Below are 51,502 nucleotides of genomic sequence, written 5' to 3' on the forward strand. Positions count from 1 at the left end.
TGGTCATCATCGGCCGGCTGCGCCGCGACCCCGACACCCAGGCCTACTTCCACCGACGCACCAGCGAACACAAGACCCGCGCCGAAACCATCCGATGCCTCAAACGCCACCTCGCCCGCACCATCTACCGAAACCTCAAAACCGACCTCATGACCACTTGACGATCTATAGGACCGTCGCGAGCCATTGCTCCGCGGGCTCCGCATGGCTCGCTACTCGATGAGCGTGGGGTCGGCGTACTCGACCAGGACCGGGGCGTGATCGGAAATCCTTGCCTCATAGGAATCCGCGCGCATCGTGCCACCGGAGACCGCGCGTGCGGCGAGACCGGGGGAGGCCAGGTGATAGTCGATCCGCCAACCGGCGTCGTTGGTCCAGGACTGGCCACGCCAGCTCCACCAGGAATAGGGACCGGGCACCTCGGGATGCAGCCCGCGGACCACATCGACCAGGGTGCGCGGTGACAGCACCGAGCCGAACCAGTCCCGCTCCTCGGGCAGGAAGCCCTCGGACTTCTTGTTGGTCTTGTAGTTCTTCAGGTCCAGCTCGGTGTGCGCGATGTTGAAATCACCCATCACCAGGAACTCGCGGCCCGCGTTCGCCGCCTGCCGCCGGGACCGGGTCAGATGCCGTGCGAACGACTTCAGGAAGCGCTGTTTGCGGTGGAACCGCGTCGCCGATTTCTCATCCTCGAAGAGGGTTCCGCCCTTGGGCAGATAGAGCGAGGCGACCGTCAGCCCGGGCAGGTCGACCTCCAGATAGCGACCCTCGGTGTCGAACTCACGATTGCCGAAGCCCCGGCGTACCGCCGACGGCTCGGCCCGCGACATGATCGCCACCCCGTTCCGACCGGGCAGCGTGCCCTGCTCGTACGCCCAGTGGTAGCCGTCGATCGCCTCGGCCGGCACCAGCTCGGCCGGCGCGCGTACCTCCTGCAGCGCGACCACGTCCGCATCCGCCTCGGCCAACCAGTTCCGGAAACCCCGACGGTGCGCGGCACGGATGCCGTTGACGTTGAAGGTGGCGATGCGCATGACCCCCGATCCTAGCCAGCCGGACCGACTCGGTTACTGTCGCTGAACAGGCAACGTCAATGGCGAGGGGGCAGGATGCGTATCGGTGTACCGACCGAGGTCAAGAACAACGAATACCGGGTCGGGATCACCCCGGTCGGGGTGCACGAACTCATCAGCCATGGCCATCAGGTGCTGATCCAATCCGGTGCCGGCGTCGGGTCGTCGATCACCGATGAGGAGTACGCCGCCCAGGGCGCGGAGCTCATCGATGACGCCGACGAGGTGTGGGGGAGCGCCGAGCTGGTGCTCAAGGTCAAGGAACCGGTCGCCGAGGAATACCACCGGCTGCGCAAGGATCTGGTGCTGTTCACCTATCTGCATCTGGCCGCCGACCGGCCGTTGACCGAGCGGCTGATCGAATCGGAGACGACCGCGATCGCCTACGAGACGGTGCAATTGTCCTCGGGACTGCTGCCGCTGCTCTATCCGATGTCCGAGGTCGCCGGCTGCCTGGCGCCGCAGGTCGGGGCGCATTCGCTGATGAAGCCCGAGGGCGGCTCCGGGGTGCTGATGGGCGGTGTCGGTGGTGTCGCCAACGCGAAGGTGGTCGTGCTCGGTGCCGGGGTCGCCGGCCAGAATGCGGCCAACATCGCGCTCGGCATGGGGGCGGATGTGACCATCCTGGACACCAATCTGGAGAAGCTGCGGATGATCTTCTGGCGTTACCAGAACCGGATCCACCAGCTGGCCTCCTCGGCGTACGCCATCGACGAGCACGTGGTCGAGGCCGACCTGGTGATCGGCTCGGTGCTGATTCCCGGTGCCAAGGCGCCGAAGCTGGTCAGCAATGAGCTGGTCTCGCGGATGAAGCCCGGCTCGGTGTTGGTCGACATCGCCGTCGACCAGGGCGGTTGCTTCGAGGACTCGCATCCCACCACGCACGCCGACCCGACCTACAAGGTGCACAACAGCACCTTCTACTGCGTGGCGAACATGCCGGGCGCGGTCCCGCACACCTCGACCCACGCGCTCACCAACGCGACCCTGCCCTATGCGGTGAAGATCGCCGATCTCGGCTGGCGGGAGGCGCTACAGGCCGACCCCGCCCTGGGCAAGGGCCTCAACGTGTACGCCGGCGAGGTCACCTATGCCGGTGTCGCCGAGGCCTTCGACCTGCCGTACACCGACCTGGAGCAGGTGCTCTCCTGAACTGCCCGATCCGCGCTGCCTAGCGGACGTGCCAGAGGTCGATGATCACCCGGTCCGGGTCGCGCCGACCGGAACCGATGACGACGGTGTGCTCCAGCCAACGCCATTTCTCACCGGCGACCTCGAAGCGGGGTACGCACCGGAAATAGATCCGTTCCGGGGGCACCCGCTCACCGGCGGCCAGCGCCTCGATGTCGGCGGCGGTGCCGGTGCGGTACGCGGTGTTGGTGACGAACAGTCGCTCACCGTCGTCGGCCTCCAGCACGTATCGCGCGTCGAGCTCCGAGGTGGTCGCGGAACTGATCAGTTGGAAATCGGCACCGCCGCGCAGGACGCGGCCGCGCAGCCGAGGACCAGTCACGGTGCCGCCCTCGATGGGGATCACCCGGCGGCGGCCCGCGCGCGTCTGCCCGACCTCGACCGGTTCGGCGACCAGCACCTCGATGGTGGCCAGGTAGTCGAGTTCTGGGGGAGGAGGCGCCGAAGAGATCACTGCTGCTGACCGCGCTCCCGGTACGCCTGGCGCAGTTCTTTGAGGGCCCGGATCCGGAAGAAGACCCCGATCAGCGCGGCCACCCCGGCGATGATGAAACACAGCGTCGGCGCATTCCGCCCGGGCGGCACGTTCGCGGCCAGCACCGCCAGCAGGGCGATCACGAAACAGCCCAGGGCGGCGAAGGACCAGCGGATGCTCGACATGGGATCAGCCTAGGTGCAAAGTCCAGAAGCCAGCGCGCGTGCCTCGGCGGCGACGAAGGAACGCGGGTCAGCGCACCGCGGGGCGGTACGCGTGCTGGATCCGGGACTTTCGCGGTGCGACCCCGGGTCCCTTCGACTCGTCGCTGCGCTCCTCGCTCAGGGAGCGGGGTCAGCTGCGCTCCTCGCTCAGGGAGCGCGGCTAGCTGTACTGACCGGGGACGTTGGTCAATCGTGAGAATGGTGGCTGGCCGCCGCATGCGGTGTGAGGGCGGTGCTGGTTGTAGTGGTGGAGCCAGTCTTCGAGCGCGTCGCGGCGTTCTTGCTCGTTGAAGTAGCAGCGGGCGTAGGCCCAGCCGTCGGCCATGGTGCGGTGAAACCTCTCGACCTTACCGTTGGTCTGCGGGCGGTAGGGCCTGGTGCGCTTCGGTGTGATGGCGAGGGCTTCGCAGGTGTCGCGCCACAGGTGGGACCGGTAGGCACCACCGTTGTCCGAGAGGACGCGTTCGATCGTGACGCCGCGTTCAGCGAACCATTCGACCGCGCGATGGAGGACCCCGACCGCGGTCACGGCGGTCTCGTCGTCGTGGATCTCGGTATAGGCGACGCGTGAGTGGTCTCGATGAGGGTGTGTACGAACGCGTAGCCGAGCTTCGGATTGTGCCACTTGCTCTTCGGCTTGTTCGGGGTGGCGGAACGGTTCCTCTCACCCTGACGGCGGCCCACAAACCGCCAGCCCCCTCCGTGTGGGATGTTCCCGAGCTTCTTCACGTCCACGTGGACGAGCGAGCCCGGGTGAGGATGTTCGTATCGCCGGATCGGCTCGCCCGTGGCGCGGTCGACGTAATCGAGGCGGTTCAGGCGTGCGGAGGTGAGAATGCGATGCACGGTGGACGGCGCGATGTGCAGCCGCGACGCGAGCTGGACCGGTCCCTCTCGTAGTCGCATTCGAAGGCTCACGCACCGCTTCGTGATCGCTCTGTTGGTCTTGCTGGGTGAGAATCTCGGGCGCGACGACCTGTCGTGCATGGGCTCGCCATTGCGGTAGCGGTCGACCCAGCGCTTCACGGTGGGCCAGGAGACTTGGAATCGGGCGGCTACTTCGCTGATCGGGAACCCATCCTCGATGACGAGGCGAGCAACTTTCAATCGGTGGCGGGGAGTCAAAGCTGCGTTCGCGTGAGACATGGCAGCTCAGCTCTGAGCTCGTGCGGGAACTTCACGAGCAAGCAGGATCGCCACGGCCCCGAGCAGGGCTCCGGTGGCCCTCCGCTGCCAAACAATCCAGCCAGGGCGGCCTTCGATGAATCTGGCGATCGAGCCAGCACCAATCACAATAAGTGCGTTGACCGCCATGCTGACACCGATCTGCAGCAGGCCCAAAGTGATGCCCTGCACGACCTGGCTCCCACGGCTCGGGTCGATGAACTGTGGGATGAGCGTCAGGTACATGATCGCGACCTTCGGGTTGAGCAAGTTGGTGACCAAGCCCATCCGGAACAACCGCCAGTCGCTGTCACCAGGCAGCTCGCGCACCTCGAAGACACCGGCACCGCCCGGGCGCAGCGCTTGCCAGGCCAGCCACGCCAAGTACGCGACGCCAGCCGCCTTGAGCCCGATGAACAGCCACGGCACGGCAACGAACACGATCGCGAGGCCGAAGTTGGCCGCCAGCATGTAGATCACGAAACCCACTCCCGTCCCGGCCAAGGACACCAGGCCCGCACGGCGGCCTTGCCCGATGCTGCGCGAGGCTAGGTACATCATGTTCGGCCCTGGAGTGAGCACCATTGCCATTGCGGCGGCAGCCATCCCGAAGGCCGCTTGGGTCGAGACGGGAAACGTCGTCAGGAGAGTTACCATGAAGCAACCATGCTGTAATGGCCTTATGCAACTCAACCCTTACGGCGAGTATGCGGTCCTCCTCGCACAATCTCTCGCCAATGACTGGCCGCAGGATCGTTCAGGGGTCGTCGCCCGCACGCGTGACCACGGCATGACCATGCCCTTCCCCGAGCAGCCGGGCGATCACTCCCGCTGCAAAGTGGTCGTGGACCGGTGGCTGCGCGTAGTCGACGCCGAGTGTGCCGATGACCGGGCCGCCTTACTGAACGACCAGATGGCGGCCGTCGCGGCATACCCGCGTCTGACTGACCACAACGGAGAGGGCTGGCATCTGCACTACCGCGACACCGACGACGACCTGCCAGTGGTGCTCCAATCAGTGATCGCCGTCGGGACCGCGCTACACCTGACGACGCGCGGCATCACTCGCCTTGGGCGCTGCACGTCAATCCCCTGCCTGAACGTGATCGTCGACATCTCACGCAACGGGACGCAGCGCTATTGCTCTCCACGATGCGCAAGCAGAGAAGCCGTCCGACGCCATCGCGCAAGGAACCGGCAAGCCTGATCAATCAACCTGTCCGGTCATTACAGCTAGCGGTAGTTGTCGAACTGGACGGCGAAGTCGTAGTCGGCCTCGCGGATCATCCGCTGCACCTCCTGCAGATCGTCGCGCTTCTTGCTGGAGACCCGCAGCTCCTCGCCCTGGATCTGGGTCTTCACACCCTTGGGGCCCTCGTCGCGGATCAGCTTGGCGATCTTCTTCGCGTTCTCGGTCGAGATGCCCTCGGCGGTGGAGGCGGTCATCTTCCACCTCTTCCCCGACACCCGCGGGTCGCTGGCCTTGACCGCCTTCAGCGAGATGCCGCGCTTGACCAGCTTGGACTGGAAGACGTCCCAGATCGCCTTGACCTTCTCCTCGGTGGAGGACTCCATCGCGATGTCCTCACCGGACCACTCGATCGAGGAGTCGGTGTTCTTGAAGTCGAAGCGCTGCCGGATCTCCTTGGCCGCCTGCCCGAGGGCGTTGTCGACCTCCTGTCGGTCCACCTTGCTGACGACGTCGAAGGAACTCTCAGATGCCATGCCGCTCACCCTAGCCGTCGCCGACCGGGCCGGAGCGGGCCGGAACCGATTTCCCACCGGCGCGCGGCGTTGCTATCGTTGCTCTCCGGCCGCTGCGGTAGTGGGGGCCTTGGCAGGTTGCCCGAGCGGCCAAAGGGAGCGGTCTGTAAAACCGTCGGCTTCGCCTACGTTGGTTCGAATCCAACACCTGCCACCACCAGGGGTGTCCGGTACGCCGGGCGCCCCTTCTGCGTTCTCGGCGACCGCTGATGGCGTACGCCGAGAATGCGATTTGCCCCGGCCGCGCCGAGCGCTGTATCTTTTTCCCTCGGTGCAGCGATGCGCCAGGCCCCTATAGCTCAGTAGGCAGAGCGTCTCCATGGTAAGGAGAAGGTCAGCAGTTCGATTCTGCTTGGGGGCTCTGAGTTTCCGGGATCCCCGTACGATCGAGGGGGTGTCGGGGCCCATGGCGAGGTAGCTCAGTTGGTGAGAGCGCACGACTCATAATCGTGAGGTCGCGGGTTCGAATCCCGCTCTCGCTACCACCCCGTGCCGTCCCGGCACAGTCCCACCAGCACAGACGACCGACGAGGACAGAACAATGGCCAAGAGCTCTGACGTGCGGCCCAAGATCACCTTGGCCTGCACCGAGTGCAAGGAGCGCAACTACATCACCAAGAAGAACCGGCGCAACGATCCGGATCGTCTTGAGCTGAAGAAGTTCTGCCCGAAGTGCCACTCGCACACCGCGCATCGCGAGACCCGCTGATCCACGCTGCGAAGACGCCGTCCACCCTCGGGTGGGCGGCGTCCTTGCGTTAGGTTGAATCCCATGCCGATCTCCAGCGAGCACGTGGGCCGGAGCTATCCGCCCTCGGCCCCCTACCAGGTGACCGCCGGCAAGATCGCCGAGTTCGCGGCCGCACTGGGAGAGGACGTCGCAGCCCACCCCGACCAGGCCCCGCCCACCTTCGGCGTACTGCTCGCCGGCTGGCAGGCCCTCTTCGACGACGCCGAACTCGGGCTCAGCCTGCGCCGCACCATGCACACCGAGCAGAAGTTCAGCTACCGCCGCCCGCTGCGCGCCGGCGACGAGGTCGTCGCGACGACCACCATCGCGGGCGTCCGGGTGCGCGGCCAGGTCGACATGATCACCGTCGAATCCAGCCTGGACAGCACGCAGGGCGAACACCTCGGCACCGTCACCGCCAGCCTCTTCCACACCCGGCCCGCGCCGGAGGCGCTCTCCGATCGGGAGGACGCCGATGAGTGAGCTTCCGGAGTTGCGGGTACGCCTGACCCGCCAGCAACTCGTCCGGTACGCCGGGGCGTCCGGTGACCTCAACCCGATCCACTACTCCGACCACCATGCCCACGCGCTGGGGCTCGACTCGGTGATCGCGCACGGCATGCTCACCATGGGCCTGGCGATGCGGGTGGTCACCGACTGGTGCGGCGACCCGGTTCGGATCGCGTCCTGCCAGTTCCGGTTCTCCAAGCCGGTACCGGTGCCCGATGACGACGACGGCACCGAGGTGGTCTTCACCGGCACGCTCAGCGAGGGCGAGGAGACCGACACCGTGACCGTGACCGCCAGCTGCGGCGACCAGACCGTCGGCAAGGGCCGCGCGGAGGTACGCCGTGGCTGAGGCCCCGCAGATCCCCTCGACACGGCCGCAGGCGGCCTACTCGGGGAACGAGGGAAGCACCCTCGCCGAGTTGACCACGCTGCGCGTCGGCGGTCCCGCACGCACCCTGGTCACCGCGACCACCGAGGCCGAGCTGATCGCCGGGGTCCGCGACGCCGACGAGCGCGGCGAACCGGTGCTGCTGGTCGGCGGCGGTTCCAACCTGGTCGTCGCCGACGAGGGTTTCGCCGGCACCGTGATCCGGATCGCCACCCGCGGCATCGAGGTCGACTCCTCGGCCTGCGCGGGTGCGTTCGTGACCGTCGCCGCCGGCGAGGTCTGGGACGACCTCGTCGCCCGCGCGGTCACCGAGGGCTGGGTCGGCATCGAATGCCTGTCCGGCATCCCCGGGCTGGTCGGCGCCACCCCGATCCAGAACGTGGGGGCCTACGGCCAGGAGGTCTCGCAGACCATCGCCCGGGTCCGCACCCTCGACCGGACCACCGGCCAGGTGCGCACGTTCAGCAACGCCGACTGCGATTTTTCCTACCGTCATTCGCGTTTCAAGGCCGAACCCGACCGCTGGGTGGTGCTCTCGGTGGCGTTCCAATTCGAGCTGGGCGACCTCTCGGCGCCGATCCGGTACGCCGAACTGGCGCGTCGGCTCGGGGTCGAGCCGGGCCAGCGGGTACCGGCCACCGACGCCCGGGAGGCTGTGCTCGCGCTGCGCCGCGGCAAGGGCATGGTCCTCGAACCGGGCGACCACGACACCTGGAGCGCCGGCTCGTTCTTCACCAACCCGATCCTGACCCTCGAGCAGGCGGCCGCGCTGCCCGACGACGCGCCCCGCTATCCGGCGGGGGAGGGCCTGGTGAAGACCTCGGCCGCCTGGCTGATCGACCACGCCGGCTTCACCAAGGGCTTCGGCGCCGACGTCGGCACCGGTGCCGCACAGCTCTCCAGCAAGCACACCCTGGCGCTCACCAACCGCGGCCGGGCCCGCGCCGCCGACGTGCTCGAACTGGCTCGCACCATCCGCGTCGGCGTCGAGGAACGCTTCGGCGTACGCCTGGTCAACGAGCCGGTGCTCGTCGGCTGCACGCTGTGACGACCGAGAGGAGCAGGAACTCGATGACCCGCCCCGTCAGCTACCAGGTCTGGGCACCCCGCGCCGAACGACTGCGACTGCGGCTCGACGGCACCGACCACCCGATGACCCGCGGTGCGGACGGCTGGTGGCAGCCCGCCGACCGGTTGCCGGAGAGCGCATTCGAGACCGGGCACGACTACGCGTACCTGATCGATGACAACCCGACCCCGCTGCCCGACCCGCGCAGCCGCTGGCAACCCGAGGGCGCTCACGGCCCCTCCCGCACCTTCGACCTGACCGACCACGAATGGGGTGACCACGCCTGGACCGGGCGGCAGCTCGCCGGGGGAGTGATCTACGAACTGCATCTCGGCACGTTCACCCCCGGCCCGGCTGGCGAGGGCGGTACCCTCGACAGCGCCATCGAACGCCTCGACCACCTGGTCGAGCTGGGCATCGACTTCGTCGAGCTGATGCCGGTGAACGAGTTCAACGGCGAGCACGGCTGGGGCTACGACGGCGTCGACTGGTACGCGGTGCACCACACCTACGGGGGCCCCGCGGCGTACCAGCGGTTCGTCGACGCCTGCCACCAGCGCGGGCTCGGGGTGATCCAGGACGTCGTCTACAACCACCTCGGCCCGAGCGGGAACTACCTGCCGCAGTTCGGCCCCTACCTCAAGGAGGGGGTGAACAACCCGTGGGGTGCGGCGATCAACCTGGACGGGGAGGACTCCGACCAGGTCCGCCGCTACATCATCGAGAACGCGCTGCTGTGGCTGGGGGAGATGCACGTCGACGGGTTGCGGCTGGACGCGGTGCACGCCCTCGGTGACGAGCGGGCCACGCACCTGCTCGAGGAGATGGCGGTCGAGGTGGATGCGCTGAGCGCCTTCGTCGGCCGGCCGCTGTCGCTGATCGCCGAATCCGATCTGAACGATCCGCGGCTGATCACCCCGCGGGAGGCCGGTGGCTATGGGCTGACCGGGCAGTGGAGCGATGACTTCCACCATGCGCTGCTCGCCAACCTGACCGGTGACGTCTCCGGTTACTATGCCGATTTCGCCGGGCTGGGTTCGCTCGCCAAGGTGCTGGAGCAGGGCTTCTTCCACGACGGCACGATGTCCACCTTCCGCGGCCGCCGGCACGGTCGCCCGGTCGATCTGGCGCAGACCCCGACCTGGCGGTTCGTGGTCTGCTCCGACAACCACGACCAGATCGGCAACCGCCCCGACGGCAGCCGGCTCGCCACCCGGCTGACCACCGACCAGCTGACGATCGCCGCGGCGCTGGTGCTGCTCGGCCCGTTCACCCCGATGATCTTCATGGGTGAGGAATGGGGGGCGTCCACGCCGTGGGCGTTCTTCACCTCGCACCCCGAACCGGAGCTCGGCGAGGCGGTCAGCAAGGGCCGGCGCGCCGAGTTCGCCAAGATGGAATGGGGCAATGTCGAGGTACCCGACCCGCAGGCGGAGAGCACCTTCACCGACAGCATGCTCGACTGGTCCGAGGTGGCCGAGGGCCAGCACGCGGAGTTGTACGCCGCCTACCGCGACCTGATCCGGCTGCGGCGTACCCATCCCGAACTGAGCGACCCGCGATTCGCCTCGACCGCGGTCGCCTTCGACGACGCCGCGGGCTGGCTGCGGATGACCCGCGGCGACCGGCTGACGATCGCGGTCAACTTCGGCGCGGAGCCGGCCTCGGTCCCGTTGGCCGGTGCCGCCGAGACGCTGTTCAGCAGCGGCGAGGTCGAGGTGGGCGAGGACGGGGTACGCCTGGGCGCGTGGTCGATCGTCCTGCTGGCGGCTGGGCCTTCGACGCTCATCGAGTAGGCAGCCGAGCGGAGCGAAGCGGAGCACGGTTGCCGTGTCGAGATGTACCGAGGGGCTGTGCGGCGGCCGGGCCTGATCGTGGCCGCTCTGACTTCGCGGCCTAACTCTCACTTCGCGGCTCGCATGCGGTCCGCAGAGTGGGAGTTGAGCCGCAGAGTGGGGAACGAGCGAGCGAGGAACGAGCGAAGACGAAGGGATCCGTGGCTTCGACTCGCTCCTTCGTCGCTCGCTCAGCCAGCGTGTGGGCTCCTTCGTCGCTCGCTCAGCCGTGTCGAGATGTACCGCTCATCTCGACACGCTCGCCCGGCTCCGCTTCGCTGCGCCGGGCGAGCTAGGAGCGTGTGGGGTGGATCAGAAGTCGATCTCGCGCTTGAGGATCTTGCCGGTCGGGCCCTTGGGGAGGGTGCCGAACTTCAGCTTCTGCGGATACTTGTACGCCGCCAGCTGGCCCTTCGCGAAATCGATGATCTCCTGCTCGGTCGCCTCCGCGCCCTCCTTGAGGGTGACCACGGCGGCGACCTCCTCGCCGACCTGCTCGTCGGGGATGCCGATCACCGCGGCCTCGGCGACCGCCGGATGGGTGTAGAGCACCTCCTCGATCTCGCGGGGATAGACGTTGAAGGCGTTGCGGATGATCATGTCCTTCTTGCGGTCGACGATGAAGTAGTAGCCCTCGTCGTCGCGGGTCGCCAGGTCACCGGTACGGAACCAGCCATCGGCATCGATCGCCTCGGCGGTCTCCTCCGGCTTGCCCCAGTAGCCCTTCATCACGTTCTCGCCGCGGATCCAGATCTCGCCGACGGTGTCGGTCTCGTGCACCTCGTTGCCGTCGGCGTTCACCAGCTTCACCTCGACGCCGCGGATCGGCGTACCGATCGAACCGGGCTTGGCCGGCCGGTCGGGGTGGTTGAAGGTAGCCACCGGCGAGGTCTCCGAGAGGCCGTAACCCTCGAGCAGCTTGAAGTTCAGCGCCTGCTGCACCCCGTTGAGCACCTCGACCGGCAGCGAGGCGCCACCTGAGGCGCCGAGTCGCAGTGTCGAGGTGTCGTGGTCCCCGCCCTTGCCGGCGGCGGCGAGCAGCCCCATGTACATCGTCGGTACGCCCATGAACAGCGTCACCCTGTCCTCGGCGATCATCCGCAGCGCCTCGGCCCCGTCGAAGCGGGGCAGCAGATCCAGGCAGGCGCCGCCGGCGACACCGGCGTTCATCGAACAGGTCTGGCCGAAGGAGTGGAACAGCGGCAGCCCGCCGAAGATCACGTCCTCGGTGCCGATGTCGAACAGCGTCTCCACGGTGGTCCGCACATTGGTGAGGATGTTGTCGTGGCTCAGCTCGGCACCCTTGGGCCGGCCGGTGGTGCCGGAGGTGTAGAAGATGATCGCGGTGTCCGAGCCGTCCCGGTCCACCACCTCGCTGCGCGGCTCCAGCCCGCCCAGCTCCTTCTCGAACTCACCCGGGGTGACCACCCAGACCGGCGTACCCGTCTCCGACGCCGCCTCCTGGGCCGCCTCGGCGAACATCGCGAAGACCACCGCGGCCTTCGCGTCCGCATCGGTCCAGGTGTACGCCACCTCGCGACCCTTGAGCAGCGGGTTCATCGGCACCACCACCGCGCCCAGGCGCAGGATGCCGTAGTAGACGACCGGGAAGTAGGCGACATTGGGCATGGTCAGCGCCACATGGTCACCGGGGCCGATCCCCATCTCGGCCAGCCGGGCGGCGGCCCGGGAACTGGCGTCGTCGAGGGCGGCGTAGGTGAGGACGGTGTCGCCCTGCTTGACGGCGGGACGGTCGGGATCGCTTGCGGCGCGGTCTTTGAGCCAGGTTGCGATGTTCGGCATGTCGGGACTCTACCGGTGGGTACCGCGCCGGCGCAGCGATTCACAAGTTGTTTGCGGGGGGTTTGCAAGGCTGACCCCGGCGTGCCGCTAGCGTGACCCCGGTTGGGTCGATCGGCACGGCCTCGTGCCCGGCGAAGGGAATCGGAGTGCTTCGAGTCGAATTGCGAATGGCCGGCATGCCCGCGGTGGTGCTCGGTTCGCAGGAATCACTGGTGTTCGGGCGTGCTCCGCATGCCAACCTGCCCGAGGACGACGGCGAGAACACGTTGCAGGTGACCACCCTGGCGCTGCCCGAGTCGACCCCGCACACCTCGCGGATCCTGGGCGAACTGGTGGTCGGTGACGACATCGTCCGCCTGCGCTGGCACGGCAGCACCGAGGCCCAGCTCGCCAGTCTCTTCGAAGCGCCGGGTGGCGCGCGGCGGGTCACCCTGGTCAAGGGAATGACCGCGCTGCTCGACGAGGGTGAGAACAGCGTCACCGTGCTCCGCGGCCGGCAGGGGCTGCAGGCCAACCAGTTCGACGACCTGACCCTCGAGGTCAACGTCGGCGCGGCGCAGAACACCTCGAACTACACCCCGCAGGCCGAGGACGACGTCGACATGACCGCGCCGGCGCCCAACCTGGGCAAGGGCACCAAGGAATGGTTCGTCGCGCTGGCACTGGCCGAGCCGTGGCTGGTCGGCGACGACTCCTATCCGCGGCCGCCGTCGAACCGGGAGATCTACGAGCGGGTGCTCGGCTGGCACGGGTACGCCTGGAACCTCGACCGACCGCAGCGGGTCGACGACGCCATCCGGATCATCTCCCGGATCGCCTTCGGCCCCCGCGACGACCCGTTCGCCGGCGGCGGCACCAAGCGGGTCCAGAACGTGCGCTTCGCCATCGGCCGCCGCGCCGCCGAGGTACGCCTGGTGACCGCCGAGGATCTGGCCGAGGTGTACGCCAACGCCCGCAAGAAGGATTGAGCGCGAGCCGCCAACAGGTGGCGAGCGTCGGCAAGAGCGGGGATTGGGCGCCCGGGCGCGAGCCGCCCAGAATTACACACGGCGGGCGAGCTGCGGGTAGTCGATGACGATGCCCTGGTCGTCGACGGTCAGTTCGCTGCGGAAGTCGCGGCGCTCGCTCTCGTAACGGACCCGGCCCGGGCCGGCCGACGCGTAGCGCTGCACCGACGGGATCACCCGCAGTGAGGGCACCTCGATCCAGGCCATCGTCAGGGTCTGCTCGGGTACCTCGCCGCCGAGCAGACCGAGGCGGCGGATAGGCATCACATTGGTCAGCGGGCAGAGTCCGAGGTCGCAGTCGAGCGCGTCGGCGTACTCCACGTCACCGTCGAGGTCGCGGAGGGCCACGCCCTCCGGGTCGTCGGGCCCGCCCTCGACGAGCGTGCTGCTCGCCCAGTGGCCGGCGCCGTCGTGGGTGAGATCGAGGACCCGTCGCCAACGCGGACCGTACGCGGTGACGCGCATCCGCCGGGTGACCCAGCGGTCGTCGCATTCCAGCGACCAGGCCAGCGCGTGCCCGTCGCTGCGTTGGGTGCCGTGGGCGGTCAGGGTCGTGCCGATGATGTCGACGGTGGCGGTGTCGAGGCGGGTCGGATCGTCCTCGCCCTGCCAGATGATGCGGCGGCGCATGGGATGAGGTTACGGGGCGGAAAAGAGGAAACTTCCGGCGCCGGGGACGGCGTGGCGGTGAGATTGCGGGTTGGCGACTGACCCATCGATCAGCGAAGATGGTCCCCGATTGGGGAAACCAGGTGGTAGTGAACCGGGTCCCGATCGGCTGACCATCTCAGGTGCGACGAGGGGAACACCGTGGGTCCTGGACTCTTCCGCAAGGCGGCGAACGTGCCGCGCGGGCGCACCATCGCCAACGCCTCGGCGGTCTCCGCCATCACCCTCGGCATCGTCGGTGTGATGCTCGGTACCGGCGTCGCCTCCACCGCCATCGGGGTCACCGACGGCGTCACCTGGCTGGCCGACCCCGCCACCGGTGAGGTGCTGCAGTACAACCCCTCGACCAAGCGGGTGGAGAAGTCCTACCAGGTCGGCCGGGCCGGTGATCCGATCCAGGTCGCCCAGGCCAACGGCGGCGTGGTGCTGCGCAACGGGCGTACCGGTGAGGTCGTCACCGTCGACATGGCGAACCCGGGCGCCGGCCGGCGTACCAGCGGTGACAAGGCCAAGGTCGTGATGGCCAGGGGCGTGATGGCCGTGGCGGACTCCGATCGCGGCACCATCACCCGGATCGACCCGGTCAAGGCCACCGATGTCGGCACCGCGTACCAGTTCGAGGGTGGTGAGCTGATCGGCGCGATCGCCGACGAGGACGGCACCATCTGGGCCGCCACCAGCGACGGCCAGCTGATCGGGCTGCGCTGGCAGGACAACGAGAACGGTTTCGTGAAGTCCGCCGGCCGCAAGCTGAAGGAACCGATCAATGCCGGTGCGGTGCTCAGCCCGCACCCCAAGGGCATCACGATGTTCGACTCGCGGTCCGGGGTGATCGCCCAGGCCGGTACCGGCCAGGACATCGAACTGCAGGAGAACCGGCTGATCGGCGCGGACCCGACCGGTGTGGTCGGCCCCGCCGACCTGGTCCCGGCGACCCTGCCCGAGCAGGGTTCGGTGGTCGTGCTGGACCGCGGACGGCTGGCCCAGTATTCCACCATCGGGATGGGCTGTGACCGCCCGATCGACCCGGCGGCGTTCAACGACGTGATCTATGTGGTCTGCCAGGGCCAGCAGAAGGTCATCCGGTTGACCCGCGACGGCGCCTCGGCCGGCAAGGAGATCATGACCCCGGGCAAGGAGGACGCCCAGCCGGTCACCGACGAGGGTCGGCTGATGCTGAACGTGAACGGTGCCGAGGAGGGCATCGAGATCGACCGCAGCGGCGCCGATCAGCGCTTCGACCGGCGCGCCCGCGGTGGCGCCCAGTCGCTCGATGTGCAGGAGCCCAGCGAGGGTTCGGGGGCCTTGGTTGCCCGCGAGAACGCCCAACAGGACATGCAGGGTGAGCCCGGTCAGGGCAGCGGTGCCGGCGGTTCGGTGAACACCTCCCCGGATCAGTTCGACAACCGCGACGAGGTGGTACGCGGCAGCGGCTCGCGCGGCGAGGACACCGCCACCGATGCCAGCATCACCGTGCCCGGTGAGGACCAGATCAACCAGGACCGGGGCAACAACGGCCGGGGTCGCGGCGACAACAGCAACAACGACGGCCCGCTGCAGGACGACCCGACCAACGACAACGACGGTGGCGGCAGCGGCAGCAATCCCGGTACCGGCAACGACGACAGCGACAACGCTGGCGGTGGCAACGAGGACGGCAACGACAAGGGCGCCCAGGACAACGGGGACGACCCGGTGCCGGCGCCGGTCCCGACCGATGACGGCGGCCTGCCGGTGCCGGCGCCGACCGATCTCCCGACCGGCGGCCCGCTGCCGATCCCGAGCGTCCCGGGCGGTGCGCCGACCGGGCCGGGTGGCCCGACCGACGGCCCCACCGGTGGTCCGACGGATGGTCCCACCGACGGCCCGGGCAGCCGCGGCCCCAACCCGAGCGCTTCCGGCGTACCGACCGCATCGGCCAGTGGCCCGGCACCGAGCACCACCGCGCCGCCCACGACGACCAGGCCGCCGTCCACGACCACCAAGGCGCCGACGACGACGAAGGCGCCCACGACCACCAAGGCGCCGACCACCACGAAGGCCCCGACGACCACCCGGCCGCCGACCCGTCGGTCGGCCACTCCGCTGCCGAAGTCTTCGCCGAAACCGAAGACGACGACCCCGGGGCCGCGGCTGACGGGCAAGGTCATCACGACGACCGCGACCAAGACCACCTCGCCGAAGCCGTCATCGGCCGCGGCCAGCGTGAGCAATGTGAGCGCGTCCGCGAGCGGGACGAGTGTGACGGTCAAGTTCAAGGCGACCGGTCAGAGCGTGCGCGTGGTCGTGGGCACCAAGGCGAAGGTGGTCAGCGCCTCCAGCACCTCGGCGACCCTGACGGGGCTCACATCGGGCAGGCACAACGTGACCGTGACCGCCACCAGCGGATCGACCTCCAAGTCGGCCAGCACGACCGTGACGGTCGGGGGTTCCACCTCGACCACCACCACGAAGAAGACGACGCCGCCCAGGACCACCACCAAGCCGGCCAGCAAGCCGCCGGCCGCGCCGACCGGCGTGAGCGGTACCCACACCGGGACCGGGGCGAACGTGCGGTGGAACAAGGTGGCCGGTGCCACCAAGTACATCGCCTACTGCAACGACGTCGGTGAGGTGAGCACCACGAGCACCTCCGCCACCGTCGGTTGCGGTCCCGATTCGAAGGGTCGGACCGTCAAGGTCGGCGTCAGGGCGGTCAACGCGGCCGGTCAGTCCTCGGTGACCCAGGTCTGGGCCAAGTAGGACATTTCCGAATTGCGCCCCCGGCTGGCTAACGTGTGCCCGTCGTGCCCGCGGTGGGTGCGCCAGGCGAGCGGCGGAGGGAAACCCCGGTGACGACAGACCAGCTCAACCAGCCGGTACCGGACCAGGTGATCGGCGACTTCCGTGGGCTGCACCGCCACCTCGGCGACGCCGTGGAATCGGTGCTGCACGGCAAGCGCGAGGTGATCGACCTGGTGCTGGTCGCGATGTTCGCGAACGGACACGTGCTGCTGGAGGACGTGCCCGGCACCGGCAAGACCACCCTGGCGCGGGCGTTGGCCCGCGCGCTCGGCGGCGACTCCCGCCGGGTCCAGTTCACCCCCGACCTGCTGCCCGCCGATGTCACCGGCACCTCGGTGTTCAATCCCGGCGACGGGGAGGTCCGGTTCCGTCCCGGGCCGGTGTTCACCAACGTGCTGCTCGCCGATGAGATCAACCGGGCCGCCGCCAAGACCCAGTCCGCGCTGCTCGAGGTGATGGAGGAGCGCACGGTCACCGTCGACGGCGTCACCCACAAGGTGCCGGATCCGATGCTGGTCGTCGCCACCCAGAACCCGATCGACCTGGACGGCACCTACCGGCTGCCGGAGGCCCAGCTGGACCGTTTCCTGATCCGGATCGCGATCGGCTACCCGGCGGCCGCGCAGGAGATGAACATCCTGCGGCCCGGCTCCCGCGCCGGGCGTACCGACTCGATCGAACCCGTCACCACCCCGACCGACGTCGCCCGGATCTCGCAGACGCTGACCGCGATCCACATCGCCGACCCGATCCTGGCCTATGTACGCCGGCTCGGCGAGACGGCGCGGGGCGACCGCCGGTTGCGGCTGGGCGCCTCCACCCGCGGGTTGCGGGCGCTGGTCCGCTGCTGCCAGGTGTACGCCGCCGCACAGGGCCGCAACTTCGTCATCCCCACCGATGTCCAGTTCCTGGCCGGCCCGGTGCTCGCGCACCGGGTGATCCTGACCCGCGAGGCCGACCTGGCCGGCGACAGCGGCGAGTCGGTGATCGCCGACCTGATCTCCCGCGTCGAGGTGCCCCAGCCCGAAGGTCGCTGACCGGTGTCCGACCCCGACGTCACGAGCCTGCGGCCCGACCGGACCGGTGCGCCCGCCTCGGCGAGCGCCCCGGCCCCGGCGACCGCTCCCGCCTCGGCGACCGCTCCCGCGTCGGCGAGCGCCCCTGCCTCGGCGGGCGTACCCATCACCGGCGCCGCCACCTCCGCCTCCGCCGTCCCGCCGCCCCGCACCCGGGGCGACCGCGACCGGGATCCGCGGCGGATCGGGGAGAGTGGTGAGATCCGCCGCGGCTGGTGGCTGCTCAGCACCCGCGGGCTGGTGCTGCTGCCGGTCGCGCTGCTGCTGCTCGGTCTCGGCCTGTGGTGGCGGTACGCGACGCTGTTCGGGGTGGCCGCAGCCCTGCTGCTGGCGCTGCTGCTCGATGTGATCGCGGTCGTCTGGCCCTATCGGTTGAAGGTACGCCGCGAGCTCACCCCGCCGGTGGTCGAGCGGCACGGTGACTGCACCGCCGTGCTCGCCGTCACCGGTCGCCGCCCCGGGCTGGCCCGGACCACCCTCAGCGACAACATCACCCCGCTGAACGTGCCGGCCACCGTGACCCGCAACCTCACCCAGCAGGTGTCGGTCGATCTGGACGCCAGTGAGGTCGACTACCGGGTACCGACGCTGCGTCGCGGGCTGCTCGAGGTCGGTCCGCTGACCGTGCACCGGATCGGGCTCTTCGGGCTGGCGATGACCGCCCGCCCGATCGGCCAGGTCGACCACGTCCGGGTGCTCCCGCGCAGCATCCCGGTCCGCGAGATGGCCCGCGGCCGTCGGCGCTCCGCGGTCGGTGCCGACGAGTCGGTGGAACACGGTGGGACCGACCTGGTCGGCCTGCACGAATACGTCCCCGGCGACGATCTGCGCCGGCTGCACTGGGCCACCTCGGCGCGTACCGGGCTGCTGATGGTCCGCGACGACGCCGACCCGTCCACCCCGCACCTGACGGTGGTGCTCGACGACGCCGCCCAGCACTACTCCGACCACGGCCGCACCGACACCGACTTCGAGGACGCCGTCGAGGTGGCCTTCGCGCTCTGCCGGGCCGCGGTCTCGCACAACCACCCGGTGCACCTGGTGACCACCTCCGGCGCGGTCGATGTGCAGGTCAGCGAACGGATCGGCGCCGCCGAGGTGGACGTGCAGCGGATGTACGCCGCCCTGGCCGAGGTGCAGGCGGGCGAGGACGACCCGAACCATCCGGCCCGCGGGATGCGGTTGCCGGCCCGGGCACTGGACTCGGTGGCCGTGGTCAGCGGCGCCGAGGCCCGCGCCGACGTGCTGTCCGCGATCGCCGCCCGCGGCGCCACCGGGGTGGTGCTGCTGGTCGACCACGGCGGCGGCGACCCGATCGCCACCGCCTCCGGCGCGGGTGCGGTGCAGGTGCTGCGCGGCCCCCGTTCGATCGACCTGGCCCGGCTCTGGGATCGGATCATCGGATGAGCGCGCCCACGATGCCCGAATCCTCCCGCACCGCCAACGCGCAGGCTTCCGCCGGGGTCGCGACCCCGGCCCGGCGGCCGGTCGATCGCAGCGCGGGCGACCCGATGTGGCTGCGGCTCGTCGTGTCGGTGCTGGTACTGATCATCGGTACCGCCTCCTTGCGCGCCGCCTGGGCCGGGATGGCGGCCTGGCCGCTGCTGATCCTGGCCGGGCTGGTCGGCGGCGCTGCGGCGTACGCCCTGGGGCGGATGCGGGTCGCCTTCGCCCTCCGGCTGCTGGTGCTGGCGCTGGTCCCGGTGCTGCTGCTGATCGCCGTCGGGCGGCAGGCCGGCAAGAGCGCGCTGGCCGGGGTGGCCGACAGCTTCCCGACCCTGCTCACCTCGCCCTACCCGGCGCAGCTCACCCTTCCGCTGCTGGCGCCGGGACTGGTGATCGCCTGGGTCGCCGGCTGCCTGCTCGGCGGGGCGCTGCCGCTGCGCCGGTTCTTCCTGGCGCCGCTGGCCGCCGGCCTGGTGCTGCTGATCTCCGGTGACCTGCTCAGCGGCGGCGGGTCGGACCGCACCGGCTGGATCAGCATGGCGCTGGTCGCGGTCATTCTGGCGTCCTGGAGCGGGTGGGTCACCCGGCGCCGGTCCGGGCCGCCGCCGGGCACCGGGCTCGCGATCGTGCTCGGCGCGGTCGCGCTGGCGGTCGGCTGGGTGCCGCTGGGTACGCCGTTCCAGCCCCGGGATCTGGTCAGCCGGCCCGAGGAAGCGGTCTCCGAGCCGAATGTGCTGCCGATGCTCGGTGCCTGGGCCGAGCGCCAGGAAGAGGAGATCCTGCGCCGCAGCGGCGACACCTATCCGCTGCACCTGGCCGTCTATCCCGACTATGACGGCGTCACCTTCAACAGCATCAGCAAGTACGCCGACATCGGTGACACCCGGGCCCCGCTGCTGCCGCCGGGCCGCTTCCAGAAGGAGCTGACCACCACCGTCACCTGGAAGCCGATCACCCGCTGGGTGCCGGCCCCCGGCGTACCGACCGAGGTCACCATCCCCGGCGCCCGCCTCGATCCCGACACCGGAGCGCTGATCAGCCCACAGGTGCCCAACGGCGGGGTCGTCTCCTACACCGTGACCGGCAGTGTGGACGCGCCCCGGCTCGCGGAGCTGGCCGCCGCCGACATCGGCCAGGCGGAGCGCTACACCGCGCTGCCGCCGAACACGCCCGGCGAGTTCGCGGCGTACGCCAAGGAGGTCACCAAGAACTCGGCCACCTATCTCGACCAGGTGCAGGCCATCGAGCGGACCGTGAAGGCCGACCGCAAGTTCGTCGCCACCGCGCCCGGCGGTTCGTCGCTGCCGCGGTTGCGCAGTTTCCTCTTCGACAACGAGGACAAGGGCGGCCGGCTGGGCACCTCGGAGCAGTTCGCGGCCTCCTTCGCGATCCTGACCCGCTCGCTCGGCATCCCGACGCGGGTGGTGGTCGGCTTCGGGCAGGGCTCGCCGCTGGCGACCGATCCGAATGTGAACGTGGTCCGCGGCCGCGACGCCGCGGCCTGGCCGGAGGTCTATTTCGCCGGCTTCGGCTGGGTGCCGTTCAACCCGACACCCGACCTCAGCTCGGTCCAGCCGCCGACCGCGAACCGGCAGCAGCGCCCGCCGCCGCCGCGGCCCACCCCGGTACCGACCCCGGCCGTCCCGCCGGCTCCGCTGCTGGGCGCCGACGATCTGCAGTGGTGGTGGATCCCGGCCGGTGCGCTGGGGTTGGGTTTGCTCGGCGTCGGTGGGCTGACCGTCGCCCGCCGGGTACGCCGCAACCGCCAGCAGCAGGCCGGTGCGCTCGGTGCCTGGCGCCTGCTGCGGGATTCGCTGCGGCTCTCCGGGCGACCACCGGAACCGAATCGGGCCGCGGTGTCGGTGGCCGCCGCGACCGGCGTACCCGAGGCCGAGACCGTGGCCCGCGCGGCCGAGACCGCTTCGTTCGCCCCCGCCGCGGTGGACGCCCCGGCGGTCTGGGACACCGCCCGCGCCGCCGACCGCGCCCTGCGCGGTCAGGCGAGCGGCTGGCAGCGCCTCGTCTGGTCCTTCAGCCCGGCCGTCTGGTTGAAGCCGAAGCAGAAGGCCGCGAAACCGCCACGGCGTACGCCACGGTCCTCGAACCCCGCACGGTCCTCGAGCAGCTCGCGCAGCGAGCGTGTCGAGAGGACCTGAGCGAGGATGGGCCTGCGGAATTTGCGGCTCGATCGCGGAATCGGCCGATCTGGGCGCCAATCGGGAATCGAGCCGCAAATTTCGGTGCGCTGCCCCGGAGGCATGGGGCTCATCTCGACACGCTGACCATTGCTCCGCTGCGCTCCGCATGGTCAGCTACTCGATGAGCGTGCACTCGATGAGCGTGCACTCGATGAGTGTCAGCGGGGTGTGCAGTAGAAGACGGCGCCGTAGCGGTTGTCCTTGATCCCGATGACCGTGAAGCAGACCTGCTTCCAGTTCGGGTCGATGTCGGCGCCGACGGTGCGGCGGTTCGGGGTCAGGGTGTCCCGGACCGCCCCGCCCTCCATGGCCTTCTCGCTCTCGCCGACGTTCCAGCCCCAGGACGTGGGAGTGTCGACCGACCTGTTCCAGGTGGCGGTGGCGCGGTTGCCCTCGATCGTCACCTTCAGGTCCTTGGGCTCGAGGTTCGGATCGCTGACGCTCGCCGGGGGCGGCGGGGTGGTCGCGGGCGGCTGGGTGGCGGCCGGGGGCGGGGTGGTCGCCTCCTGGGCCTGCTGGGGACGGTTCAGCATGGACAGCACCACCACCAGCAGGACACCGATCGCAACGCCGCCGAGGGTGATCGCCAGCAGCGGCACCTTGCGACCGGGCTTCTCCGGTTCGACCGCGGAGGCGGGGGAGTGGGCCGACGGCACCGCCGGGGTGTAGCCGGAGGCGGGGCTGTACGCCGAGATCGGCGGCGGGGCGCCACCCGGTCCCATCGGCGGCGGCATGCCGAGGCTCGGATCCTGTTGCCGGAACCGCAGTGAGGTCAGGTCGTCGGGGTTGATCGCCTGCCCCGGGGTGCCACCCCACCCGGGCGCCGCCATCGGCGGCTCCGGCTTGGGTGCGGTGACATCCGCCGGCGGCGTACTCGGCCGCGGCACCGGATCACCGGTCGACCAGCTGCGGGTCTCGGTGCGCACCTGGGTGAGCGCGTCGCGCAGATCGGCGGCCGAGGCGAAGCGCTCGTAGGGGTTCTTGCGCAGCGTCTTCTCGATGATCTTGTGCAGCATCGGCGGCAGGTCCGGCCGACGCAGCGGCCGCGGCTCCTCCAGGCGTACCCGCTTGATGTAGGCGAGCGCCGAATCGGGCTCGCCGTCGGTGCGGGTGAACGGCGGTTTGCCGTCCAGCAGGTGGAACAGCGTCGCGCCGAGGGAGAAGATGTCGTCGGCCTCCGAGGGCGGATAGCCGTCCAGCACCTGCGGGGAGGCGTGCCGATAGGAGAACCGGTCCGAGCTGGAGGTGTGCGCCGAGTCGATCAACCGGGCGATGCCGAAGTCGGAGAGCACGTAGCTGGTCGGCAGGATCAGCACGTTCTGCGGTTTCACGTCGCGGTGCAGTACGCCCTTGGCGTGCGCGAAGGAGAGCGCGTCGGCGACCACGGTGCCCACATTGACAACCTCGTCGGCGGACAACTGCCCGTACGATGCCAGCCGCTGATCCAGCGAACCGAGCTCGTAGTAGTCCATCACGATGCACGGGCGGCCGCGGCTGGAGGTGCCGATCTGCAGCACCTTGGCGATGTTCGGATGCTGCCGGCCCAGGGAGACCATCAGCTGGACCTCGCGGGTGAACCGGCGGATCGACTCCTCGTCGTCGACCATCAGCACCTTGATCGCCACGTCCCGGTCGAGGGCGTCCTGGACGGCACGATAGACCGTGGCGTCGCCGCCACGGCCGATCTCCTGCCAGCCCGAGAACCCCTCCAGTGTCTCCGGAGGCGTCACCTGACCGGGTGCGGAGCCCCAAGTACCGCTCACGCCGCCCCTTCTGGTCGCGGTTCAGGTCTGCCACCCTGTGTCCAAGGTTCCGTCCTCTTTTTACCACGTGCCGGATCAGGTATCGGTTCGACGTTTGCGCGATCACCGCGTACACTCAACGTCTTGGTGGCTGCACCAGACTCGGGCGTGCCCGGGCGCAGCCGAACGGCAATAGCTCAATTGGCAGAGCATCGGTCTCCAAAACCGAAGGTTGTGGGTTCAAGTCCCTCTTGCCGTGCGAGACGACTGGGCCCGCGTTCGCCTCATCGGATGACGAGGTGCCGGGCACACCGAGGCGACCCGAAGGACCCAAGCAGTGGCAGACGACAAGTTCACCGATCCGACCGACGAGTCGGACGAGTCGACCCCTGTCGAGCCCACCGACGGCCGCACCGCCGATGATTCCGTCGATGGTCAGCCCGCCGAGTTGAGCGAGGATGCCGAGATCGTCGACCCGGAGGACACCCCGGACGACGGATACGTCGACGATCCGAGCACCCCGGACATCAACGAGGCCAAGCTGGACCGCGCCACCGACGAGGTCGCCGAGGAGGAGACCGTCTCGGAGGGTTCGACCGCCCAGCGGCGTCCCCGCCGGACCCGCCCGGTACGCCGCGGCCAGTCCGATTCCGGTGATCGGGACTCCGATTCCGATGTGCGGACCGAGGAGAAGTCGGCCGCCGACGAGGTCGAGGCCGACTCGACCGCCGACGGCAAGCAGCTCGCCCGGACCGACGAGGGCGGCCGCAAGGGCCGCCCGTCGCGCAAGGAGAAGGCCACCCGCACCCGCCGCGACGCCGAGCAGGACCGCGCCGCGGCCACCAAGGAGCGCACCACCCCGGCCGCATTCGTCCGCGAATCGACGACCGAGCTCCGCAAGGTGGTCTGGCCGACCGGCACCCAGGTGCAGCAGTACTTCGTGGTGGTGCTGGTCTTCGTGCTGTTCATCATCGCCTTCGTCTCGCTGCTGGACCTCGGCTTCGGCTGGCTGGTCCTCAAGGCGTTCGGCTGAGACGCAGCCGACCGAAGGCATCGCACTAGTGGAGGAAAACCCCGTGAAGGACAACGAGCAGGACGTCGAACTCTCCCTGGACGACGACGCGACCAGCACCCCGGATGAGACCGAGGAGCAGGACGTGGAGATCGATCTGGGCGAGGCGCCGGCGTCCGCCGAGGCCGACGACGAGGTCGAGATCGACCTCGACTTCGGCTCCGACGACGACTCGGAGGACTCCGACGACGACGATCTGGATCTGGATCTGGGCGGTGCCGGGTCGGACGATGACGCCGAGGCCGAGCTGGCGCTGGGCGACGACGACACCGCGGCCGGTGCGGGCGATGAGGACGACGAGCCCGACGCCGACGCCGAGGATGCCGCGGAGAAGGCGCTCGAGGAGCTGCGTGCCGAGCTGCGCGCCAAGCCCGGCGACTGGTACGTCGTGCACACCTATTCCGGCATGGAGAAGCGGGTCAAGCAGAACCTGGAGTCCCGGGTCACCTCGCTGAACATGGAGGACTTCATCTTCGAGGTGCGGGTGCCGACCGAAGAGGTCACCGAGATCCGCAACGGCAACCGCAAGACCGTCACCCGCACCGTGCTGCCCGGTTACGTGCTGGTCTGCATGGAGCTGACCGACGAGTCCTGGGCGACCGTCCGGCACACCCCGTCGGTCACCGGTTTCGTCGGCCACGCCACCTCACCGGTGCCGCTGGGTCTGGACGAGGTCGAGAAGATGCTCGCCCCGTCGGTGATCTCCGCCGCCACTGCGGCCGCCGAGGGCCAGCCGAAGCAGACCCGCAAGAAGAAGGTCGAGGTCGCCGACTTCGCCGTGGGCGATTCGGTGATGGTCACCGACGGCCCCTTCGCCGGGGTGCACGCCTCGATCACCGAGATCAACGCGAACAGCCAGCGGCTCAAGGCCCTGGTCGAGATCCTGGGTCGCGAGACCCCGGTCGACCTGACCTTCTCGCAGGTCGACAAGGTCTGATTTGGTTCCGCCGGGTCACCGGCGGACAATGAATGCTTGGGCGCACAGCCGGTGCGCCCATTGGCGGGTGGGCGTACGCCTCGCACCGCCACCGGAAACCGAACGACACAAGAGGACCCGAACATGCCTCCCAAGAAGAAAGTAGCGGCGCTCGTCAAGGTCGCTTTGAACGCGGGTGCGGCCACCCCGGCGCCGCCCGTCGGTACCGCTCTCGGTCCGCACGGCGTCAACATCATGGACTTCTGCAAGCAGTACAACGCTGCCACCGAAGCCATGCGCGGCAACGTCATCCCGGTCGAGATCACGATCTACGAGGACCGCACGTTCTCGTTCATCACCAAGACCCCGCCGGCCGCGGAGCTGATCAAGAAGGCCGCCGGCATCAAGTCCGGTGCCGCCAACCCGCTCAAGGACAAGGCTGGCAAGATCACCCGGGATCAGGTCAAGGAGATCGCCGAGACCAAGCTGCCGGACCTGAACGCCAACGACATCGACGGCGCGATGAAGATCGTCGAGGGCACCGCCCGTTCCATGGGCGTCAGCGTCGAAGGCTGATCCAGCGCCGCTGGGAGGCCGCCAAGGCCGACCGCGGGGGATGAGAAGGGGGTCGTCCCCCTTCACGAACACAGTGGGAGCCCCGCGCTGGGGCGTACCACGACTGACCAGAACTGAACTGAACAAGGAGTCAGAGATGCAGCGCAGCAAGGCATACCGCACCGCCGCTGAGAAGCGGACCGCGGACAAGCTCTACACCCCGGCCGAGGCCGTGGACATCATCAAGGGCGGGGCGTCGGCCAAGTTCGACGAGACCGTCGACGTGGCGATGCGCCTCGGCGTCGACCCGCGCAAGGCGGACCAGATGGTCCGCGGCACCGTCAACCTGCCGAACGGCACCGGCAAGACCGCTCGGGTCCTGGTCTTCGCCACCGGTGACAAGGCAGCTGCCGCCGAGGCCGCCGGTGCCGATGAGGTCGGCGCCGACGAGCTGGTGGAGAAGGTGCAGAAGGGGTACCTGGACTTCGACGCCGTCGTCGCCACCCCGGACATGATGGCCAAGGTCGGCCGGCTGGGCCGTGTGCTCGGCCCGCGTGGCCTGATGCCGAACCCGAAGACCGGCACCGTCACCCCCGACGTCGCCAAGGCCGTCACCGACATCAAGGGCGGCAAGATCGAGTTCCGCGTCGACCGGCACGCCAACCTGCACTTCGTGATCGGCAAGGCGTCGTTCAGCGAGCAGGCGCTCGCGCAGAACTACTTCGCCGCGCTCGATGAGGTGATGCGACTCAAGCCGTCCAGCGCCAAGGGTCGCTACATCAAGAAGATCACCTTCTCCTCGACGATGGGCCCGGGCGTGACGGTCGATCCGTCGCGCACCAAGCCCGAGGGCGAGTGATCGGACGCCGCTGAGGCGTACGCCTGATCGCAGCACCAGACGAGGCCCGCACCCATCGGGGTGCGGGCCTCGTCGTGTGTCCGGCGGGTGGTCAGTCGCCGTACTTCAGCGGCCGGCGCGGCTTGTACTGCGAGCCGGCGTCCAACCCGTACTTGAGGACGCGGTATCGGGTCCTGTCACCGTCACCGGTCTGCTCGTAGGCCTTGTACGCGGTGCGGCTCGAGTCGGTCCACTTCTCGAAGATCACCACGTGGCGGGTGTTGTTGGTGCCGTCGGAGTCGATCAGCAGGTCACCCGGCTTCAACTCGTTCAGCGAGATCCGCTTGGTCACGCTCGAGTCGGCCAGGCCGACCGTGTTCAGACCGGGCTTGCCCAGCCCGAGCGCCATCGAGACGTAACCCGAGCAGTCCTGCCGGTAGCCCTGGAAGAACTTCGTCTGGCTGTAGGGGACCGGGCCGCCGTTGTAGGCCGTCAGCCAGGTGGCCGCCCGCTTCAGCACCTGCTGCCGATCGGCGGAGACGTTGCCGTTGGAGGGCGGCGGGGTGGTCGGCTTGCCACCGCCGCCGTTGTTGGCCTTCAGCGAGGCCCAGGTCTTCGGGCCGACGATGCCGTCGACCTCCAGGCCCTTGGCCTTCTGATAGCTGAGCACGGCGGCCTTGGTCTTCGGGCCGAACCTGCCGTCGACGGCGAGCTTGGCGCCGTTGGAGTTCAGTACGCACTGGAGGTCCTTGACCGCCTCGCCGCGGGCGCCGTATTTGACGACGGGGGTCGAGTCGATGGAGCAGCTGGCGGACGAGCCGGCGGCGGTGGACTGGCTGATGCCGAAGCCAACGACCCCGGTCACTGTGGTGAGGCCGGTGACCGCTGCGGCGGTCAGGGCGGCGATGCGTCGGGTGTTCATGTCAGGTCTCCTGGGTGGTTGTTGACCGGTACGCCGCTGACGCTAGGCGGCCTCCGGGCCCGCGGAAACCCAATGGTGGCTGGAAAGTTCCTCCTCGGTGGGTGGAAGGTTCCGGTTGCCGATCACCCCACCGCACGCGAACGCCCCCGCAACCGGAGCGGTTGCGGGGGCGTACGCGACGGACGTGAGAACTGGACTCAGAAGCGCACGACAGCGTTGATCGGCATCGAGGTGGCCGAGGCGATCGACACGGGCTTGCCCGGGCGGGAGCTGTGCACGATCTTGCCGTCACCGATGTAGATCCCGATGTGGGTGGCGCCGGAGTAGTAGACGATCAGGTCGCCCGGCTGAGCCTGGCTGAGCGAGATCTTCTGGCCGGCGGCCAGCTGGGCCTGCGAGGTCCGCGGGATGCTGATCCCGGCGGCCTTCAGGGCGGCACCGGTCAGGCCGGAGCAGTCGTAGGCGTTCGGGCCGGTGGCGCCGTAGGCGTAGGGCTTGCCGAGCTGGGCCAGCGCGAAGTTGACCGCAGCGGCCTTGCCGCCGGTGGTGCTGCGGACCGCGGTGTTGGCGGCCGGCGCGGCCGGGGCGGCGGGCTTCGGGGCCGCCTTGGCGGCGCTGCTGGAGCCACCCTTGTGCTTCTGCAGCGAGCCCCAGGTGAGGGACGCGGTGACGCCGGTGGTCGGGATGCCGTGGGCCTTCTGGTAGCGGATCACCGCGGAGCGGGTGATCGTCCCGTAGTAACCGGTGGCCGGAACCTTGTAGCCGTCCTTGGTCAGGGCGCGCTGCAGGCGCTTGACGTCATTGCTCCGCTTGCCGACCTTCAGGGTCGGGGTGGAGCCGGCGGCGCACTGGGAGACGGTGCTGCAGGTGGCGGCATCGGCGGTACCAATGGTGGTGACCGCGATGGTCGAGCCGAGGGCGACGCTCGCGGCGATGGCCGCGGAGCTCTTGAACAGCTTGCGCATGTCGAGTGAATCCTCTGGTCGGGTGTCAGGTCCGCCGGTTCAACTCCGGCGCGAGGACGTTATCCCTGCGTGACCGTCTTGGTCAACCCTCAGGGTCTTCTCAGCATGAAATGGGTATCGGTCGGTCTGGCAGATTTATCATCTTCCCTAGTTGGACCGCTTTGACCGGTGGTCCGACTGTGAGCCGGATCATTGTGCCGAAGTTTCTGGTTTCTCTCAGGAACAGGGGCTCTCGGGGTGATGCCGGAGGGGCCGCGTACGCCGATTTGGTGCGCACCCGCGCGGGTGCGTACGATGGGTGCTGCCGAAGACCGCAGGTCGACCGGGTACGCCCGGTCCGAAGTCTCCGAGCAGGCCCCGCAAGAGGTCCGCACGGAAGGCCCGCGCAGGTGATGCGAAGCAGTCCGGAGCCCAGCTCCGAGCCGCCCCGTGCGCCTGTGCGCCGGGGCTTTTTTGATGCCCCAACTGGTCCCAGGCGCCGCCGCCCCACCCGGGCGTGCGGTTCGTGCGAGAAGTGGGAAGGAGAACCATGGCGAGGCCCGACAAGGCAGCCGCGGTTGCCGAGCTGAAGGAGAAGTTCTCCAGCTCTGAAGCCGCCGTGCTGACCGAGTATCGCGGACTTTCCGTGGCCGCCCTCAAGGAGCTGCGCCGCAGCCTCGGCGAGGACGCCACGTACGCCGTGACGAAGAACACTCTGACCCAGATCGCGGCCAAGGAGGCCGGTGTCGAGGGGCTCGATGAGCAACTCGTCGGCCCGACCGCGATCGCTTTCATCACCGGGGACGTGGCCACGGTGGCGAAGGGTCTGAGGAACTTCAGCAAGGACAACCCGCTTCTGGTGATCAAGGGCGGCGTCATGGAGGGCAAGATCCTCGACGCCGACGGGGTCAAGGCACTCGCCGACCTCGAGTCCCGTGAGGTGCTGCTGGCCAAGCTGGCCGGCGGTATGAAGGCCAACCTGAACAAGGCTGCCTACGTCTTCGCCGCTCCGGCGTCCAAGCTCGCCCGTGCACTGGGCGCGCTGGAGACCGCGGCCCAGGAGGACCCCTCGAAGATCGGTGGCGCAGGTGCTGCTACCGCCGACCAGAAGCAGGTCAGTGACGAAGCAGCTCCGGCTGCGGGGAACGACGAAGCAGCGCCCGCTGCGGAGAACACCGATACCGCAGCGGATGACTCCGCTGACGAAAAGTAAGGAAGGACGCCCAACATGGCGAAGCTCAGCAATGACGAGCTCCTTGACGCCTTCAAGGAGATGACCCTGATCGAGCTCTCCGAGTTCGTGAAGCTGTTCGAGGACACCTTTGACGTGACCGCCGCCGCTCCGGTGGCCGTGGCCGCTGCCGGTGCTCCGGCTGCCGGTGGCGAGGGTGGCGGCGACGCCGCTGCCGAGGAGTCGGACGAGGTCGACGTGATCCTCGAGTCCGCCGGTGACAAGAAGATCCAGGTCATCAAGGAGGTGCGCGCCCTCACCTCGCTCGGCCTGAAGGAGGCCAAGGAGCTGGTGGAGTCCGCTCCCAAGGCCGTCCTGGAGAAGGCCAAGAAGGACGACGCGGCCAAGGCCAAGGAGCAGCTCGAGGCTGCCGGCGCCTCCGTCACCCTCAAGTGATCTGTGCGGCTCCGGCCGCGTGATCTCCGGTACGCCTGAGGCGTACCTCTCGCGAAGGCGGGTCCCGTTCGGGGCCCGCCTTTCGTGTTGGGCGGACCCGGTGTGTTGTTGGATGGGGCGCATGTTCTCCTCCTCCGTATCCGCTCAGGTCCCGCCCGCCGGGCCGCTCACCCTCGCCGGGATCGAGCTGCCTGAGGGCCGCCAGCTCCGCAGCGACTTCGGCGGCGGCGAGCCGGTCGGCTGGGTCACCGTCGAGCCGCTCCCCGAGGACCGGCTGACCGAGCTGGTACGCCGGTTGGCCGGCGCGTTCGCCGAGACCGGGTTGTGGCCGGTCGCCGTCGAGGGCCTCGCCGGGGAGTACGCGCGGCCCTGGCTGGAGGGCGAGTTCGGCGAGGTGGACGACCGCGTCCTCGCCGCCGACGCGGTGCTCACCGAAGCGGCTGCCGACCTGATGCCCGACGCGGGTGAGGACTGGGAGCCGTCCGCCCGCTACCGGGGTCTGGCCGACCCGGTGTCCGGACCCGACCTCACCGCCGACGAGTTGGAACCCATCCTGCTCAACGAGCAGGGTGGCGGGCTGCTGCTGGTGCCCGCCCAGCGTCCGGGCGATCTGCTCAAGCGGCTCGGCTGGATCGGGGCCACCAACTACGACCGCAACGGCGAACCGCTCTCGGCGGTGCTGCGGAGCTGGGAGGACCGCTTCGGCGCCGTGCTCACCGGCCTCGGCTTCGACACCCTCGCCGTCCAGGTGCCGCGCCGCCCGAGCAGCGACGAGCAGCTGCGGCGGCTGGTGGGGGAGCACTACGTCTGGTGCCCCGACATCATCGACCAGGGCCTGCCGCCCGCGGACTACCTGGCCCAGCTGCGGACGGCGGACGGTTGGGCGTTCTGGTGGGACTGAGTGCGATATCTTCCTGAGCGTCTTCCTTTCTTCCTCGATTGGTGGATACTGGTTCGATGGCGATCAACATCAAGGACCCGGTCACCGATCGGCTCGCGCGTGAGTTGGCCCAGGAGACCGGGGAGAGTCTGACCGAGGCGATCCGAGTGGCGATGGAGGAACGGCTCGCGCGAGTTCAGCGCGTCCGGCGTCGCACGGACCGCGGGGCATCGCTGTACCGCTACATCGAGCGCGGGCGGGCACGTAAGACCTTGGATGACCGGTCCGCTGACGAGATCCTCGGTTACGACTCCGACGGGCTGCCCCGATGATCCTCGACACCTCCGCGGTGCTCGCCGTCGTCCTCGGTGAGGATGATGCGGTGACGTACCTCGCCGCGATGACGTCCGCCGCTGAGTTGTCCATCTCCGCGGCGACCCTGGTGGAGTGCCTGATGGTCGCACACGCGCGGCAGGGTGCCGAGGCGGAAGCGGATGTGCACGGGTTGCTGGCGGACCTGGAGGTGGATGTCCGGCCATTCACCGAGGATGAAACGCTCGCTGCCGTCGAGGGCTGGCTGAGGTTCGGCAAGGGCAGGCATGCTGCCGGTCTCAATCTCGGCGACTGTTTCAGCTATGGCGCCGCGCAGGCTGCCGGTCGTCGGCTGCTGTTCAAAGGCGACGACTTCTCCCGGACCGACGTGCCGGCAGCGCTGCTGCGCTGAGGCGTACGCCTGATTCGGGCGCGTACCCACCCCAGGCTGGGTACCCTGGGTCAGACCTAGGGGTTCTACTGGGGTGCCCGGCTCGGCCGAGGCGCAGACTGGTACCCACGCAGGTCGCATTCCGCGGCCACAGTGTCATCGTCGCCACTGAAGGGGTAGCTGCACATGACCACGCACCTGGATCTCGACCAAGCCGTCATCGACGATCGCGAGAGCGGCATCTACCGGGCGAATCGCTCGATCTTCACCGATGAGGAGCTCTTCGAGCTCGAGATGAAGCACATCTTCGAGGGCAACTGGGTCTATCTGGCACACGAGAGCCAGGTGGAGAACCCCGGGGACTACTTCACCGGATACATCGGCCGGCAGCCGGTCGTCATCACCCGCTCCAAGGACGGCACCCTGAACGGGTTGATCAACGCCTGCGCCCACCGCGGCGCGATGCTCTGCCGGCGCAAGACCGACAACCGGCTGACGATCACCTGCCCGTTCCACGGCTGGACCTTCCGCAACGACGGCAAGCTGCTCAAGGTCAAGGACCCCGAGGACGCCGGCTATCCCAGCCAGAGCTTCAACATCGACGGCTCGCACGATCTGACGAAGATCCCGCGCTTCGAGTCCTACCGCGGGTTCCTGTTCGGCAGCCTGAACCCCGATGTGCTGCCGCTGACCGAGCACCTGGGTGATGCCACCAAGGTGATCGACATGCTCGTCGACCAGTCACCCGACGGCCTGGAGGTGCTGCGCGGCACCTCGACCTACATCTACGACGGCAACTGGAAGGTGCAGGCCGAGAACGGAGCGGACGGCTACCACGTCACCGCGACGCACTGGAACTACGCCGCCACCACCTCCCGCCGGGCCTCCGGGGAGTCGAAGAACACCACCGAGACCGTGGATGCCGGCAAGTGGGGCAAGCAGGGCGGCGGCACCTGGTCCTTCCCGAACGGTCACCTGTGTCTGTGGACCTGGGCCGGCAACTGGCAGTCCCGGCCGCTGGTGCCCTGGCTGGACAAGCTCAAGGAGAAGTACGGCGAGGCCAAGGGCGAGTTCATGGTGAAGGGCTCGCGCAACCTGCTGCTCTACCCGAACGTGTACCTGATGGACCAGTTCTCCACCCAGATCAGGCATTTCCGGCCGATTGCGGTGGACAAGACCGAGGTCACCATCTACTGCATCGCGCCCAAGGGCGAGAGCGCCGAGGCCCGCGAGCACCGGATCCGGCAGTACGAGGACTTCTTCAACGCCACCGGGATGGCCACTCCCGACGACCTGGAGGAGTTCCGCTCCTGCCAGTTCACCTTCAAGGCCACCACCGCCCCGTGGAACGACATGAGCCGCGGCGCCGAGCACTGGCTCGAGGGACCCGATCCGGTCGCCGATTCGCTCGGTATGGACGGCGTGATCGCCTCCGGCATCAAGAACGAGGACGAGGGCCTCTATCCGGTGCAGCACGGTTACTGGCTGGAGGTGATGCGGGCCGCCGTCGCCGGTGAGGACGTCGCGTTGGCGGGCGCCCAGCAGGCCGCGGAGAAGATCGGCAGCGACCACAAGCTGGTACGCAGGGCCAAGGGCGGCGCGGTCAAGGAGCAGCAGAGCCCGGCCCGGCGGAAGAGCGCGGCGAAGAAGACGGCACCGGCCAAGAAGGCCGCACCGGCCAAGAAGGCCGCACCCGCCAAGAAGACGAGCACGGCGAAGAAGGCGGCCCCGGCGAAGAAGGCGAGCCCGGCGAAGAAGGCGAGCCGCCGATCCACCGAGCGCGGCTGAGGAGGATTCCGATGACCGACACACTGCAGCAGCGCGACATCCAGGCCAATGGGGCCACGGTCCCGGACCAGGTACGCATCGACCAGACCACCATCGAGCAGTTCCTCTACCGCGAGGCGCGCTACCTCGATGACCGGGATTTCGAATCCTGGTTGGACTGCTATCACGATGACGTCGTCTACTGGATGCCCAGTTGGGACGACAACGGTGAGCTGACCCAGGATCCGGCGACCGAGATGTCGCTGATCTACTACCCGAACAAGGGTGGGCTCGAGGACCGGGTCTTCCGGATCCGCACCGAGCGGTCCAGCGCCACCTCGATCCCCGAACCGCGGACCAGTCACAACATCAGCAATGTCGAGGTGATCGAACGCCGCGGCAACCTGGTCGACATCCGGTTCAACTGGCACACCATGTACTTCCGGTACAACACGATGGACCCCTATTACGGGACGTCCTTCTACACCATCGACTTCGGCGGCGAGACTCCGCTGATCCGGCGCAAGACCGTGGTGCTGAAGAACGACTACATCCACCACGTGGTCGACATCTACCACATTTGAGGCGGCATCATGACCGACTACAAGGTCGCGCTTTCCTTCGAGGACGGGGAAACGCGCTTCATCACCGTTGCCGACGACCAGAGCATCGCCGATGCGGCGTACCGGCAACGGATCAACATCCCGGTGGACTGCAATGACGGTGCCTGCGGCACCTGCAAGGCGTTCTGCGAATCGGGCAGCTACGATGCCGGCTTCTACGTCGAGGACGCGCTCAGCGAGAGCGAGGCGGAGAAGGGTTATCTCCTTGCCTGCCAGGCAAAACCGCAATCGGACCTGGTCGTGCAGATCAACAGCACCTCGGCGGTCGCGAAGACCCAGACGGCGACCTTCACCGGCACCGTCACCGATGTGCACCGCTACTCCGAGACCGTGATGCGGCTGCGGATGAGCATCCCGAACCGGGACAAGCTCGCCTTCCTGCCCGGGCAGTATGTGAACATCAAGATCCCCGGCAGCGAGGAGACCCGCTCCTACTCCTTCTCCAACGCACCGGAGGACGAGGAACTGGAGTTCCTGGTCAAGATCGTGCCCGGCGGGCTGATGTCCACCTGGCTCGCCGAACGCGCCGCGGTCGGTGACGAGGTCACCTTCAACGGCCCGCACGGATCGTTCTTCCTGCGTGAGGCCCACCGGCCGGTGCTGATGGTCGCCGGCGGGACCGGGCTGGCGCCGATGCTGGCGATGCTGCGAACCGTGGCCGGCAACGGCTCGAGCCGCACCATCCACCTGGTCTACGGTGCCAATGCCGACATCGACGCGGTCGAGCTGGACACGCTGGAGACGCTGTCGAGCCAGATCCGCAACTTCAGTTGGGACTACGTGATCGCCGACGAGGCGTCCACCGCGCCCAACAAGGGTTACGTGATGGGCATCATCAGCCCCGAGCATCTGCACGGCGGCGACACCGCGGTCTATCTCTGCGGCCCGCCGCCGATGGTGGAGGCGGTCCGCGGACACTTCGACGACGAGCTCGGCATCGAGCCGACCGGCTTCTACTACGAGAAATTCACCTCCGCCACCCCGCCCCGCCAGGCCGCGCCGGCGCCGGTGGAGATCGTGGAGGAACCGGCCGCCGAGGAGGCGGAGCCCGTCGAACCGATGCAACCCGCTGCCGCGGCGGCCGACCTCGACGTGCCGGCCGCGGGCGAGCTGATCCTCGCCGGTGCCGGTGCCGGTGCCGGTGCCGGTGCCGGGGCCCGCTCCCTGCTCGGCCAGAAACTGTTCGCCGCCGACGAGGCGCTGAGTCCCGCCCCGGCCTCCGCCGCCGCCCCGGTGGAATCGGTCGAACGCAAGCGATCCCTGCTGGGCAAGGAGATCTTCGCCACCGCGCTGACCGGGGAGCCGACGGCGCTGGCACCGGATCGCGGTATCGCACCGGAGGGTGCGAGCCGGGACCTGCTCGGCGAGCCGATCTTCCCGGCCCGCGAACTGGAGTCGGTGGGCGGTGCCGCACCGGCCGGGATCGCGGCCCGCTTCGTCGGTACGCCGGGGGCGGCGTCGCGCTCGTCGGGGGCTGGCTCGGGCGGTCCGGGAGAGGGGACCGGGGACGGCTACGAGATCGGTGAGGAGCATCCCTCGATCCTGCGCTCGGATGCCATCTTCGAGGCCCGACAGGCCCTCGAACTCGGTGCCCTGGAGCTGGTGCTGGGCAGGATCAGCAGCGGCCAGGTGGCCGGCTACCGGATGCTCGCGGAGGCGACTCTTCCTTATGTGCAAGGGGAACAGTTCGTCGATGCGATGACCTACACCCAGACCAATGCGGCCTTCCACGACTACCTGTTCTCCCTCACCGGCAACGATCACCTGCGGCAGGCGTACCAACGTCTCGGGGTGAAGGGTGCGATGGAGGAGACCCTCAAGCACGCCACCTGGTGCCACCCGTTGGTCGCCCGCGATCACGTCGACATGGTGGACGCGATCGCCGCCGGCGACCGGGAGCGGGCCCGTCAGTTGTTCATGGCGCACTCCGACCGCTCCAAGCTGACGATGCGCCGGGCGATGGAGGACCAGCGCAAGCGGCCGGCCAACATCAGCCCCGGACGTTTCGCCGGCAAGGTGGTGCTGGTCACCGGCGCCGCGCAGGGCATCGGCGAGGCGGTCGCCCGCCGGATCCACGCCGAGGGCGGCCGCCTGCTGCTCGCCGACCGCAGCGAGCTGGTCGAATCGCTGGCCGACGAGTTCTCCGGCGATCCGAGCCCCGACACCGCGGGTGCGGCCGCCCAGCTCGCCGACCTGGAGACCTTCGCCGGCGCGCAGTCGGTGGTGGACAGGGCGGTCGCCGAGTTCGGCCGGGTGGACATCGCGATCCATGTGGTCGGCGGCACGATCTGGCGCAAACCCTATGAGGAATACGATCCCGAGCAGATCACCGCCGAGATCAACCGTTCGCTCTATCCGACGCTGTGGGGTTGCCGCGCGGTGCTGCCGCAGCTCTACGAACAGGGCCACGGCACCATCGTCAACGTCTCCTCGATCGCCACGATGGGGTTGAACCGGTTGCCTTATGCGGCCGCCAAGGGCGGGGTGAACGCGATCACCAGATCGCTGGCCTTCGAGGCCGCCCCGCACGGGGTCCGGGTGGTCGCCACCGCCCCCGGTGGCACCGATGCACCGGCCCGCCGGGTGCCGCGCGGTGGCGAACCGCAGAACGAGCAGGAGGAGCAGTGGCACCAGGTGACCGTCGACCAGACGCTGGAATCCACGCTGCTCAAGCGATACGGCACCCTGGACGAACAGGCGGCGGCGATCTGCTTCCTGGCCAGCGATGAAGCGTCCTATCTCACCGGTCAGGTGCTTCCCGTGGGCGGCGGTGATCTCGGCTGAGCCCGCGCGTACCATTCGGCGGCATGGACCGTCCGCGGCCCGCCGAACCGGGCCATCTCGCCGGCGAGCCCGCCCGCGAGATCCCGCGCCTGGTGGAGCGGGCCCTGGACGGCCGCGCCACCGTGCTGCTGCTGCTGGCGCGGGACAGCGCCGACGCCGAGGCCGCCGTCCGCGGTCTGGTGCTGCCCACCCTGGAATCCCGCCAGCTGGCCGACGAGGCCTATACCGAGGTCTCGGCGATCGCCTGGGAACGCGAGCTGCCCGGGGCGGTGCTGGAACGACTCGGGCTGCCCGAGGTGACCGAGGCCGATCCGCGGCTCGGCCTGGCCGATACCGGGCCCCGGGTGCTGGTGGTCACCGAGGCCGGCGACGCCGATCCGGTCTCCCTGCACGCGCTCTCCTCGGCGGTGCACCGACTCGGGGACACCCCGCTGCTGGTGGTGCTCACCGGAGCGCTCGACGACTGCGACGCCGGCCCCTTGGCCGAGCTGGCGCGAGCCCACCGCGGCACCACCTGTCACCTGGAACGCCTCGACGCGGCCGGGGTGCAGGCGCTGGCCGCCGGGGTCGGCAACACCCTGGACGAGGCCACCGCGCGCCGGCTGGCCAAGCACACCGACGGATCGGCTGCCGCGGTGCTGGAGCTGCTCGCCGAGCAGGACCCGGACCTGTGGAAGGTGCCGGACTCGCCGCTGCCACCGACCGCGCGCGCCCTGCGGACCGTGCGGGCGCTGCTGGCCGAGGACGATCAGGTGCGCCTGCTCGTCGAGGCCTGCGCGATCATCGGCCGCTGGGCGGTGCTGGAGGAGGTCGCCACGCTGGCCGAGCTGGACGATCCGCTGCCGGTGCTGGACCGGGCGGTCGACCTCGGCGTGCTGCGTACCCGGCGGGCCAGCATGCGGCTGCTGGTCGGCTTCCGGTCGCGGCTGGTGCGCGCTGCGGCGTACGAATCGATGGGGGTGGCCCGGCAGCGGGAACTGCACATCCGCGCCGCCCGGGTGCTCGCCGACGAGGGGGCCCGGTTGCGGCAGCGGGCGCTGGCCGCCGGTGGCCCGGATGCGGAACTCGCCGCCGAACTCGACGACTGGGCGGCCCGCTGCGCCAGCGGCGGCTCCTGGGAACAGGCCGGTGAGGCCTGGTTGGCGGCCAGCCGGATGTCGGTCAGCGAGGCCGAGGCGGAGCGCCGGCTGGTGGACTGCCTGGATGCCACGGTCAGCAACGGCAACCTGTTCGAGGTGCAGGCGCTGATCCCGGAGCTGGAATCCACCTCCGCCTCCCCGCTGCGCGAGGCAGTTCTCGGCTACCACCAACTGATGCTCGGCCACCGCGACGAGGCGGAGGTGCTGCTGCACCGGGCATGGCAGCAGGCCGCCGACGACGACCGGGCCACCAAGTCCGCCATCGCGCACCGGATCGCGCTGCACAACCTGGTCGACTGGAACTCCGCCGGCCTGGTCACCTGGGCCGAGCGCGCCATCGAACTCGCCGACGGCGCGGTGCCCTCGGTGCCGTCCGGGTTGGAGGCGCACACCATGCTCGGGTTGGGCCTGGGCGGTGAGGGCCGTCCGGACGCGGCCCTGCAGGCGTACGCCAAGGTCACCAGCGCGGTCCGGGCCGGGGCGCAGGGCCAGCGGGCGATGATGGGGCAGGGCTGGCTGCTGCTCGCCCTGGACCGGGTGCCGCTGGCGGCGCACGAGCTGGAGATGGCCGCGCCCATCTCGGCCTGGCGCGGTTCGACCCGGATCTCGCTGTGGGCCTACGGCTGGCTCGCCCACGCCCGGCTCGCCCTGGGTGATCTGAGCGCGGCGCGGGCGGCGGTGGACCGGGCGATCCCGATGCTGGAGCAGACCGGCCAGAACGTCGCACTGCCGCTGGTGCACAGCGCCGGGGCGCAGATCGCCGCGCTGCGCGGGGAGATCGCGCTCGCCGACGAGCACGCCGCGAAGGCCGCCTCGGTGCGGACCGACTATCAGGCGATGCTGGTGGCCGCGACGATGGCCCGGGCGCATGTCTCGATCGCGACCGGCGACTATGCCGGTGCGGTCCGCGCCTTCGAACCGCTGCTCGCCACCCAACGGCACGCCGGTATCGACGAGCCGGGTTTCTGGCCCTGGCAGGATCTCTATGCGATCGCGCTGATCGCGATCGGTGAGGTGCAGGCCGCCGATGAGTTCCTGCGCCCGCACGAGGAGCTCGCCGCGGCCCGCCAGCACCGCTCGACGATGGCCCGGCTGGGCTCCGCGCGGGCGCGGGTGCTGTTCTCCACCGGTGAGGTGACCGCCGGCCGGGACGCGTTCGAGCGGGCCCTCGGGTTGATCTCGGATCTGCCGCTGTCGCTGCTGCGCACCCGGATCCACTTCGCCCAGGGGCAGGCGCTGCGCCGGGTCGGCAAGCGCCGGGATGCCGAGGCCGAGCTGCATCACGCCCGGCGGGGGTACGCGGCGATGGGTGCGACCGGTTACGTGGAACGCTGCGATCGGGAGCTCAAGGCCGGCACCCGCAGTCGCGACATCGACTCGCTCACCGAGCTCACCCCGCAGGAACAGGCGGTCGTCGAACTGGTGGTTCAGGGGATGACGAACCGGGAGGTCGCGGCCAGCCTGTTCATCTCGGTGAAGACCGTGCAGTACCACCTGACCCGCGTCTACGCGCGACTCGGCGTACGCTCCCGCGCCGAACTCACCGCCCTGCGCCACGGCGGCTGACACCCCACGCTCATCGAGTGGGCTGCGCAGCGCCACCTGACACCCGCACGCTCATCGAGTAGGTCGCGCAGCGACCGTGTCGAGATGAGGGCCCATATGCACCCGGCTCCGCTACGCCGGGCCAGCTCCTCGATGAGCGTTGTCAGTCGAGGTCGATGCCGAAGCGGGCGGCGTCGGCGGGGGTGTCGACATCGGAGAGGTCGACATCGGTGACGGTGACGGTGGTCCGCCGCAGGTCGGCCTGCAGCCGGCGTACCGAGACATCGCGGGTACGCCCCAGCGCGGCGAGTGCGCGGTGCAGGGCGTCGGTGCGGTGCGCGCCGAGCAGGATCTGCGGTTCGCCCCGATGTTCCAGCAGCACCGAATCCACCTCGGGCACCGCCTCGGGCAGGGCGCTCAGCAGAGCCGGTACCGCGGCCGGCAGCTCCGGATGGTCGACGGCCAGCACCAGCACCCAGTCCGCTCGCTCACCGGTCGTGGCCAGGGCCGCCAGGCCGCTGGCGATCCCGGCGACCGGGCCGCCGAAGGGCGGGTCCTCGGGGGCGAAGCGCACCCCGGCCGGCGGGTCGATCTCGGTCGGTCCGGCGACGACGACCGCACGAGCCGTCGCGCAGGCGGCGCAGGCGCGTTCCAGCAGGGTGGCGCCGGCGTAGGCGAGCCGCTGCTTCGGGCTGCCCAACCGGCTGGCGCGGCCGCCGCTGAGGATGATCGCGTCGTACCCGGGGATCGTCATGCCCTCAACCATCGCAGTCGTCAGGAGCCGGCGCCGGAACCGGACGACCCGGAGCCGCTGCCGGAGCCCGAACCGCTGCTACCGCTGCCGCCCGAGCCGGAGCCCGAACCACTGCCGGAACCGCTGCCGGACCCGGAACCGCTGCCGCCCGAGCCGGAACCGGACCCGTTCGACCCGGAGCCCGATCCCGAACCGGAACCGTTCGAGCCGGATTCGGAGCCGCTGCCCGAACCGGAACCGCTGCCGGAGCCGCCCTCGCTGCCGCTGGAGCCGGTGCTCTGACCGGTGGGCCGCTGGGTCGGCTGGCTCTCGCTGCTGCTCCGGCTGGTCGGCTCGGCGTCCGGAGTGGCCCGGCCGCTCGGCCGGGCGGTCGGCTCATCGCTGCGTTCGCCACCGGTGGCCTTCGGTGAGGGGGTACGCTCCGCCGCGCCACCGCCACCGGATCCACCGGAACCGATCTGGGCCACCGTGGTGCCCTGGCCGCCGGAGAGGGCGTTGCCGGTCAGCGCCTCGAAGCCGGTGATCAGCAACCCGGCCAGCAGGAAGATCGCGGCCGCCGCGCCGAGCAGATGCAGCATCTTGAACCGCGGCCTGGCCGGCTCGTCCTCGGTGGTGGCCACCGCGGTCGCACCGGCCGGCGGGTCGGCCGGGGTGCTCGGCGTACCGGGTTCACCGACCCGTTCGCCGATCGGCAGCGCGCGGGTCTCGTCCGCCTGGTACGCCGCCGTGGGCTGGTCCGCCGCGGCCAGGGGAGCGGTGCGGTCGCTGGTCCCGCGCTCGGGGAACGTGGTGGAGTCGAGCACAGGGGATGTCGGGGAGTCGGCTCCGGCAGGAAGCTGCGCGGTCGGCGTACCCGAAGCCGCGGACCCGCCCAGATAGGGAGAGGACCCGGCGGCCGGACCGGCCGATCCGTCGCGCTCGCCGGCGCTGACCCGGGTCGCGCCGGAGCCCGGCCGGCGGACGATCCCGCTCACCCGGGCGGAGGTGCTGCGGATGGTGCGGGTGTAGACCGCACCGCCGACCGCTGCCACCACGCTGACCAGCGCGGCACCGACGACGGTGCCCGCCACGCCGAGCCGGGAGCCGACCGCCGCGGCGGTGGATGCCGCCAGCGCACCGCCCATCACCTGGGGCACGGAGAGCCCGAGCATCGGCTCTTTCGGGGTCTCGTCCTCATCGGTCGCTGCGGCCGACCTGCTGCGGGAGTTGATTGCGTCTGCCATCTGCCTCGGATTCCAGAACGTGGGAGGGAAGTGCTGTCTGTCTGGCGGCGCTGCCTCGCGGACCACTCTAGGGGCGGCGCTCAAGCCCGATTTGGCATTACTACGACACGTAGTATGTAATTACTACGCAGCGTAGTTGGACATTGCGGAGTCCGGTGGAAACCCCACCCCAGCAGGCAGGAGCGCCCCCATGACGATCGATGAGGCCCGCGGTGCGGGCGGCCCGCAGCTGCCGCCGGTGGAGGGCCCCGACGGCCCGTTGATGGACCAGCTGATCGGCCTCGGCAAGGTCTTCAGCCGCGCCGACACCACCCCCGACAACCGGGCGATCTTCCGCCAGGGCGGTCGGCAGGGTGATGTCTTCTACCGCGATCGCTGGAGCCACGACAAGGTGGTGCGCTCGACCCACGGGGTGAACTGCACCGGCTCCTGCTCCTGGAAGGTCTACGTCCGCGACGGGATCATCACCTGGGAGGCGCAGCAGACCGACTATCCGAGCACCGGTCCGGACCGCCCCGAATACGAACCGCGCGGTTGCCCGCGGGGTGCCGCGTTCTCCTGGTACACCTACAGCCCGACCCGGGTGAAGTATCCCTACGGCCGCGGCGTCCTGCTGGAGATGTACCGCGAGGCGAAGCGGACCCAGCCCGACCCGGTCGCCGCCTGGACCTCGATCGTCTCCGATCCCGAGAAGCGGCGCCGCTGGCAGCAGGCCCGCGGCAAGGGCGGCCTGGTCCGGATGAGCTGGGACGAGGCGCTCGAGCTGACCGCCGCCTCCTATGTGCACACGATCAAGACCTGGGGGCCGGACCGGCTCGTCTCCTTCTCCCCGATCCCGGCGATGAGCCAGGTCTCGCACGCGATCGGCACCCGCTTCACCCACCTCCTCGGCGGGGCGATGACGAGCTTCTACGACTGGTACGCCGACCTGCCGGTCGCCAGCCCGCAGACCTTCGGCGACCAGACCGATGTGCCCGAATCCGGGGACTGGTGGGATGCCACCTATCTGATGATGTGGGGCTCCAACGTCCCGGTAACCCGGACCCCGGACGCGCACTGGATGACCGAGGTCCGTTACCGCGGCACGAAGGTGGTCACGGTCAGCCCCGACTACGCCGACAACACCAAGTTCGCCGACGAATGGCTGCCCGCCCAGGCCGGTACCGATGCCGCGCTGGCGATGGCGATGGGGCATGTGGTCCTCAAGGAGAACTTCGTCGAGCGCCGGGTGCCGTTCTTCACCGACTACGTCACCAGCTACACCGATCTGCCGCACCTGGTCCGCCTCGACCAGCGCGACGGCCGCTGGTGCGCCGGCAAGTTCCTCACCGGGGCCGACCTCGGTGACAGCAGTGAGGATCCGGCGTTCAAGACCGTCGTCTGGGACTCGGTCACCGACGCCCCGGCGATCCCCAACGGGTCGATGGGTTTCCGCTACCACGCCGACGGCGCCGGGAAGTGGAATCTCGACCTCGGCGACGTCAAGCCCGCGCTGTCCATGATCGATGTCGATCATGAAACCCTCGAGGTCGCCCTGCCGGCGTTCACCGACCCGCGCGGCGAGGGGTCGGTGCTCACCCGCGGGGTCCCGGTACGCCGGATCGCCGAGCACCTGGTCTGCACCGTCTTCGACCTGATGCTGGCCCAGTACGGCGTGGCCCGCGACGGCCTGCCGGGGGAGTGGCCGGCCGGTTACGACGACGCCAGCCAGCCCTACACCCCGGCCTGGCAGGAGGAGATCACCTCGGTGCCGGCCGAGCAGTGCCTGCGGATCGCCCGCGAGTTCGCCCGCAACGGCGAACAGTCCAGGGGCCGTTCCATGATCATCATGGGCGCCGGGGTCTGCCACTGGTTCCACGCCGATGTGATGTACCGCTCGATCATCGCGCTGCTGATGCTCACCGGCTGCATCGGCCGCAACGGCGGCGGCTGGGCCCACTACGTCGGCCAGGAGAAGTGCCGGCCGATGATCGGCTGGTTCAACCTGGCCAATGCCACCGACTGGCAGCGCCCGCCGCGGACCATGATCGGCACCGGTTACTGGTACATGCACACCGACCAGTGGCGCACCGACGGCTACTCCGCCGACGCGATCACCTCACCGCTGTCCACCGGCCAGCTCGACGGGATGCACACCGCCGACGCGCTGGTCCGCGCCAACCGGCTGGGCTGGATGCCGTTCTATCCGCAGTTCGACCGCAACCCGCTCGACCTGGCCGACCAGGCCAGGGCGGCGGTGGAGCGCGGCGAGGCCGAATCGGTCGGTGAGTGGATCGCCGGTGAGCTGAAGGCCGGCCGGCTGAAGTCCGCGATCGAGGACATCGACGCACCCCGGAACTGGCCGCGCAACCTGATGCTGTGGCGCTCCAACCTGTTCGGCTCCTCGGCGAAGGGCAACGAATACTTCCTCAAGCACCTGCTCGGCACCCACAACAACGTGATGCCGAACGGCCACGGCGACGGGCTGCGACCCGACGAGATCGCCTGGCACGACGAGGCGCCCGAGGGGAAGCTCGACCTGCTGGTCTCCGCCGACTTCCGGATGACCTCCACCACGCTGCTGTCCGACATCGTCTTCCCGGCCGCCACCTGGTACGAGAAATACGACCTGTCCTCGACCGACATGCACCCCTATGTGCACGCGTTCACCCCGGCGATCAGCCCGCCGTGGGAGGCGAAGACCGACTTCGAGCTCTTCCGGTTGCTGGCCGAGCGGATCTCGGCGTACGCCCGGACGCACCTCGGCACCCGATCCGATGTCGTCGCCGTCCCGCTGCAGCACGACACCCCCGGACAGATCGCCCAGCCCGGTGGCGGCGTACCGGACTGGAAGGGGACCGACCGGCCGGCCCGGCCGGGGCAGAACCTGCCGAATCTGATGGTGGTCGAGCGCGACTACACCGCGATCACCGACAAGCTGCTCAGCGTCGGCCCGCTCGCCGACCGGCTCGGGTTCACGGTGAAGAACATCACCTACGACGTCGAGCACCAGGTCGGCCAGCTGGCGCAGCTGTTCGGGGTCTACGACCGCGGTGCCGCCGCCGGCCGGCCGGCGATGAACACCGACCAGCGGATGGCCGAATCGATCCTGATGTTCTCCGGCACCACCAACGGGGAGCTCGCCACCCAGGGATTCCGCACCCTGGAGAAGATGACCGGGCGCCGGCTCGCCGACCTGTCGGAGGGTTCGGAGGAGCGCCGGATCACCTTCGCCGAAACGCAGAACGCGCCGCAACCGGTGATCACCTCACCGGAGTGGTCCGGGTCGGAGACCGGCGGCCGCCGCTACACCGCGTTCACCATCAACACCGAGCGGCTGAAGCCGTGGCACACCCTGTCGGGGCGGATGCACTTCTTCCTCGATCACGACTGGCTGATCGACGCGGGGGAGCAGCTGCCGATCTACCGGCCGCCGCTGAACATGACCCGGATGTACGGGGAGCCCGAGCTGGGTACCCGCGGCGCCAACCCCGCGCGTGAGATCGCCGTCAGGTATCTCACTCCGCACAACAAGTGGGCGATCCACTCCGAATACCAGGACAACCTGTTCATGCTGTCGCTGAGCCGCGGTGGCCCGGCCTGCTGGTTGAGCACCGAGGACGCGGCCGCGATCGAGGTGCGCGACAACGACTGGGTCGAACTGGTGAACGCCAACGGTGTCTTCGTCGCCCGGGCAATCGTCAGCCCACGGATGCCGACGGGGGTGGTCTACGTGCCGCACGCCCAGGAGCGCACCGTCGACGTGCCGAAATCCGAGGCGACCGGCCGCCGCGGCGGCATCCACAACTCGGTCACCCGGATCCTGCTCAAGCCGACCCATCTGATCGGCGGGTACGCCCACCTGGCGTACGCCTTCAACTATCTCGGCCCGACCGGTGTCCAGCGCGACATCGTCTCGGTCATCCGCAAGCGCTCCCAGGAGGTGCAGTACTGATGCGCATCATGTGCCAGGTCGGCATGGTGATGAACCTCGACAAGTGCATCGGCTGCCACACCTGTTCGGTCACCTGCAAGCAGGCGTGGACCAACCGGGCCGGGACCGAGTACGTCTGGTTCAACAATGTCGAGACCCGCCCCGGACAGGGCTATCCGCGCCGCTACGAGGATCAGCAGAAGTGGAAGGGCGGCTGGACGCTGAACCGGCGCGGCCGGCTGCAGCTGAAGTCGGGCAACCGGCTCACCAAACTGCTCGGCATCTTCGCCTCCCCGGTGCAGCCGGAGCTCGCCGACTACTACGAGCCGTGGACCTACGACTACCAGACCCTGGTCACCGCACCGCTCGGTGACGACTTCCCGGTCGCCCGGCCGAAGTCGCTGATCACCGGCAAGGACATGAAGATCACCTGGTCCTCGAACTGGGACGACAATCTCGGTGGCGCCGGGGAGATGGGTCAGCTCGACCCGATCGTGGAAACCCTGCGTGAGCAGGCGAACGAGAGCATCCGGTTCTCCTACGAGAAGACCTTCATGTTCTATCTGCCGCGGATCTGCGAACACTGTCTGAATCCGTCCTGCATGGCATCCTGCCCCTCGGGTGCGATCTACAAGCGGGTCGAGGACGGCATCGTGCTGGTCGATCAGGACAGGTGCCGCGGCTGGCGGCAGTGCGTCACCGGCTGCCCCTACAAGAAGGTCTATTTCAACCACCGCACCGGAAAAGCGGAGAAGTGCACGTTCTGCTACCCGCGGTTGGAGGTCGGGTTGCCGACCGTGTGCGCCGAGACCTGCGTCGGCCGGCTGCGCTACATCGGGGTCTTCCTCTACGACGCCGATGCGGTGACCGCGGCGGCGAGCGTACCGGATGAACAGGACCTCTACCGCGCGCAGCTCGACCTGATGCTCGATCCCGAGGACCCGGAGATCGTCCGGATCGCCCGCCAGCAAGGGATTCCCGAGGACTGGCTGGAGGCGGCGCGACGCTCACCGGTGTACGCCTTGGCGAAGAAACACCAGGTGGCGCTGCCGCTGCATCCGGAATACCGCACCATGCCGATGGTCTGGTACATCCCGCCGCTGTCCCCGGTGGTGGACCTGCTCTCCGCCCAGGGCCACGACGCCGAGGAGCCGGGCACCCTGTTCGGTGCCATCGATGCGCTGCGGATCCCCGCGGAATACCTGGCCGAACTGTTCACCGCCGGCGATGTCGACGAGGTGGATCGGGTGCTGAAGGTGCTCGCCGGGATGCGGTCCTACATGCGCGGGGTCACCCTCGGTGGGGCGGGGGACGAGAGCGTCGCCGAGCTGATCGGTCACACCGGCGACGAGCTGCAGCAGCTCTACCGGTTGCTCGCGATCGCCAAGTACGACGAGCGTTACGTGATCCCCAAGGCACACGTCGAGCAGGCCCACGACCTGGAGGAACTGGGCTGCTCCCTCGATCTCGACGGCGGTCCGGGGATGTATGAGACCAGTGCCTTCGGTGAGATGTCCGGGCGGCCGACCCCGGTCGCGGTGGAGACCTTCGCGGCCCTGAAGCAGCGCCAGACCACCGCCGAGGCGGCCGGTGAGGAGCAGCTGGAGAACCGGGTCAACCTGCTCAACTGGGACGGCAACGGCACTCCCGACGGTATCTTTCCCAAGGAGCGTTGATGAACGCGACGATGGTGTACGCCGCAGCGGCGGCCTGTCTGCGGCACCCGGACGAGCAGCTGCTGGCCGCGCTGCCGACGATCACCCGGGCCGCCGACCAGGCCGGCGCGGCGGAACTGTTCGCACCGCTGCTGACGCACCTCGGCGGCCACTCGCTGATCGAGCTGCAGGCCTGCCACGCCCAGGAGTTCGACCTCTCCCGCCGGCACGCGCTGCACCTCACCTACTGGACCGACGGCGACACCCGCCGCCGCGGGGAATCCCTGCTGCGCTTCAAGAAGGCGTACCGGGACTCCGGTCTGCTGGTCGACCTGGCCGGTGAACTGCCCGACCATCTGCCGATGGTGCTCGAGTTCGCGGTGCAGCTGCCGGAACAGGGATTCCAGCTGCTGCAGCAATCCCGGCCGAGCCTGGAACTGCTGCGGTTGGCGCTGCGCGATGACGAGTTGCCGCACGCCGGCGTCCTCACCGCCATCTGCGCGACCCTGCCGGGGAGGTCACCGGAGGACCGGTTGTCGATCTCCCGGATGGCCGGCGTACCCGAACAGCCACCCAGCGAATCCGTCGGCCTGGCGCCCTATGGCACCCGGCTGCCCCTGATCACCGAGGAGCTCCCGTGAATCCCCTCGACACCGCGGCGGTGGGCCCGCTGGACATCCTGCTGTGGGGGGTCTTCCCCTACCTGTCCTTCGCACTGCTGGTCGGTGGCACGATCTGGCGCTGGCGCTACGACCAGTTCGGCTGGACCACCCGCTCCTCCCAGCTCTACGAGGGCGGCCTGCTGCGGATCGCCTCACCGCTGTTCCACTTCGGCATCCTCGCCGTGGTCGCCGGGCACGTGATGGGCCTGCTGATCCCGAAATCGTTCACCGACGCGATCGGTTTCAGCCAGTCCGCCTACCATGTCGTCGCCTTCTTCATCGGTGGGCTGGCGGGCGTGTGCACCCTGGTCGGGCTGGCGCTGCTGATCTGGCGGCGCCGGACCACCGGGCCGGTGTTCAATGCCACCACCGTGAACGACAAGGTGATGTATGTCTTCCTGACCGCGGCGCTGGTGCTCGGCCTGCTGGCCACCTTCTTCGGCAGCCGCGGTTCCGACGGGGGAGAGCACAACTACCGCGAGACCGTCTCGATCTGGTACCGCTCGCTGTTCTACTTCCAGCCGAAGATCGAGGACATGGTGGCCGCGCCGACGGTCTTCCACGTGCATGTGCTGGTGGCGATGACGCTGTTCGCGATCTGGCCGTTCACCCGGTTGGTGCACGCCTTCAGTGCCCCGGTGCACTACCTCTTCCGGCCCTACATCGTCTATCGCAGCAGGGATCCCCGGCATCGGGCCGGCGCCCAGGTCACCCGCCGCGGCTGGGACCCGATCGGCACCCGCGACAACCACCGCCCCGGGCGTACCGAGCGACGCGAGCGTTCCGGGCGTACCGACCGCACCACCAGGAAGTAGCCCATGACGCACGAAACGGCCCCCGCGGACCACGCACCCCGCGGGTCGGGCCGGGTACTCACCCTGTCCTCGATCGCCTTCACCGTGATGTTCGCGGTGTGGTTGATGTTCGGAATCCTCGGCAAACCGATCCAGCAGGAGTTCGGGCTGAGCGATGTCCAGCTGTCCTGGATCAGCGCGGTCGCCATCCTGAACGGGTCGATGTGGCGGTTGCCGGCCGGCATGCTCACCGACCGGGTCGGTGGCCGGAAGATGATGCTGGTCATCCTGGTCTGCTCCGCGGTGGCGGCCTTCGCGGTCAGCTTCGCGCAGAACTACGCGATGCTGCTGGTGCTGGCCTTCCTGGTCGGCTTCGCCGGCAACTCGTTCTCGGTCGGCATCGCCTGGAACTCGGCCTGGTTCCCCAAGCGCCGCCAGGGCCTGGCGCTCGGTGTCTTCGGCGCCGGCAACGTCGGCGCCTCGGTGACCAAGTTCATCGGCCCGCCGCTGATCGCCGGCACCGCCGGGGCGACCTATCTGGGTGTCATCCCCGGTGGCTGGCGACTGGTCCCGGTGATCTATGCCGGACTGTTGCTGCTGCTCGCCGTGGCCATCGCGGTCGGCGCGCCGCGACCGGATCGGATGACCGGCTCGGGCAAGTCACTCGGCGAGATGCTGCGGCCGCTGCGGCAGGCCCGGGTCTGGCGGTTCAGTCTCTACTACGTCGCGGTCTTCGGGGCGTACGTGGCGCTCTCGGCCTGGCTGCCGAAGTACTACATGGACAACTTCGGGGTCACGCTGACCGCCGCCGGCCTGCTCACCGCCACCTTCATCTTCCCCGCCTCGCTGCTGCGGCCGCTCGGCGGCTGGTTCTCCGACCGGTGGGGTGCGCGGCGGGCGATGTACGGCACCTTCGCGGTGATGCTGGTGACCACCGGCATCCTGATGATGCCGAACGGCCATCTGGTCATCGACCACGCCGACGGCAGCAGCAGCGAGCACCTGGCGTACGCCATGGGCCTGCTGCCGTTCGCGGTGCTGGTCTTCCTGCTGGGCTGCGCGATGGGGGTCGGCAAGGCCGCGGTCTACAAGCACATCCCGGAGTACTTCCCCGACAACGTCGGCTCCGTCGGCGGGCTGGTCGGGATGCTCGGCGGGCTGGGCGGCTTCCTGCTGCCACCGCTGTTCGCCTACACCAAGGCCTGGTCCGGCTTCCCGACCAGCACCTTCTTCGTGCTCTTCCTGCTCACCGCCGCCTGCGCGATCTGGATGCACCTGACCGTGGTCCGGATGCTGCACGAGCGCTCACCCGAGCTGGCCGAGGACATCGAAACACCCACACCCGCGGAGGTAGACGCATGAGTGAGACCACAGCCGAGAAACCCAGGGGCCGGGAGTGGCTCACCAGCTGGGACCCCGAGGACGAGCAGAACTGGGACAAGGGGCTCGCCTGGCGTACCCTCTGGATCTCCACCTTCACCCTCACCCTCTGCTTCGTCGCCTGGTTCCTGCCCAGCGCGATCGCACCGAAGCTGACCAACCTCGGTTTCGACCTGACCACCAACCAGCTCTACTGGCTGACCGCGATGCCCGGGCTCGCCGGCGGCCTGCTGCGGATCGTCTGGATGGTGCTGCCACCGATCCTGGGCACCCGCAAGCTGGTCACCCTGACCACGCTGCTGCTGATCTTCCCGGTGCTCGGCTGGGGGGTCCGCGTACAGGACCCGACGACGCCGTTCTGGGAACTGCTGCTGCTCGCCTTCCTCTCCGGCATCGGCGGCGGTGCGTTCTCCGGTTTCATGCCCTCGACCTCCTATTTCTTCCCGCGGTCGAAACAGGGCACCGCGCTCGGCCTGCAGGCCGGCATCGGCAACTTCGGCGTCTCCCTGGTGCAGCTGCTGACGCCGTGGCTGATCGGCTTCGGGATGTTCGCCTTCATGGGCAGCCCGCAGCTGATGACCGGGCTGCCCGGCAAGCCGACGACCGAGGTCTGGTACCAGAACGCGGCGCTGTTCTACATCCCGTTCATCATCATCGGCGCCGTGGTGGCCTGGCTGATGCTGAAGTCGGTACCGGTGAAGGCGAACATCCGCCAGCAGTTCGACATCTTCACCAACGCCGATACCTGGTACATGACGCTGATCTACATCATGACCTTCGGCACCTTCTCCGGGCTGTCCGCGCAGTTCGGGCTGCTGATGAAGAACCTCTACGGGGCCGGGAACCCGGCGATCGTCTCCGGGACGGGGGCGAACGCCCAGCTGCTGGTGGCCGGTTACCAGGTGCCGGACCCGGTCAGCTATGTCTTCCTCGGTGCGCTGGTCGGGGCCGGGGCGCGGGTGCTGTTCGCGCCGCTGACCGACAAGATGGGCGGCGCGGTCTGGACGCTGGTCTCCGGGCTGGGCATCCTCGGTTCGATCCTGTTCACGATGACCGCGCTGACACCGGACCCCGCGGCCGGAGCCGAGGCGCTGCAGGGCCAGTTCACCCGGTTCCTGTGGGGGATGCTGCTGATCTTCCTGTTCTCCGGGATCGGGAACGCGTCGACCTTCAAGCAGATGCCGATGATCTTCGAACGCCGCCAGGCCGGTGGGGTGATCGGCTGGACCGCCGCCATCGCCGCCTTCGGGCCCTTCCTGTTCGGTATCGGGCTGACCCTGATGAGCGCGTGGACCTTCTATCTGATCGGCGCGGTCTGGGCGGTTCTCTGCATCCTCATCACCTGGCAGCGGTACGCCCGCCCGAACGCCCCGAAGAAGAGCTGAGGAGGCCCATCGAGCAGCGACCCCGGCGCAGCGGAGCGGGTGGGTCACGCACATCGAGTAGCAACCCCGGCGCAGCGGAGCGGAGCCGGGGTTGCGACGGTCCTATAGATCGTCAAGTGGTCATGAGGTCGGTTTTGAGGTTTCGGTAGATGGTGCGGGCGAGGTGGCGTTTGAGGCATCGGATGGTTTCGGCGCGGGTCTTGTGTTCGCTGGTGCGTCGGTGGAAGTAGGCCTGGGTGTCGGGGTCGCGGCGCAGCCGGCCGATGATGACCA

General features: G+C 69.2%; 43 protein-coding genes, 4 tRNA genes and 1 pseudogene. 35 read left to right on the top strand and 13 right to left on the bottom strand.

All coding sequences use genetic code 11. From position 1 onward, the window contains the following. Positions 1-212: 212 nt before the first annotated feature. Positions 213-1,034 carry an exodeoxyribonuclease III gene (locus tag BI335_RS10895; RefSeq protein ID WP_094430943.1) on the bottom strand — a complete coding sequence of 274 codons (822 nt, stop codon included), beginning with the start codon at positions 1,032-1,034 and terminating at the stop codon, positions 213-215. A gap of 75 nt (positions 1,035-1,109) precedes the next feature. Here BI335_RS10895 and ald point away from each other — a divergent pair, with 75 nt between their 5' ends. Next, complete coding sequence (gene ald, locus BI335_RS10900; RefSeq protein ID WP_094404063.1) at positions 1,110-2,225, top strand: alanine dehydrogenase; 1,116 nt, start codon at positions 1,110-1,112, stop codon at positions 2,223-2,225. Positions 2,226-2,244: 19 nt separating this feature from the next. Here ald and BI335_RS10905 read toward each other — a convergent pair whose 3' ends face one another. The 4 genes and pseudogenes from BI335_RS10905 to BI335_RS10920 form a co-directional block, all read right to left on the bottom strand. Further along, a complete protein-coding gene (locus tag BI335_RS10905; RefSeq protein ID WP_208109350.1) occupies positions 2,245-2,718 on the bottom strand; it encodes a DUF3237 domain-containing protein in 474 nt (157 codons plus the stop codon). Then, positions 2,715-2,924, bottom strand: a complete 210-nt coding sequence (locus tag BI335_RS10910) for a hypothetical protein (protein ID WP_094430945.1) — start codon at positions 2,922-2,924, stop codon at positions 2,715-2,717. Before BI335_RS10910 ends, BI335_RS10905 begins: the two co-directional genes overlap by 4 nt. Positions 2,925-3,123: 199 nt before the next feature. After that, positions 3,124-4,109: pseudogene (locus BI335_RS10915) on the bottom strand (IS481 family transposase). 6 nt (positions 4,110-4,115) lie between these two features. Beyond that, positions 4,116-4,784 carry a LysE family translocator gene (locus BI335_RS10920; protein ID WP_208109351.1) on the bottom strand — a complete coding sequence of 223 codons (669 nt, stop codon included), beginning with the start codon at positions 4,782-4,784 and terminating at the stop codon, positions 4,116-4,118. Positions 4,785-4,809: 25 nt separating this feature from the next. Between BI335_RS10920 and BI335_RS10925 the strand changes: the two genes are divergently transcribed. Continuing rightward, entirely contained in the window at positions 4,810-5,334 is a 525-nt protein-coding gene (locus tag BI335_RS10925) for a CGNR zinc finger domain-containing protein (protein ID WP_094430947.1), read from the top strand. Between the two features lie 26 nt (positions 5,335-5,360). Here the strand turns inward: BI335_RS10925 and BI335_RS10930 are convergent, their stop codons facing one another. Then, positions 5,361-5,852 (bottom strand): YajQ family cyclic di-GMP-binding protein, encoded by a 492-nt coding sequence (locus BI335_RS10930; RefSeq protein WP_094430949.1) that lies wholly within the window; start codon positions 5,850-5,852, stop codon positions 5,361-5,363. A 111-nt stretch (positions 5,853-5,963) separates the two neighbouring features. On the opposite strand from BI335_RS10930, the gene BI335_RS10935 reads away from it, so the two are divergent. The 8 genes from BI335_RS10935 to treZ all read left to right on the top strand — a co-directional run bounded on the left by BI335_RS10935 (position 5,964) and on the right by treZ (position 10,384). Further along, positions 5,964-6,048, top strand: a tRNA-Tyr gene (locus BI335_RS10935). 131 nt (positions 6,049-6,179) lie between these two features. Further along, a tRNA-Thr gene (locus BI335_RS10940) sits at positions 6,180-6,252 on the top strand. A gap of 47 nt (positions 6,253-6,299) precedes the next feature. After that, positions 6,300-6,376 (top strand) — tRNA-Met (locus tag BI335_RS10945). A gap of 56 nt (positions 6,377-6,432) precedes the next feature. Continuing rightward, positions 6,433-6,600, top strand: coding sequence for a 50S ribosomal protein L33 (rpmG, locus tag BI335_RS10950; protein ID WP_026927683.1), 168 nt, complete (start codon positions 6,433-6,435; stop codon positions 6,598-6,600). 63 nt (positions 6,601-6,663) lie between these two features. After that, positions 6,664-7,104 (top strand): FAS1-like dehydratase domain-containing protein, encoded by a 441-nt coding sequence (locus BI335_RS10955; RefSeq protein ID WP_094405536.1) that lies wholly within the window; start codon positions 6,664-6,666, stop codon positions 7,102-7,104. Beyond that, positions 7,097-7,480 carry a MaoC family dehydratase gene (locus BI335_RS10960; protein WP_094430950.1) on the top strand — a complete coding sequence of 128 codons (384 nt, stop codon included), beginning with the start codon at positions 7,097-7,099 and terminating at the stop codon, positions 7,478-7,480. Before BI335_RS10955 ends, BI335_RS10960 begins: the two co-directional genes overlap by 8 nt. Then, positions 7,473-8,567, top strand: coding sequence for a UDP-N-acetylmuramate dehydrogenase (locus BI335_RS10965; RefSeq protein ID WP_094430953.1), 1,095 nt, complete (start codon positions 7,473-7,475; stop codon positions 8,565-8,567). The genes BI335_RS10960 and BI335_RS10965 overlap by 8 nt, the downstream gene beginning before the upstream one ends. A gap of 23 nt (positions 8,568-8,590) precedes the next feature. Beyond that, the gene (gene treZ / locus BI335_RS10970; RefSeq protein ID WP_094430955.1) at positions 8,591-10,384 is read left to right on the top strand and encodes a malto-oligosyltrehalose trehalohydrolase; all 1,794 of its coding nucleotides are present in this window, start codon (positions 8,591-8,593) and stop codon (positions 10,382-10,384) included. A gap of 351 nt (positions 10,385-10,735) precedes the next feature. Here treZ and BI335_RS10975 read toward each other — a convergent pair whose 3' ends face one another. Beyond that, positions 10,736-12,226: a long-chain-fatty-acid--CoA ligase gene (locus BI335_RS10975; RefSeq protein ID WP_094430957.1), complete on the bottom strand. Its 1,491-nt coding sequence runs from the start codon at positions 12,224-12,226 to the stop codon at positions 10,736-10,738. Positions 12,227-12,393: 167 nt separating this feature from the next. Between BI335_RS10975 and BI335_RS10980 the strand changes: the two genes are divergently transcribed. Next, positions 12,394-13,194, top strand: coding sequence for a hypothetical protein (locus BI335_RS10980; RefSeq protein WP_094404073.1), 801 nt, complete (start codon positions 12,394-12,396; stop codon positions 13,192-13,194). Between the two features lie 72 nt (positions 13,195-13,266). On the opposite strand, the gene BI335_RS10985 is transcribed toward BI335_RS10980, so the two are convergent. After that, positions 13,267-13,863, bottom strand: coding sequence for a putative glycolipid-binding domain-containing protein (locus BI335_RS10985; protein ID WP_094430959.1), 597 nt, complete (start codon positions 13,861-13,863; stop codon positions 13,267-13,269). Positions 13,864-14,043: 180 nt separating this feature from the next. Here BI335_RS10985 and BI335_RS10990 point away from each other — a divergent pair, with 180 nt between their 5' ends. The 4 genes from BI335_RS10990 (at position 14,044) to BI335_RS11005 (ending at position 21,364) form a co-directional block, all read left to right on the top strand. Beyond that, positions 14,044-16,644 (top strand): hypothetical protein, encoded by a 2,601-nt coding sequence (locus tag BI335_RS10990; protein WP_094430961.1) that lies wholly within the window; start codon positions 14,044-14,046, stop codon positions 16,642-16,644. An 89-nt stretch (positions 16,645-16,733) separates the two neighbouring features. After that, entirely contained in the window at positions 16,734-17,723 is a 990-nt protein-coding gene (locus BI335_RS10995; protein ID WP_229117851.1) for an AAA family ATPase, read from the top strand. Between the two features lie 3 nt (positions 17,724-17,726). After that, a complete protein-coding gene (locus BI335_RS11000) occupies positions 17,727-19,169 on the top strand; it encodes a DUF58 domain-containing protein (protein WP_094430964.1) in 1,443 nt (480 codons plus the stop codon). Continuing rightward, a complete protein-coding gene (locus BI335_RS11005) occupies positions 19,166-21,364 on the top strand; it encodes a transglutaminase family protein (protein ID WP_094430967.1) in 2,199 nt (732 codons plus the stop codon). The genes BI335_RS11000 and BI335_RS11005 overlap by 4 nt, the downstream gene beginning before the upstream one ends. 200 nt (positions 21,365-21,564) lie before the next feature. On the opposite strand, the gene BI335_RS11010 is transcribed toward BI335_RS11005, so the two are convergent. Then, complete coding sequence (locus BI335_RS11010) at positions 21,565-23,169, bottom strand: serine/threonine-protein kinase (protein WP_094430969.1); 1,605 nt, start codon at positions 23,167-23,169, stop codon at positions 21,565-21,567. A gap of 165 nt (positions 23,170-23,334) precedes the next feature. Here BI335_RS11010 and BI335_RS11015 point away from each other — a divergent pair. The 5 genes from BI335_RS11015 (at position 23,335) to rplA (ending at position 26,550) form a co-directional block, all read left to right on the top strand. Beyond that, positions 23,335-23,407, top strand: a tRNA-Trp gene (locus BI335_RS11015). 78 nt (positions 23,408-23,485) lie between these two features. Continuing rightward, the gene (gene secE, locus BI335_RS21920; protein ID WP_229119550.1) at positions 23,486-24,181 is read left to right on the top strand and encodes a preprotein translocase subunit SecE; all 696 of its coding nucleotides are present in this window, start codon (positions 23,486-23,488) and stop codon (positions 24,179-24,181) included. Positions 24,182-24,209: 28 nt separating this feature from the next. After that, the gene (gene nusG, locus BI335_RS11025; protein WP_172421847.1) at positions 24,210-25,157 is read left to right on the top strand and encodes a transcription termination/antitermination protein NusG; all 948 of its coding nucleotides are present in this window, start codon (positions 24,210-24,212) and stop codon (positions 25,155-25,157) included. A gap of 123 nt (positions 25,158-25,280) precedes the next feature. Further along, positions 25,281-25,712 carry a 50S ribosomal protein L11 gene (gene rplK, locus BI335_RS11030; protein WP_094359615.1) on the top strand — a complete coding sequence of 144 codons (432 nt, stop codon included), beginning with the start codon at positions 25,281-25,283 and terminating at the stop codon, positions 25,710-25,712. Positions 25,713-25,848: 136 nt separating this feature from the next. Further along, positions 25,849-26,550 (top strand): 50S ribosomal protein L1, encoded by a 702-nt coding sequence (gene rplA / locus BI335_RS11035; protein ID WP_094359617.1) that lies wholly within the window; start codon positions 25,849-25,851, stop codon positions 26,548-26,550. Positions 26,551-26,641: 91 nt separating this feature from the next. On the opposite strand, the gene BI335_RS11040 is transcribed toward rplA, so the two are convergent. Further along, positions 26,642-27,451 carry a peptidoglycan-binding domain-containing protein gene (locus tag BI335_RS11040; RefSeq protein WP_094405546.1) on the bottom strand — a complete coding sequence of 270 codons (810 nt, stop codon included), beginning with the start codon at positions 27,449-27,451 and terminating at the stop codon, positions 26,642-26,644. Positions 27,452-27,648: 197 nt separating this feature from the next. After that, the gene (locus tag BI335_RS11045; protein WP_229117853.1) at positions 27,649-28,416 is read right to left on the bottom strand and encodes a C40 family peptidase; all 768 of its coding nucleotides are present in this window, start codon (positions 28,414-28,416) and stop codon (positions 27,649-27,651) included. Positions 28,417-28,945: 529 nt separating this feature from the next. Here BI335_RS11045 and rplJ point away from each other — a divergent pair. From rplJ to BI335_RS11090, 9 genes are all read left to right on the top strand, one after another. Further along, positions 28,946-29,608 (top strand): 50S ribosomal protein L10, encoded by a 663-nt coding sequence (gene rplJ, locus BI335_RS11050; RefSeq protein ID WP_094359621.1) that lies wholly within the window; start codon positions 28,946-28,948, stop codon positions 29,606-29,608. A gap of 15 nt (positions 29,609-29,623) precedes the next feature. After that, positions 29,624-30,022, top strand: a complete 399-nt coding sequence (gene rplL, locus BI335_RS11055) for a 50S ribosomal protein L7/L12 (RefSeq protein ID WP_094359623.1) — start codon at positions 29,624-29,626, stop codon at positions 30,020-30,022. A gap of 121 nt (positions 30,023-30,143) precedes the next feature. Then, a complete protein-coding gene (locus tag BI335_RS21420) occupies positions 30,144-30,923 on the top strand; it encodes a DUF4253 domain-containing protein (protein ID WP_094405547.1) in 780 nt (259 codons plus the stop codon). A 56-nt stretch (positions 30,924-30,979) separates the two neighbouring features. Beyond that, a complete protein-coding gene (locus BI335_RS11065) occupies positions 30,980-31,234 on the top strand; it encodes a type II toxin-antitoxin system VapB family antitoxin (RefSeq protein WP_094359627.1) in 255 nt (84 codons plus the stop codon). Beyond that, entirely contained in the window at positions 31,231-31,626 is a 396-nt protein-coding gene (locus BI335_RS11070; protein ID WP_094405548.1) for a type II toxin-antitoxin system VapC family toxin, read from the top strand. The genes BI335_RS11065 and BI335_RS11070 overlap by 4 nt, the downstream gene beginning before the upstream one ends. Before the next feature lie 165 nt (positions 31,627-31,791). After that, a complete protein-coding gene (gene benA / locus BI335_RS11075; RefSeq protein WP_166646855.1) occupies positions 31,792-33,393 on the top strand; it encodes a benzoate 1,2-dioxygenase large subunit in 1,602 nt (533 codons plus the stop codon). A gap of 11 nt (positions 33,394-33,404) precedes the next feature. Next, entirely contained in the window at positions 33,405-33,956 is a 552-nt protein-coding gene (gene benB / locus BI335_RS11080) for a benzoate 1,2-dioxygenase small subunit (RefSeq protein WP_094430973.1), read from the top strand. A 9-nt stretch (positions 33,957-33,965) separates the two neighbouring features. Then, entirely contained in the window at positions 33,966-36,779 is a 2,814-nt protein-coding gene (benC, locus tag BI335_RS11085) for a benzoate 1,2-dioxygenase electron transfer component BenC (RefSeq protein WP_094430975.1), read from the top strand. A gap of 23 nt (positions 36,780-36,802) precedes the next feature. Next, positions 36,803-39,484, top strand: a complete 2,682-nt coding sequence (locus BI335_RS11090) for a helix-turn-helix transcriptional regulator (RefSeq protein WP_094430977.1) — start codon at positions 36,803-36,805, stop codon at positions 39,482-39,484. Between the two features lie 142 nt (positions 39,485-39,626). Here the strand turns inward: BI335_RS11090 and mobA are convergent, their stop codons facing one another. Further along, complete coding sequence (mobA, locus tag BI335_RS11095; protein WP_094430979.1) at positions 39,627-40,217, bottom strand: molybdenum cofactor guanylyltransferase; 591 nt, start codon at positions 40,215-40,217, stop codon at positions 39,627-39,629. A gap of 20 nt (positions 40,218-40,237) precedes the next feature. Beyond that, positions 40,238-41,440: a hypothetical protein gene (locus BI335_RS21425; protein WP_172421849.1), complete on the bottom strand. Its 1,203-nt coding sequence runs from the start codon at positions 41,438-41,440 to the stop codon at positions 40,238-40,240. A gap of 190 nt (positions 41,441-41,630) precedes the next feature. Here BI335_RS21425 and BI335_RS11105 point away from each other — a divergent pair, with 190 nt between their 5' ends. The 6 genes from BI335_RS11105 to BI335_RS11130 are packed head-to-tail and all read left to right on the top strand — an operon-like array spanning position 41,631 to position 51,229. After that, entirely contained in the window at positions 41,631-45,374 is a 3,744-nt protein-coding gene (locus BI335_RS11105; RefSeq protein ID WP_094430982.1) for a nitrate reductase subunit alpha, read from the top strand. Beyond that, positions 45,374-47,029, top strand: a complete 1,656-nt coding sequence (narH, locus tag BI335_RS11110) for a nitrate reductase subunit beta (protein ID WP_094430984.1) — start codon at positions 45,374-45,376, stop codon at positions 47,027-47,029. The genes BI335_RS11105 and narH overlap by 1 nt, the downstream gene beginning before the upstream one ends. Beyond that, a complete protein-coding gene (gene narJ, locus BI335_RS11115) occupies positions 47,029-47,649 on the top strand; it encodes a nitrate reductase molybdenum cofactor assembly chaperone (protein WP_094430986.1) in 621 nt (206 codons plus the stop codon). Before narH ends, narJ begins: the two co-directional genes overlap by 1 nt. Next, positions 47,646-48,485, top strand: coding sequence for a respiratory nitrate reductase subunit gamma (narI, locus tag BI335_RS11120; RefSeq protein ID WP_229117854.1), 840 nt, complete (start codon positions 47,646-47,648; stop codon positions 48,483-48,485). Before narJ ends, narI begins: the two co-directional genes overlap by 4 nt. A gap of 3 nt (positions 48,486-48,488) precedes the next feature. Further along, on the top strand, positions 48,489-49,826 hold the full coding sequence (locus BI335_RS11125; protein WP_094430988.1) for an MFS transporter: 1,338 nt from the start codon (positions 48,489-48,491) through the stop codon (positions 49,824-49,826). Then, positions 49,823-51,229 (top strand): MFS transporter, encoded by a 1,407-nt coding sequence (locus tag BI335_RS11130; protein WP_094405555.1) that lies wholly within the window; start codon positions 49,823-49,825, stop codon positions 51,227-51,229. The genes BI335_RS11125 and BI335_RS11130 overlap by 4 nt, the downstream gene beginning before the upstream one ends. The last annotated feature ends 273 nt before the right edge of the window (positions 51,230-51,502 follow it).

This window comes from Enemella evansiae, from assembly GCF_002250705.1.
In the GTDB taxonomy this organism is placed as follows: Bacteria; Actinomycetota; Actinomycetes; order Propionibacteriales; family Propionibacteriaceae; genus Enemella; species Enemella evansiae.

Bases quoted from the DNA above. Each gene is read 5' to 3' on its own strand.
- BI335_RS10955 (WP_094405536.1), top strand. From the start codon at position 6,664: ATGCCGATCTCCAGCGAGCACGTGGGCCGGAGCTATCCGCCCTCGGCC.
- BI335_RS21425 (WP_172421849.1), bottom strand. From the start codon at position 41,440: ATGGCAGACGCAATCAACTCCCGCAGCAGGTCGGCCGCAGCGACCGAT.
- BI335_RS11070 (WP_094405548.1), top strand. From the start codon at position 31,231: ATGATCCTCGACACCTCCGCGGTGCTCGCCGTCGTCCTCGGTGAGGAT.
- BI335_RS10925 (WP_094430947.1), top strand. From the start codon at position 4,810: ATGCAACTCAACCCTTACGGCGAGTATGCGGTCCTCCTCGCACAATCT.
- BI335_RS11130 (WP_094405555.1), top strand. From the start codon at position 49,823: ATGAGTGAGACCACAGCCGAGAAACCCAGGGGCCGGGAGTGGCTCACC.
- BI335_RS11005 (WP_094430967.1), top strand. From the start codon at position 19,166: ATGAGCGCGCCCACGATGCCCGAATCCTCCCGCACCGCCAACGCGCAG.
- BI335_RS10975 (WP_094430957.1), bottom strand. From the start codon at position 12,226: ATGCCGAACATCGCAACCTGGCTCAAAGACCGCGCCGCAAGCGATCCC.
- rpmG (WP_026927683.1), top strand. From the start codon at position 6,433: ATGGCCAAGAGCTCTGACGTGCGGCCCAAGATCACCTTGGCCTGCACC.
- BI335_RS10980 (WP_094404073.1), top strand. From the start codon at position 12,394: ATGGCCGGCATGCCCGCGGTGGTGCTCGGTTCGCAGGAATCACTGGTG.
- BI335_RS11125 (WP_094430988.1), top strand. From the start codon at position 48,489: ATGACGCACGAAACGGCCCCCGCGGACCACGCACCCCGCGGGTCGGGC.
- BI335_RS11090 (WP_094430977.1), top strand. From the start codon at position 36,803: ATGGACCGTCCGCGGCCCGCCGAACCGGGCCATCTCGCCGGCGAGCCC.
- BI335_RS21420 (WP_094405547.1), top strand. From the start codon at position 30,144: ATGTTCTCCTCCTCCGTATCCGCTCAGGTCCCGCCCGCCGGGCCGCTC.
- BI335_RS11105 (WP_094430982.1), top strand. From the start codon at position 41,631: ATGACGATCGATGAGGCCCGCGGTGCGGGCGGCCCGCAGCTGCCGCCG.
- BI335_RS10960 (WP_094430950.1), top strand. From the start codon at position 7,097: ATGAGTGAGCTTCCGGAGTTGCGGGTACGCCTGACCCGCCAGCAACTC.
- narJ (WP_094430986.1), top strand. From the start codon at position 47,029: ATGAACGCGACGATGGTGTACGCCGCAGCGGCGGCCTGTCTGCGGCAC.
- rplA (WP_094359617.1), top strand. From the start codon at position 25,849: ATGCAGCGCAGCAAGGCATACCGCACCGCCGCTGAGAAGCGGACCGCG.
- BI335_RS11045 (WP_229117853.1), bottom strand. From the start codon at position 28,416: ATGCGCAAGCTGTTCAAGAGCTCCGCGGCCATCGCCGCGAGCGTCGCC.
- BI335_RS11065 (WP_094359627.1), top strand. From the start codon at position 30,980: ATGGCGATCAACATCAAGGACCCGGTCACCGATCGGCTCGCGCGTGAG.
- rplL (WP_094359623.1), top strand. From the start codon at position 29,624: ATGGCGAAGCTCAGCAATGACGAGCTCCTTGACGCCTTCAAGGAGATG.
- BI335_RS10930 (WP_094430949.1), bottom strand. From the start codon at position 5,852: ATGGCATCTGAGAGTTCCTTCGACGTCGTCAGCAAGGTGGACCGACAG.
- benB (WP_094430973.1), top strand. From the start codon at position 33,405: ATGACCGACACACTGCAGCAGCGCGACATCCAGGCCAATGGGGCCACG.
- BI335_RS11040 (WP_094405546.1), bottom strand. From the start codon at position 27,451: ATGAACACCCGACGCATCGCCGCCCTGACCGCCGCAGCGGTCACCGGC.
- benA (WP_166646855.1), top strand. From the start codon at position 31,792: ATGACCACGCACCTGGATCTCGACCAAGCCGTCATCGACGATCGCGAG.
- mobA (WP_094430979.1), bottom strand. From the start codon at position 40,217: ATGACGATCCCCGGGTACGACGCGATCATCCTCAGCGGCGGCCGCGCC.
- ald (WP_094404063.1), top strand. From the start codon at position 1,110: ATGCGTATCGGTGTACCGACCGAGGTCAAGAACAACGAATACCGGGTC.
- BI335_RS10920 (WP_208109351.1), bottom strand. From the start codon at position 4,784: ATGGTAACTCTCCTGACGACGTTTCCCGTCTCGACCCAAGCGGCCTTC.
- treZ (WP_094430955.1), top strand. From the start codon at position 8,591: ATGACCCGCCCCGTCAGCTACCAGGTCTGGGCACCCCGCGCCGAACGA.
- rplJ (WP_094359621.1), top strand. From the start codon at position 28,946: ATGGCGAGGCCCGACAAGGCAGCCGCGGTTGCCGAGCTGAAGGAGAAG.
- BI335_RS10895 (WP_094430943.1), bottom strand. From the start codon at position 1,034: ATGCGCATCGCCACCTTCAACGTCAACGGCATCCGTGCCGCGCACCGT.
- benC (WP_094430975.1), top strand. From the start codon at position 33,966: ATGACCGACTACAAGGTCGCGCTTTCCTTCGAGGACGGGGAAACGCGC.
- BI335_RS10910 (WP_094430945.1), bottom strand. From the start codon at position 2,924: ATGTCGAGCATCCGCTGGTCCTTCGCCGCCCTGGGCTGTTTCGTGATC.
- rplK (WP_094359615.1), top strand. From the start codon at position 25,281: ATGCCTCCCAAGAAGAAAGTAGCGGCGCTCGTCAAGGTCGCTTTGAAC.
- BI335_RS10985 (WP_094430959.1), bottom strand. From the start codon at position 13,863: ATGCGCCGCCGCATCATCTGGCAGGGCGAGGACGATCCGACCCGCCTC.
- narH (WP_094430984.1), top strand. From the start codon at position 45,374: ATGCGCATCATGTGCCAGGTCGGCATGGTGATGAACCTCGACAAGTGC.